Raw genomic sequence first — 44,729 nt, forward strand, 5'->3', positions numbered from 1 at the left:
TGCTACCAAGCACTGTAAACCTGTATCCATGGCGTAGTCCATTTCAAACAATGTTAAAAATGGCGCCAATCTTAATTTCCAAAAGTTATAATTTCAACTTTTTAACAACATCTGTCGCTTAAAGGTATACAAAACCCGTGTTGCCATACAGAATGCATGCACGATTCCTCAAGTATTACGACGCAACCATACGCACGAATCGATTGCCGGTGGATTAGCGATATCGGCTTGGATACATCTGCGTATGGTACGCATTCGCTGCGTCGCACCAACGCTTCATTGATTTACACGCGCACCAAAAGTTTACGAGCCATGCAAATTTTATTGGGACCCACCAAGCTAGAGAGCACTGTGCGCTATTTGGGTATCGATCTGGAAGATGCATTGGAAATTTCCGAGAAGACGGAAATTTGAGGTGAATATTTTGAAAAATTTTTGCGGTCTTTTGTATTTCGCGAAGGACCGCTTTTGAAGCAAATATATTCATCCGCGCTGACCTTCCAACTTCCGCTTTGGGCACATTGCTGACCTTCAATCCGTTGTGATTTGTAAACTCAGCCTGCGCGGCTCGCAGCAACTCACCTTGATTGTGCCATTGATCAAAAAAGAGCGCAAAGCTGCCCTCACCCCACCTTCCCCAACAAAACCTCCAACAACAAACAACTAGCCTTACCATCCACAACCATTTCATTATCAACCTGAAAATGATTGAGATTTTGCTGAAGTTGTACGCGTTGCGTTATCGGACGTGCGGATACTTTGGGGTTTTGGAGCTGAGCCGCCGTTGTGACAGTGATAACCGCCGTTTTTTCTATCGTTATGGCAGCCGTATTTATCTGTTCTGCCACCGTGGGCAGAAACGAGCGAGGGGATTAATAGCAGGCAAAGCAGTAGTGCTTTATTAATATCCATAATTCCATAGCAACCAAGTCAGGGCTTATCCAGATTTCCATACTGCAATCCCTGCCCTGCCAAAACTGCTGCGGTCACTCCTGTGACTGAAGCCACAAAGATTATGTGACTTATAGTGCCAAAAATATTACGCCACATTACACCGAGCCTAATGGGCGGATTGGTAACACCGATGGTGGCCGCACGCGGATAATGTAGGGCGTAGCAAGCGGCGCCCCTAGGGGGCAACCCACTGTTGCATTGCGGATTGCCATTTGGTGAAGCGCTGCAGTAATTCCGGGTTTTGTTGCGGGGTAAATACATCCTCTTGCAAAACCGGCTTCCAACTTTGCGGTAACCTGGCAGCCATGCAGGCGGCGCCTTGTACTGTTGCATCAGCGTTATCGCTGCGGTGGATATTGGCGTTGGCGAGGTCTGCAATTTTTTGGCAGACTGCATCGGCTTTGCTGAAGCCGCCGCTGATAATTATTTTTTTTGTGCTTCCAAGTTGATTCATTAATTGCACGTTGATAACAATCTGGAAAATAACAGATTCAATCCACGCGAGAACTTTTTCTTCTGCCGATAAGTTTTCACTAAAACGCGATTGCAAATCGGTTCGCCAATAAGGTGCACTTAGGCCGCCGACGGCATTCAGGAAATAGCAATCAGCTTCTGGATGCAGTGCAAGTGCGTTGTCAATCTCTTGCGGGGTAATTGCCAAGCCGGTTTGTTGTTGGATAAAACTGATCGCAGCTGCTGCGCCGTTTACGGTTGCCTCCCATGCGTAATATTTTTTATCTACAGGATTTTCCGGCAACCAGAGGGGACTCACCAATAACCCTTCAGGCGCATGTAACTTTTCACTCAGGCGCTGGATAAATGCGCCCGTGCCGATATTGATGTAACAACTATCCGGCTCCGGTAAACCGCGCGCAAAAAGTGATGCACCTTGATCGCGTGCGCTCGCGGTGAAAGGGATTGTGTGATTGCCCAACTGCAAATCGCCAAAGTGGCTATCGTGATATTGGCAATGCGGCAAAACAACGCGCGGGATTTTAAAAATATCCAGTAGCGATTGGTCCCACTCGTTACACTGCAAATTCCACAATAAGGTGCGCTGGGCGTGGCCGGGATCGACAAGGGATTGTTTGCCAAGCAAATGCCAAAAAATATAACTGACGATGGGGCCGATACTGAGGCAATTGTCTTGTTGCGCTTGTACGACGTTTTTATCGTGCTCAAGGCACCAACGCATTTTTGTTGCGCCGTAATGCGGCGATAAACGCAAGCCTGTGATTTGTTGGGTTTGTTGATGAGTGAGCGGAATATTCTGTAAATAAGGTTCGCCGCGAATATCTTGCCAACTTAACACTGGCGTCAGTGTTGCACCGGTTTGATTATTCCAACATAAAAGTGATGACCCCTGCCCTGCAAAACTTGCAGCTTTAATATTGTTTACATCATCACCAAGATGCCGTTGAATTTTTTGCAGGCAATCGCGAATACCGGCGAGAATTTCTTCGCCGTTTTGTTCGATGTACTCGTAGGCAGAGGATTCTGATTGGTGATGTGTTGTTGCACAAGCGGCGGAATAACAACAGATTTGTTCGCCAGTATGTGAATAGATTGCAACGCGGGTGCTTTGGCCGCCCTGGTCAATTGCTAAAAAGAGATCGGTAACGGAGGCGGATTCAATAGCGGGATGGGTTTGGGACATGGCACTTGCTCAATAAGGTTATTGAGCAAGTGTAGCGAGAAAATGAGAAGTTATTCGCCAAGGTTGGGATTTGGCATAAATCCGCTGTAGGGGAATTGGGCGATTTTGTCGCTGCCGCCGCCTTTGATCTCGCTGATTTTAGCGGGGCCTTCTTTTTCTACTTCATCGATGCGCACGATGGAATGCATCGGAATGTAGGAGCGTTTTACACCGGCAAACTCGGTTTTGAGTTTTTCTTCGGCGGGATCTATTAATAAACCACTGCGCTCACCAAATACAAACTCTTCAATTTCGATAAAGCCATACATTTCGCTTTGGTAAATCGCAGAGCAAAATACTTCATAAACCTGACCTTGGTTGAGGAATATCACTTTGTATACGGGTTTAACAGCCATAACACTCTCTTGGGAAATCATTTAATAAACAGCTCGGGCAAGGTACCTGATCAGACCTTGCAAAGGGCGCGCAGGATACCACATGTTTCCTCTATTCTCGCCCCATTTGACTGATTTTCATACAGAGCTATTAGTCGATTGGGTTATTAACCACCCTAAAGCCTAACCTTAAATTTTCTCACCGCAGGGGCAGAAACCCGTGGTTTAGGTAAGCTAGAACCACCTAATACAGGGCGTTAACCGGTATACTGCGCGGCCTTGAATACTAACCAGTCGATTTGTTTATGAACTTTGCCTCCCTCGGCCTCGCACCCGAATTACTCCATGCCATTAAAGTCATTGGCTTTAAAACCCTGACGCCCATCCAGCAGGAGGCGATTCCCGCTGCACGCCGCGGCATCGACCTGCTCGCTACCGCCCAGACTGGCACGGGTAAAACCGCCGCCTATAGCCTGCCGGTATTGCAGCAAATGCTGGAAAAAACCAAACACACCGAGGCCGGTTTTGTACGCACCCTGATCCTCGCGCCTACGCGCGAACTGGTGCAGCAAATCGCCGAGGCGATGCAACAATTTGCACAGTTCACTCCGTTTAAAATCACTACCGTTTATGGCGGAGTAAAACTCACCGGCCAGGCCAATAAGCTGCGCGCGGGTGTCGATATTCTGGTAGCAACACCGGGGCGGCTGATGGAGCATGTCGAGCTGGGCAATATCAATTTGGCCAAAGTGGAATTCGCGGTACTCGATGAAGCCGACCGCATGATGGATATGGGTTTTGTGACCGATATGCACGCGATCCTCACCAGCATCGTGCGCAAACACCAAACGATGTTTTTCTCGGCCACCAGCTCACCGCTGGTTACCAATCTCGCCAAGCAGGCAATGAACCGCCCCACCCTGATATCCATCTCCAAGCGCAATTCGGTCGCAGAAACTGTGGACCACGTGCTCTACCCGGTAGACAGCGACCGCAAATATGAACTGTTCATCCATTTATTGCGCGAACAGAATTGGTATCAAGTGATGGTGTTCAGCAGTACCCGCGAAGAAGCGGAGAATCTGCACAAGGCATTGAAACTCGATAAGGTTGACGCGGCGGTAATCCACAGCGAAAAAACCCAGGGTTCGCGCAAACGTGCGCTGCAGGAATTTAAAGAAGGCAAACTGCAAGTGTTGGTGGCGACCGAAGTCGCCGCGCGCGGCTTGGATATCCAGGGGCTGGATTATGTCGTCAACCTCGATCTACCCTTCTTTACTGAAGACTATGTACACCGCGTCGGCCGCACGGGTCGCGCCGGTAAAAAAGGTGTCGCAATTTCATTGGTGACACCCGCTGAAGAACACAAAATATCGCTGATCGAAGAAGTGATCGGCACCAAAATCAAACGCGAAAAAATCAAAGATTTTGAAGTGACCGAACAAGTCGTCAAAGTCGCAAGCAAACCCAAAAGTGGCTTGCTGAAATTGGCAAGTAAACCTTCGGGCAGATCCAAAGCAGGCGACCCTAAAAAATCAGGCTTTGCCAAAGCGGGTACATCTAAATCGGCCGCCCCCAAATCAGGAAGAGGCACTGCTACAACCAAAACCAGCAGTAAACCTGCCAGCAAACCCAAACGCGCCGGCTCAAAAGATGCGCGCCCGGCCAGCACACTGGGTAGATCAACACGCCCGAAAAAGAAATAAGCCAACAGAATTGATGGCAATAAAAAAGCCGCCTCTGGGGTTCCTGAGGCGGCTTTTTTACATCTGACCTGAGCGATTAATCATTCAGATCTTCGTCATCATCAATACTGTCATCACCAGCTTCGCGCGGTTTGCGGATGCCGTGCGCAGCTAAAATCTCAACGTAAAAACTATCGCCACCAGCAACCGCAACTTCATCCATCTTTTTGGTGAGTTCGCCCAAACGCACCACTTCTGCGACATCCGCCGTCACGCCAAATTTGCAATCGAATGCCCAGTAATCGACACCTTTTGGCAGGGTTTTGCGGCGTTCGCGTTTTACGTATTTGCGCACTTCGTGCTTGATGGCCTCCAATACGCGGTCACTATTTTTGCCTTCGACATGGAGTTTGAACGTCTTTTTCATGGTTTACCTATAAGAATTTGAATCGGGAACAGCCATAACCAGGCTGGATCGCGGGCGCGCATAGTAACACGGGCGCCCTCACCTGCGCTGGCTCTATCGGCGATGGCCAAACCGTCCAAGCGGCGCGCGATAAATCAACCAGAGCCCTGCACCAATCACAGCGGCAGTTGCGCCCATATCACGCCAAGTGTGGTAGCCAAGATAAAACATCAGCTCACCGTAGGCCAACAGGCTCGTGCCCAACAGAATCCACACCAAGCGAGTACGCAATCCGACACCGATAAAGATCGCCAAAGCCAGAGCCGCCGCAGTGTGGGTGGAATAATCCAGCCCCAAGGTAGACCACCAATGCCAACGGTTATCGGCCAACATCAACCCGTACACCAGCAGTGCTGACGCCAGCAAAAGCAGCCAAAACCAGCGCTGGCCACTCATCCATTTAACGGTTGCGACACCCAATGCAATGGCTAATAGCAGAGGTACATAGGCATCGGCGATTTGGTCGAGTATGGCATTCATGGATTATTGGCTCATAGAGGATAAAAACCGCCGCAGGCTAATTCATCGATCGTCGAATGCCAAGGCCTTTTCTATAGGCTTTACCCCATAAGATAGCTATAATGCGCGCCTTCTTTTTCTGCGCGTTTTTCGATCAACGGCTTAATCAAACCGTTAATCGACACGCGAACCAGTCAGCGTAATTCCAAGCAGGTAGTCGTTCGATGTCCACCACTGAAGTGCCCAGTAAAAAGCTCTATATCAAAACCCACGGCTGCCAGATGAATGAGTACGATTCATCGCGCATGAAGGATTTGTTGGGTGAATCGCACAACATGGTGCCCACCGAAGACCCGGAGGATGCTGATGTCATTCTTATCAACACCTGCTCCATCCGCGAAAAAGCACAGGAACGCCTGTTCCATGAACTAGGTCGCTGGAAAAAACTCAAGAAAAAGAACCCGGACCTGGTGATTGGTGTCGGTGGTTGTGTTGCCAGCCAGGAAGGTGCTGCTATCGCCAAGCGCGCGCCCTACGTGGATTTAATTTTCGGCCCACAAACCCTGCATCGTCTGCCGGAAATGATGGAAACCAAGAGAAGCAACGGCGTAGTCGTGGTGGATGTCAGCTTTCCTGAAATTGAAAAGTTTGACCGTTTGCCACAACCCGATGCCGATGGCGTCAGCGCCTTTGTATCGATCATGGAAGGCTGCTCCAAATACTGCACCTTCTGCGTAGTACCCTACACCCGCGGTGAAGAAGTCAGCCGCCCGGTGGCCGATGTGATGGCGGAAATCCTGCACCTGGCCAAACAAGGCGTGCGCGAAGTCAACTTGCTCGGCCAAAACGTGAATGCCTATCGCGGCGATACAGCAGACGGAACCCAGATTGATTTGGCGGAATTGATTACCTACGTTGCTGCCATCGATGGTATCGATCGCATCCGTTTCACGACATCGCACCCGGTGGAATTCAGCGATGCGCTGATTGAGGTTTACAACCAGGTTCCCGAATTGGTAAGCCACCTTCACTTGCCGGTGCAGAGCGGCTCTGACCGTATATTGATGGCAATGAAGCGCGGCCACACCGCGCTGGAATACAAATCCAAATTGCGCCGCATCAAAAAGAATCGCCCTAATATCAGTTTCTCTTCGGATTTTATTATCGGCTTCCCCGGTGAAACGGATGCCGATTTTGAAGCAACTATGAAGCTGATCCAGGATATGGATTTTGATACGTCATACAGTTTTATTTACAGCGCACGCCCCGGCACTCCAGCGGCTGACTTCCCCGATGACACACCGGAAGAAGTGAAGAAACATCGCCTTGCTATTTTGCAGGATCGTTTGATCCAACAAGCGCTGGCAATTAGTCGCCGCATGGTGGGCAATACCGAGCGCATTCTGGTGACCGGTTATTCCAAAAAAGATCCCGGTCAACTCTGCGGCCGCACCGAGAATAATCGCGTAGTGAATTTCCGCAGCGACAATGCCGATCTAATTGGTAAATTTGCCGATATTCTTATCGAAGAAGCGCTGACCAATTCATTGCGCGGCACATTGGTCAGCTCGGAACTGGATGCAGACTGGATAAAATAATTATTCCCCAAAAATAGGAATTGAAAAGCGCAATAAGAAAATCCCCGTGCTGGCAATACCAACACGGGGATTTTTTTGCCAAGACTGTAGGTAAAACTATCAATAGTTAAACACTAGCAGTTCTTGTCGGATGCCTCTTCGCAAGCATCCTCAACACCATCCTTGATTTCATCCGCGGTGTCATCCAATTTATCGCGGGTTTCATCAAGCGCTTTATCAACATTCTCGCCCAGCTTTTCAGCTGATCCATCGTTGGAGTCACATGCAGCTAAGGGCACAGCTAACAAAGCGATGATAAATACACGTTGTAATAAATTCATAAAAACTCCTTATGCAGTGGTTGTATCGACACAGAATATGTAGCGTATTGCGTGCCAATCCTGCAAAACACAGAATTGGCGGGCGCTTTACCGGCACAGGAGGTATAAATAAAATCAGGATGGCGTCTGAATTTTGTATGTTTTACAAAATTTGAATAGAACTAGCACAATTATTTAACAATCCACCAAAACAACAATCCACTCAAAGTACTTAGGCCAATATAGCCTCAAGCTGGGCGAGCGACACTGGCTTTAATAAGCTGGCCGTAACACCGACATCTGCAGCCCGTTGAGGATTAACAGCTTCTCCGCTAGCAATAATAATACGCAGTTGAGGGTTTAACTTATGAATTTGTGCAGCACAGTCATAACCATTCATATCAGGCAAATTCAAATCGATCAGCACTGTATCCGGTTTGTGTTGCTCAATTGCTGCCAAGGCGGCAGTGGCATACTGGGTACTAAATACTTGCCAGCCTATAAGGGTTAATAACCCCTCCATTGCTGCCAAAGCATCTGCATCATCTTCCACGACTAAAATGGATTTTTGCTGTGGTGGTATTACCGGTTCGTTCTTGGAGGGCCCACTCTTCGCAGGAGACAGAAATCGCGATAAACAATTATAAAGCCGGGTTTGATCAAGTGGTTTACTTAAATACGCTGTAAACCCCGATTCAAAACATCGATCCATATCACCTTTCATATGTGCTGCGGTTAGTGCCACCAGCGGCCGCGTAAAACCCTGATAGCGCAACTGCTGCGCAGCCTGATGCCCATCCATCACCGGCATATGGATATCCATCAATATCAAATCAAACGTTTTATCGGCAAGGTGATCGGAATTAACGATGCGGATAACATCCGCGCCATCGGTGGCGTAAACCACTTCCGCGCCGGTAAGTTGAACAAATTGCCCCACCAGAGTACGAATATCGCGCAAATCATCCGCTACTAATACGCGGCCAGTAAAATGTGGTATCTGTACATGAAGCTCTTCCGGCTTATCAAAATTTAATGCAAGAATTTCGGTTTCTACACATTCAAGATGATCCAGCTCCAAGGTAAAACTGAACTCGCTCCCTACACCAACTTCACTGCGGACCTCTATATTCCCCCCCAAGCGTTCCACTAACTGTTTACTAATCGTCAACCCTAGCCCGGTGCCCGCACGAGGATGAACTTGTGCATTTTTTGATTGCACGAAAGGTTCAAAAATAACTTTAAGAGTCTCTGCACAAATACCGATTCCGGAATCTTTGACACAAAAACAGATTTTATTATTTCCATTCTCCTCAAGCCAATCAATCTTTAATAGGACTTCCCCTTCACGGGTGAATTTAATCGCATTGCCCATCAAATTTAACAAAATTTGTCGCAAACGCATTTGATCGCTGTAGATAACAATGGGTAATGGGTGCGGCGCTTCAATGCGCAACTGCAAATTTTTGTCAGCTGCAGCACCTTGCATTAAAAAATAGATATCAGTGAGAAAAGCTGAAAGCGAAATCGGTTGCTTCTCCAACTCCAATTTACCCGCCTCAATTTTGGACAAATCCAAAATATCATTGAGCAATCCAAGTAAGTGTTTGCCATTGCGATGCACGATACGCAAATGCGCAGAGCTTTCTGAATCATTGCTTTTATTCAGTAATAATTCGGTAAATCCTAAAATGGCAGAGAGTGGTGTGCGCAATTCATGGCTGAGATGGGCAAGGAATTCACTTTTTGAACGATTCTCAGCTTCTGCCTTTAACCGCTCTACTCGCTCGCGCTCAACTTCACGGCGCGCCAATGCATAGCGAATTGCGCGCGCCAGTTGTTCGGCACTGAGTTTGGATTTTACTAAATAATCAACAGCACCTGCCTGTAACGCCTGACGATCCACCTCAACCTGATGCATGCCCGTAAGCAAGATAACCGGGCCAGAAAAACCTACTTCATTGGAAAACTTTAACAATTCAATGCCATCACGTGCACCGAGTTTATAATCCATCAAACACAGGTCGTGTCTATCTTCTGCTAATAATCGCTGGCCCGCCTCATAGGTCGAGGCCCAATCCAGGATGCAGGTATGACTAATATCTTCGAGTAAATCCTTAACGAGTATGAAGTCGTCTTCGTCATCATCGATAATTAGTAGCTTTACATGATGCATGTTAGCTTTTTGCCTCCTTGATAATTACGGCAGCTCCACAAACTCTACCCAATATTTTCCCAAAGTGCGCATCAATTCAACCAATGCATCAAATGTAACGGGTTTGGTGATATAGGATGCAGCACCAAGATCGTAACCTTTCACCATATCCTCCTCCGCTTTTGATGTTGTTAAAATCACAACCGGGATACGACGCAGTCTAGGATCAGCTTTAATTTCTGCCAGCGCTTCACGGCCATCCATTTTTGGCATATTTAAATCCAATAAGATCAAACCTGGCATTGGGTATAATGCGCGATCACTAAAATCATTATCACCACGCAAATAGCTTAACAATTGCACCCCATCCTCAACAAAATGCAATTCATTGAGAACACGGCTTTCATGCATAGCTTCTTGTGCTAACAAACGATCATCAGCATCATCATCTGCCATTAAAATGATCAAGGTTTTTTTGGGAACATTCATAGGTACATCCTTAGTTTGCTAAAATAGCGACATCTCACTGCTATGGAGCATCCGCAAGCAAATCGATTAAAGGCTCTATCACCATTTGTGTCATAGGTAGAAAGATTGTAAATATGGCACCTTCACCGGGTTCACTCTGCGCTGTAATTGTACCGCCGTGGCGTTCAATAATTTTTCGACATAAAGCCAAACCTATACCAGTACCGGAATACTCATCGCGTCCGTGTAAACGCTGGAATAGGCTAAATACCCGCTCAGCATATTGAGCCTCAAATCCGATACCTTGATCGGCGAAGCGTAAACAGCACCAGTGACGTTTATCATCCGCTATAGGTGATGCGAGGTTACTTTCGCAAGTGATGGCAATAATAGGGCGCGCATCAGGCGAATGAAATTTCAAGCTATTGGCGACCAGATTCATAAATACTTGTGCCATTTGCGAAGCATCGGCATCAATTGTTGGCATAGGATCTATATGTAATTGGGCATTGGTTTCTTCAATCGCATAATCAAGATCATCCATCACCCTATGCATGATTTCATTTAAATCGACCCTAACAAATGGCCGCTGTTTTGTGGTCACGCGCGAAAAACTCAATAGATCATCAATTAACGCTGACATACGTTCCGACGCCGCCTGCATGCGCACAACATAATTAGAACCCGTTTCACCTAACTGACCAGAAAATTTTTGTTGCAATCGATCACCAAAAGCACGGATTTTACGCAAGGGCTCTTGTAAGTCATGGGAGGCAACGAAGGCAAACTCTTCCAACTCCCGGTTACTGCGCTGCAATTCCTCGGAGTATTGCAATAACGCTTGGGTGCGCACACCGACCTTTTCTTCCAATTCGGCATTAGCGAGCGCGAGGGCTGAATTCAACTCCGCTACTTTATTGGAATTACGGTACAAGGTATAAAAAACGCCTAACGATAGAATCAAACCAATACCATTCGCCAGCAACAACGCCATGAGAATAAATTGCTTATTCTCTGCTGCGACCACTTTGTTTTTTTCCAGCAACGTAAACTCTTCATTTTCCATTTCACCCAGTAGCTGTGAAATAGCACGCATCAATTCAATACCCTCGTCGGTTTTAACCTGACGTATTGCCGCTCGAATTTCATCCCTATTGGTCAATGCCACAATCCGTTGCATTTCATCAATTTTTTTTCTCACATAATTGTGAAGAAGTTCAAAACGATTTTTTTGTTGCGGTAGTTGTGTTGTCGATTCGCCCAACCGATTTAATAAATCATCGACCACAACCAATGTTTGGTGATAAGGCTGAAGATAATCGGCATCTTCAGTTAGCAGGTAACCTCTTTGACTGGATTCTGCCGCCGCAAGTTCCGTGTTTAGATCTTTAATCAAATTAATTGTATGCAAGGTATTATTAATACTGATGTTATTTTCAGTAATCACATCAATAGAGCGATAGGCAAGTACAGCACTAACAGCAAAAAAAGTAATGGCAGCGGAAAGAGCCATCACCCACACAGAGCTAGGCAGCTTATTGATAATATATTTATTGAATGGATTGTTACCGATTAATGAGTCGCTACTCACGTCTCCCCGCCCTCGCTACTACTATCGAGCGCACGAGTGAACCGGGTATTGTGCAGTGTTTCGAGCACCTGGCTACACTGCTGGCACTCCGTCAAAATAGTCTCAAATATACTGATTGCTTTACGTATATCCCCTGTGCGCTCCAGGGTCAACTTACCCAGCTCTGCGTTAATTGAAATGGTATTGAGAGGATTGCGCAAGTCATGCACAAATCGATTTTTTTCGCCGTCCATATTCAACTCCTATAACTCAACATTGCCATAACTGTTCAATCGGTTATAGAGTGTCTTTAAACTGATACCAAGAATATCGGCAGCCTGCTTTTTATCGCCATCAAAATGCTCCAGAGTAGACTCTATAAGCTCACGCTCAACCTCTTCAACTGTTTTCCCAACACGAATACCCGCCTGAGACTGATGAGCAACTTTAGAAAAAGGTGATGTAAGATTTTCAGGCAACACCAATACCTTTTGTTGTTGATCAGCCATAATGTAAGCGCGATGAATAGCATGACGCAGTTCGCGTACATTGCCTGGCCAGTCATAATCAATCAATCGTTTCATTGATTCGTCATTAATACCTATGGCGCCATTATATTCCTGATTAAATCCAGCCAAAAAATGCTGGACTAATAATGGGATATCTTCTTTGCGTGCACGCAACGGTGGAATGTGAATGGGAAAAACCGCCAAACGAAAATATAAATCCTCTCGCAAGCACCCCTGCACGGCCATATCTTGTTCGGTACGATTAGTTGCGGAAACAACCCTTCCCTCAATATCAACACTCGTTGTGGCGCCCAAGCGGGTCACTTTCTGGGTTTCCAATACGCGCAATAAATTAGGTTGAAGATCAATTGGCATCTCCGTAATTTCATCTAGAAATAAAGTTCCCTTATTTGCCTGTTCAAATACGCCAATTTTTCGATGGGTTGCACCGGTAAAAGCTCCCTTCTCATGACCAAATAATTCGCTATTGATCAACTCACGTGAAAAAGCGCCGCAGTTGGCCGCAACATAATCCCCCTCTACCTGACTGGCATAATGAATCGCTGCAGCCACCATTTCCTTTCCTACACCGCTCTCACCCAACAACATAACATTGGCTTTGGTTGCCGCCACTCGTTCAATCATTTCATATAGATGGCGCATGGGTGCAGATTCACCAACCAAATAACCAAAATGTAATTTGATAGAGGACTCTGATTTGGCAAATGCCAGCTTTTTTTCTTCAAAAAGTGATTCCAATTGTTGCAAATCTATGGGCTTGATGAGGTAGCCTATATTTGACCCATATAAATTTTTTACAATCGATTTAACAGAGGGGTGACCAGTAATAAGTGTAATTTTTGTGGTATTCGGGGTTGGCAAGGCTTCCAGCAAATGCAAGCCGCTGCCATCGGGCAGGATTAAATCCAAAATCATATGGGTGTAGACATTTTTGCTGATCAACTCCCGAGCCTGTGCAACAGAATCTGCAGCAGTCACGCTATGCCCCAATAACCCCAGCAGTTGCACAGTTGCGTCCAGAAAACGTTTATCGTCGTCAACCAGTAAGACATCAGCCACAATCAAACTCCTCATGTTAGCTAGCTAGCATCGAGGCGTATTCTAGCACCAGTCAGAGAGAAGAAAGCAGCAGCTATAACGAACTTAGCGATACAATTCACTTTTTTGTGCCAATCGAGCGCGGCGACCAAAATCTCAAACCAGACGAAGCAACACGGTACAGCTGATGCGACATGAGGAATTTAGTTCCCAATACGAGCTGGGTCACGGCACCAGCAATAAAAGGAGCTATTGCAAACGTAATCAAAAATGAACTGAATTTAGACGTATTAATTCTTGCACACCAACATTGCTTCAGCACTGTATTTTGCAACAATAACTGATCATTCTTTCGTTTTATCTCTGCTATTAAATCCATCTTGCATACTCCGTACAAAATTATCAATTTGTAGGCGCGTACAGGGCAAGGTCATACGTGTACGATATTTTACAAACAACCAACGACAGACTAATAACAATAATACCTGCTGCAGAAAAAACGTCAGCATGCCCAAACCGACCTGCCCGCTTGCTGCAAATACCGACCACGCCATAAGTACAGAAAAAGCGCACCAGGTTAATAACATAACGGGCATCATTAACAGCCATAACATGATCAACTTAGGGAAAGTACGAATAGCAAGTAAAGCCTCTATCCTCGCTAAATCCACGACACCCCCGATAAAGCCTACCAATTGCTCTCCCAGCTGCAAGGTTTGCTCTACATCGGCTGCCCAACTGGCAGAAGAGTGTGGCGACGCATTATTTTCCGTCGTACTTTCCCCTAAAAGTTTATCACCTAGAAAACTCCCCCGAGGATTTTTAACATCAGGGGAATTTTTTTTATGATCATGACTATTCATGAACTGGCAACTCAGTGGCGACGTTGCAATAAATAAGATACTAACCAACCCGCCGCAAAAGCGACGCCCACTGTCACCAGGGGTTTAGCCCTAACAACTTCTTCAGCCTTTTCTTCCAACTCCAAGGCGCGTGCCTTACCTTCCTGAAGGTGAATTTTTGCGTTAGCAGCAGTCGCACTGCCAATAGAACCAACAGCATCATAAATACTGGATGTTGCTTCTTTAAATTGAGCAATAGCCTCTGACATAGAAATATCGTCCAATTTACCATTCTCATTACTTTTTACTGAAGCTTGAGTAGCCATGGTTATTACCTCTCAGTTTGTTTAATTAAACACATTAAGAACTGTGTAAGTTACTCACACTTGCGATAACAGCGTAGTGATATTGTCACTTAAAGACGGCGACGACCAAAAATCAGCGACAAAACAAAAAGCACTAAAAACACAAAAAATAAAATTTGTGCTATCCCTGATGCCGCACCGGCAATGCCACCAAAACCGAGAAGACCGGCAATAATGGCAACGATAAAAAATATCAACGAATAATAAAGCATGGGATTCTCCTTTTTAAGCATTCATATTGTTACCTTCAATGAACGTGCCAAGTTATTTCCTTTTTACAGAAAGTACATATTGTTCTTTGAAATAAGCAATTAAGATAAAAAAGAGATAAAACCAATGGATTCATGCACTTATAACATGATCGACAATACGGATGGTGGTGTGCAGATGGTAATTATGCTTAAAAACTATTAAACAAAAAAATATTGAAATATAAATATTGCAAAGGTTACAAAAGGTAGAAAACCTTACACAACAATCATCGTGTTACTACCTCTTTTCACAGCTATTATCGCCATCCAGCACATTGATCCAGCAGCCAATTAAATCAAGGTGCGAAGATAAAATTTTAAAACAAACCAATAAGGGAATTGCAATTAGCAGCCCGATTACGCCCCATACCCAACCCCAGACAAACATCCACAACACTACCAATAAGGGATTCATATTGAAACGTTGCCCCAATACTGTCGGCGTAACGAGTTGTGACTCAATAAAATTTAACAGCAAAAAGCTGCCGGGCACCATGAGTGCCAAGCCCCAAGTTTCATATTCAATGAAGCCCACGCCAGTCAAGATGATTGATAAAACCAAGGGGCCTATATAAGGTGCAAAATTCAAGATGGCCGCTAAAGCCCCCCAGAGAAATGGATCGTCTACACCCAACAGTGCCATTACACAGGCCGTCGCCAGACCTAAACCAATATTAATAATGGAAATCAACAGTGCATAACGTGAAATATCATCACGTACAGTTTGAAAAATAATAACCGCTTTCTTTTTCTCAGCAAAAGACGATTGGGCACGCACCAAATTTCGCATTAAATTATCGCCATATACAAGAAAAAAATAGGTGATTACAAACACCGCGACAATTTCTATTAAAAACATTGCCGTTGTTCCCGCAACCACAGAAAATGCAGAAAAGAAAATAGTTTCCAGTGCATTACCAACCGCGCCACTGTGCCCTTCTGCATCGGGCAATATTTGTGCCCTGAACAGATTAAACCTATCTGACAATCCATTCATTTGCGCTACAAGTTTGTCACCCAAGGCTGGCAAACTATCCAGCCATTGGCCCGCCGGCCCAACAAGAATCACAAAGGTAGCCCCCAATCCCACAATTAGAAGAAGCACGACTAATGCTGCTGCAAGGGCATGCGGCACTCTAAAACCAGCAACAAAACGAACTAGCGGGCTGGAAAACAATGCTATAAAACCTGCTACGAATATAGGAAGCATCAATGTGCGACAAAAATACAAGGTATAAAGCACCGCAATCACAACTAATATATTCAGCGCCAAAGAAATAACGCCGTCTTTTCTACTAGTTGGCTCACGGATGATGAAAGTGCTATTCATATGGCCTTCCTAAATTTGCTGCAGTGGCCAAAGGCTCTTGCTATTTTCATACCACCTGTAACAGACCTTTAAAATCACAACCGAAAGAGCATTTAAAATGCACATAAAATTTACAAATTTTGTAGATTTTTCAAATTTATTTAGAATTTTTATTTTAATTTTAAAATTAATATACATAATTTGTTTTTACTTCACACACAAGAAAGCCGGGGGCTTCAGGGTGTTTTTAGGAAATTGGCATAAAATCAGCATTATTTTTGTATGCGTTTTTAGTTAAACGCATCGACTACTTTTTAACTTTCTGCTTTACGATTGACCGAGTTACAAAACAGTTAGCAAAAGGAGAACATCATGAAATCGACTTTATTTTATTCGATTGCCATGCCACTGAGTGCATTTGCACTAACTGCTACCATGTCAGTAGCCGCCAACAAAGAGTCAGGTACACCCAACAGCACCTACACTGAAAAACAATCAGCTGCCGAATTTTGGGCCGAATTTAAACAAGACAGTGAACAAACCTGGCAAGACAGTAAGTCCGCATTCAAAGATGGCTGGATTGAAAGCAAGTTGGAGACTGCGTTGATCCTTAATAAACACCTCAACCCGTTCGAAATTGACATTCGAGTGGATGGCGATAGAGCAACGCTGGAAGGAAATGTATATTCCGATATTGACAGAGAGCTTGCAGAAAATATTGCACTGGGGATTGAGGGGATTGACTCAGTGACGAACAAAATAAAGGTTATTGAAAAACCCGCCAAGGTGGCGGAATCCAATCGTCTTAAGGGCCGTAGTTTTGCCCAGTACGTGACCGATGTTTCCACGACTGCGGCGATTAAAACTGAGCTTTTGGCATCCAAAAATATTAAGGGCATCGACATCGATGTGGATACACTCAACGACAAAGTGACTTTGTCAGGCAAAGTAAAATCACAGGAAGAGAAAGCGTTGGTACAGGCTATAGCGGCCAAACATAATGATGTAAAAGGGGTAGTGAATAACTTGCTGGTAAAATCCTGATTGCAAAAGCAAATATTCCGGGGGCGCCTGTCGCCCCGTATCGACAGTCATATAAAATTAAAAATAACAACAAATACAAAGAGTTACTAAAACAACCTAAAAAAACAATTAAATTAAGGAACCATTCAGCACAGATTCAGCAGTAATTTAGGCTTTATCACTTCCGCCGAATGGTTTAGTCTTAGTTTTCATTGAGTCACAAGAGCTTACCAACCACTTTGAATACCCAGGTTATAGCCCCCCCGGAAATAGTCACCCAGTCATTGACGCTGGAACCCAGTGATAGTCGTCGCCTTGCCAATCTCTGCGGCCTTCTTGGCCAACATCTGCGCCAGGTTGAAGAACGCCTGGAGATAGAAATCCGCCATCGCGGTAGCGAATTCGAATTGACCGGCCCTTCCGCCAGGATTCGCGCGGGCGCGGAGCTGCTGCGCAATCTCTATCTCACAACCGAACAAAACGAACTCACCCCCGATGAAGTGCATTTAGCACTGCAAACTTCTGGTATTGAACAACTTATGGAACAACTGGATAACGCAGAGGCTAAAGCGCTGAGCGGCGCGTCACCTACTACGAACTCGAATAACGATGAGGCCGGCATTACCCTTATCCGCACCAAAAAATGCACCATCAAACCTCGCGGTTTGAACCAGCAGCGCTATGTACGTGCCGTGCAAAAACACGATATCAACTTTGGCATAGGCCCAGCCGGTACTGGTAAAACCTATCTCGCCGTTGCCTGCGCTGTGGAAGCGCTGCTAAAAAATGAGATTGAACGTATTCTGCTGGTACGCCCGGCAGTAGAAGCTGGCGAAAAACTGGGTTTCCTGCCGGGCGACCTCGCCCAGAAAGTTGACCCCTATTTGCGCCCGCTCTATGACGCCTTGTTTGAAATGCTGGGTTTTGACACCGTTGGCAAACTAATGGAACGTGGGGTTATCGAGGTTGCGCCGCTGGCCTTTATGCGCGGCCGCACTCTGAACAACTCCTTTGTGATTCTCGATGAAAGCCAAAACACCACTCGCGAACAGATGAAAATGTTCCTGACCCGTATCGGCTTTGGCACTACGGCTGTCATTACTGGCGACCCAACCCAAATAGACTTGCCACGCGGCATGGCCTCTGGACTGCGCCACGCAATTGAAGTGCTGGATAATGTCAATGGCATTAGTTTCACTAACTTCACCTCCAAAGACGTGGTCCGCCATCCGATTGTTCAACGCATCGTCGAAGCCTACGAAGCCTTTGAGCAACAACAGCCGAAGCAAGACTAAGCACTATGGCCTATCAAATCGATATTGAAAGCAACAGCCAAAGCCAGCAAATCCCTGCAGTGGCTGATCTGGAACGCTGGATTAGTGTCGCCTTGCAAAGCCAAAAGCTTGAAGAGGCAGAGGTCAGTGTTTATATCGTCGATGAGGACGAAAGCCAGGAATTAAACGCGCAATATCGGGGGAGAGATTATCCAACGAACGTGCTCTCCTTCCCCGCTGACATTGCGGAGGAAGTTGGAGTGCCACTACTCGGTGATCTGGTAGTCTGCGCCCCGGTAGTGGAGCGCGAAGCGCAAGAGCAAGGCAAAACACTGCAGGCACATTGGGCGCACATGCTGATCCATGGAACCCTGCATTTAGTCGGTTTTGACCACATTGATGACGATGAGGCCGAAGCAATGGAAACCCTGGAAACCCTAATCTTGACCAGTTTAGGGTATCCTGCCCCCTATCAAGAAATCACTGAAGAATAAAAGACCTTGGGAACTTATATCATGTCGGACGACCATCCGAGTAGCACCACTACCGAAAAACACGAGCGCCACGAAAAGCATGAGAAATCGTGGCTGGATAAACTGCTCCATGCATTCAGTGCGGAACCAAAATCCCGCGATGAACTACTGGAAATTATTAAAGATGCCGCCGACAACCAATTGTTGGATCAGGAAGCCTTAAGCATTATCGAGGGCGCGTTGGATGTCTCATCACTGCAAGCGCGCGAAATCATGGTGCCGCGCTCACATATAGTAGCGATCCGCATTGAAGATTCACCACAAGAATATTTACCGCAACTAATTGAATCCGGCCACTCGCGTTTCCCCGTAATCGGCGAAAATATTGATGACGTAAAAGGCATTTTGTTGGCAAAAGATTTATTGCCGCTCGCGCTAAAAGGCACAGACAATTTTAATCTGGAAACCATTTTACGTCCCGCCACTATTATTCCGGAAAGCAAACGCGTCAATGTGTTACTGCGCGAATTCCGCGAAAACCGCTACCACATGGCATTGGTTATGGACGAGTATGGTGGCATTACTGGCTTGCTTACCATTGAAGATATCCTCGAAGAAATCGTCGGCGAAATTGAAGACGAAACAGACGAGCAGGAAGAAGCAACTGATTTTATCAAGCGCGTGAGCGAGAATGATTACATCATTAAGGCCCTAACGCCTATCGAAGACTTCAATGAGTTTTTTGGAAAGGAGTTCAGCGACGAAGATTTTGACACCATCGGTGGCATACTCATGCAAGAATTCGGTCACTTGCCCAAGCGCAATGAAGTTGTGCAAATGGACAACATGCAGTTCCGCGTGCTTTACGCCGATAACCGCCAAATTCATTTACTGCGCCTGACGATATTAAGTGATTAATTTGCAGCGAATATAATTGATAACAATCCCGCCACACGGCGGGATTTTTTTAACCGGACACATAAAAGACAACACCTATGCCCGATAAAATCCTGAATTTATCACAGCCTGTGGCGCTATTCATTGCCCTACTCAGCGGTGCATTAATCACCTTGAGTTTTGCGCCTTTTACGCTCTGGCCGATTGCGCTTATCAGCCTGGCTGCCTTTTCATTATTGTTAAAAGAACAATCGCTCAAAACTATTCTCTGGCGCTGCTTTGCATTCGGAGTGGGGTTTTACGGTGCAGGAATTCACTGGATTTATGTGAGCATTCATAACTTTGGTGGAGCTTCGCCACTATTCGCTGGTTTTCTTGTTTTTATCTTTGCCTGTTTTATGGCGACCATTTTTATCCTGCCCTTTTATATTTTCGGTCGCTGGTTTAATCATCACTCGCTTGGATTAATAATTGCCCTGCCCGCCTGCTGGCTGCTGGGTGAATGGATGCGCACCTGGTTGCTAACCGGTTTTCCATGGTTATTTTTAGGCTATGCCCATCTAAATACACCACTTGCCGGATGGGCACCAGTCACCGGCGTGATGGGTATGAGTTTTATTGTGGTACTGACTGCTACAGTATTTGCGGAATGGATATGGAAAATAAAAGCTGAGCCTGCAAAAAAAATCTCATTACTTATTGCTAGCACCTGTTGTGCTGCATTCTGGATCGCGGGAATGACTTTAAAAAACATTACCTGGGCAGAAGCTGATCCAACTCCCATAAAAATCGGTATGGTACAACCCAATGTCGACCAAAGCACCAAACTCAGCTTTAATCAGGACACCACTATCACCGCACTCAATCAGTTACGCGATCTTAGTACTGACTTGTGGACGAATGATTGGGTAATTTGGCCCGAAGCTGCGATTCCAACATCACTAACTTATCAGGACGCACTACCGTTTTTGGAAGAGATGAACACCACGGCCGCCGAACACGACACTGCACTTTTTACCGGCGTCATATATGAAGACCGCGATAAGCAAAAATATTACAACTCAATTGCAGGACTCGGCCAAGGGTATGGTTTTTATCACAAACGTCGTCTGGTTCCATTTGGTGAATATGTACCATTGGAAGAGCAACTACGTGGCCTGATTGAATTCTTTAATTTGCCGACCTCGTTTATCCATTTGGGACCACAAGACCAGCACGGTTTAATCGCAAAAGGTGTGCGCATTACACCGGCAATTTGCTACGAGATTGTCTACCCCGATTTAATCGCCCGAGCAGCCAAAGAGACGCAGGTACTATTGAGCGTCAACAATCTCGGCTGGTTTCTCGATTCAATCCAGTCAAAACAATTTATGCAAATGGCGCAAATGCGCGCTCTTGAAACTGGCCGCTATCTGGTTTACAGCACTAATAATGGCCCCAGTGCGATCATCGATAACCACGGTAAAATCCTCAGCCGCAGCAATTCATTCCAGGCACAAACCTTCACAGGTGTGATTTATGCCGTAAAAGACTGGACCCCCTTTATGATGTACGGCAGCGGTCCATTGGTAATATTCGCGACATTGCTATTGTTATGCATAAGCTTGCCACAGTTGCTTAAGCGCGACCCTTTGCCCGAAGAAGCACAATAAGTATTTCGAATGTAATAGCAATATTTGGGGTGTCTTGCAGCGGTTTTATCGCTAGAGTAAAGCTAACGTCATCACCTCAGTATTGCTATGAGCGCCACAACTACCAACACATTTGCTGATCCACGCTGGCCTCTATTAGGCGACGTCGGCGCTGATGGCCAATTTATGTATGCCGTTATTACCACTGGCGTTTACTGCCGCCCTGGCTGCCCTTCGCGTCGCCCCAATCCTGACAATGTGCGCTTCTTTGACAATCACACCCAGGCAGAAGCAGCCGGCTTTCGCGCATGCAAACGCTGCCATCCACAACACTTGGGCAGCGATGCATTGCAAACACAGCGCATCACTAATCTATGCCGGTTTATTGAATCTGCAGCACAAGAACCCAGCCTTGCTAACCTTGCAGAATATGCCGGCATTAGCAGTTATCACTTGCAGCGCTTATTTAAAGCTGCGACTGGCCTAACACCCAAGGCGTACGCCAAAGCCCATCGCCACCAACAAGAAACTCAACGCAACTTACTTATTCCCAGGAAGCAATCCGCAATGACTCTTTATTTTGCTCTGGAGACATGTTCACTCGGCGCTGTTCTAATCGCACAAAGCGAAAAAGGTATCTGTGCAATTCTATTAGGTGATGATCCACAACTTTTACATGCCGATTTACAGCGTCGCTTTCCCACTGCTGAACTTATCCCAGGGGATTCAACATTTCTAAAAACTGTTATTCAAGTCATTCGCGCGATAGAACAACCACAACTGAAAATTGATTTACCGCTGGATATTCGCGGTACTGTATTTCAACAAAAAGTTTGGCAATCACTACAAAAAATTCCTGCCGGTGAAACACGCAGCTATACAGAAATAGCCGAGGAGATAGGATCTCCCAACGCCGTGCGTGCCGTAGCAGGCGCTTGTGCAGCCAATGCTATAGCCATCATTATTCCCTGTCACCGAGTAGTGCGCAGCGACGGCAATCTGTCGGGGTATCGCTGGGGTGTCGAGCGAAAACAAAAATTATTGCAGCAGGAAGCAGAAGAGGGGAAATCATAAATCCATGCCGACCATCATCGAGACCTGCATTGCGTTACCACACAACTTTCGCCTTACAGACTTTTTAGCATTCCATCAGCGCGATGCGCAAATGCTTGCTGAAGTAGTCAATGAACAGCAATTAAAAAAAGGGATTGTGTGGCAAGCTATGCCCGCCTGCATCACATTCAGGTTTGTTAAAAAACACGTGGAGGTACAGCTCCATCTAGATTCTGGTCGAAAAAAAATGGATGCCGAAAAAACTCAAGCTCGTTTACACCAACATGCCCAACATATGCTCGGCCTGAACCAAACGATTAGCGATTTTGAAAATTATGCCGCAGACCATCCACAGGTCAAACATTTGATTGACCGACAATCCGGCTTGCGTGTTCCGCAAGCAGCGACGACTTTTGAGGCATTGACCTGGGCAATTATTGGGCAACAAATTAGCGTTAACGCTGCGGTATCTGTCCGCCGAAAATTCATCCAGCAAACAGGTGTGCGACATTCATCAGGCATTTGGTGCTACCCGAGCGCAACACAAATTGCTGCACTCTTAGAGGACGATTTGCGCTCGCTAGGATTTTCGCACAGCAAAGCACGAACAGTCATAGAATTAAGCAAGAATATCCATAACGGCGATTTGCCACTCGAGGATTGGCTTAACGATTGTTTGCAAGGAAAACCACTCGCTGCACAACTTATTTACGATGCCCTAATTAAGGTACCCGGTATAGGTCCCTGGACAGCCAATTACGCCTTGCTACGTGGTTTTGGGTGGTCGGACGGCTCGCTTCATGGCGATGTAGCCGTGAGACGCAATCTGCAGCTTTTGCTAAATACTGCAGAAAAGCCCGATGAAAAAACAACACAATCATGGCTAGCCACGTTTTCACCTTGGCGCGCCCTGATTGCAGCACATTTATGGAAGATGCAAAAAGTAGAAGGGTTTTGAAATACTATTAAATAATTAACTTAAGACGAATTAATAAAAAATGCATGCTACAAGGGGAACGCAAAAAATGTTATCCGTCAGAAAACTCTTTCTTTACTCAGGAACAAATCTATGTTCATGACAACTCAAATCCTGATATTGTTAATCGCGCTTCTGCACATTTATATATTAATATTGGAAATGTTCTTGTGGGAAAAGCCCGCAGGCCTGCGCGCATTCCGCAACACCCCGGAAAAAGCGGCAATTACCAAAGTATTGGCGGCTAACCAAGGTTTATATAACGGATTTTTAGCGGCAGGTTTGCTCTGGGGGCTATGGTTGGGTGAAGCAGGCACATCGATTAAGGTGTTCTTTTTAGTGTGCATCGCAATTGCTGGTATCTATGGTGCAGCGACTGCCGCGCGCAAGATTCTATATATTCAAACGATTCCGGCATTGATAGGTTTAGGATTGTTATTGTTTGCATGATGCAATAGGGATACCCTGCTTAAGCCTCTTAATAAAAATCAGGCATTATAACCTTGGGATAACCCGTATGATTTTGCTCTCGCCTATCAAAACACTAACGCTTTCCCTCCCATCGCATAAAGACCGTCACCCACACTTGAGTGCTGCGAGCGGTTTGGTGCAGGTTGGCAACTGGCTGTATGTAGTCGCCGATGATGAAAACCATTTGGGATTATTTGCGCGCGATGGCGATTGCCACGGAGAGCTAATTCCACTCTTCTCCGGCGATTTACCCCTGGAACTTGAAGAGCGCAAAACCGCCAAGCCTGACCTGGAAGTATTGACCCTGATTCCCGTCTCAAAAAAATACCCGAATGGCGCACTACTGGCGCTGGGTTCCGGCTCCAAAGAGGCGCGCCACAAAGGCGCTATTATTTCATTTAATGACCAAGGCGAATTAGGCGATGCAGAAATTATTGATCTCGCATTGCTTTATCACGAATTAAAGGAAGAGATAGGTAAAATTAATATCGAAGGTGCAGTCATTATCGATAAAGATATTATTTTGTTCCAGCGTGGCAACAAGAAAAATAAACTCAATGCAACCATTCGCTTTTCGCTTAAACAATTTTATCAATACACACTTACGAAGGATAAAAAGTCCAAACATAAACTCAATGCGATTATTAGGCCCTACGACCTAGGAGAGATAGCGGGGGTTCCACTTTGTTTTACCGATGCAACCACTTTGCCCGACGGCACCATTATTTTCACTGCTGCCGCAGAAAACACCTCTGATGCTTACCTGGATGGCCAATGCATGGGTTCTATCATTGGTGTTATCAACAGCCAAAGCGATTTGCACAGCATTATCGCCATCGATAAAATAATCAAGGCAGAAGGTGTGGAGGCACAGCTGGTCAATAATAAAATCCACCTGCTGTTAGTCACCGATGCCGATGATGCAACCCTACCGGCACAAGTCTACGCCGCCGAGCTCAGCGGGTACCCATTTTAAAAACCCAGTATTGAACAGGTAGACCAATTTCCATGATCTATATCGCCAAAAGTATCGCCGCACTATTTGCATTGACCTTGCTGGCCTTTGCCGCCCTGCAATTTAATGATCCCGATCCAATGATTTGGGTGAGTTTTTATTGCCTCTGCGCTGCCACCCCACTACTGGCGCTGGCAAATAAATTTATCAGCCCGCTTTTCTGGTTGACGCTAGCGTTATGTGTTTTAGAATTAGTCCTGACTGCACCCGGTGCCTACAATTATTATTTGCACATGGAGCAGGAACCGTTAATGCAAAGCATGAATCCGGACAAGCCTTACATAGAGGAAGCGCGCGAATTTTTAGGCGCACTGATTGCTGTGGTTCTGGTATGCCTTAGTGCCTTGCTTGCGCGCTACACGGTCAACAATAATAAATAATTTCAACATAGGCTATTCCAGCCTCTTTATGTCCAACCTCGATAAGGTGATCCAGCATATGCAATTACAAAAAAAACTAGGCTTGGGATTTATTTTCTTTGGTGTTGCCATCATTCTTGGGATGTATTTTGTAGCGGATGGAGGAGCGTTTTTGTTCTCGGCACTCATTGGTCTCATGGCCATTTTCTTCGGCGCATTCCAGTTGATGTTAACCGCTGATTTAGCCACCAAGCCGGCCGCTAAAAGCAAACCTAAAAAAGCTCGCAAGTAAACGCTGACTGCATGGATTGTCCATAAACCCAATGGCAACCCATGCGTTTTTAGCAAACTCACAAGCTTGCCAAGGCTACCTGATTGCGCCCTAAATGCTTTGCCTTATATAGCGCTTGATCAGCACGTTTAATCCAATCCCCTGCGGATTCGCCGCGCTGTAAATCCGCTACTCCCAGACTGATACTCAACGGCTCCTTCAAACCAAATTCAGCAGTAAAGATTGCCTGTCGCAATTTTTCTGCAACATTGGTGGCCGCTACCACATTAATTTGCGGTAATAGAATTAAAAACTCTTCGCCACCCCAGCGACCCAGCACATCTGACTGCCGCAAGTTTTCGCCCAAAATATCGCTCACCTGACGCAAGACCTTATCGCCCATTGGATGGCCGTAATTGTCATTAACTGCTTTGAAATGATCGATATCCAAAATAATTAATGCTGTCGATTGGTGATAGCGCTGCGCGCGCTCAACTTCATCGTGCACTAGCGTTTCCATATGGCGACGATTAAACGCCTGGGTCAGCGAATCGGTAATTACCAGGATATTGGCTGCGGCTAATGCATCCTGCAATGCTTGGGTGCGTTCATCTACGCGCGCCTCCAAATGGCTCTGATAATCGAGGTTGTCATCCAGCACTACCCCCATCAATAACATAGGCGCGCCCAGTGCGAGCACAATCAACGACCAGCGGCTAAAGGCTTCAATACCCGCGCCCATATGCAAAGGGTCCAAACCGAGTACCACGAGCAATGCCGCACTGCCACCGGCAACTGATACCGCCAGTGCAGCACCAATAAATCGCAGACGAATAATAATAAAAGCCACCAGCGGAAATAATAATGCCGCGAGCGATGGCTCAAACCTCGCCAATAGCAGCGGAATAGGAATCGCCAGTGCGCTAAAAAATAATGGGTAATTAATGATTGCAGAAGCTTTGTTGCGCAGGGCGAGCCACAGGGGCACCACCAAAAATAATCCCTGCATATCGGACAAAGCCATCATCGTAAACCGTGACAACAATTCATCAGTACTGATCAACCCAACTGCCAAATGCAGAATCGCAATGCCGGCAACGCTGATCATTACTGCAACAATAATTGCCAGCAAAAAGCGCTGCAAACCAATACGGCTGAAGCGCGGTTCATTGTCCAAACGCCACAAACGCCAGGCCAGAAAACCTTGCAGCGTATCAAACACAGGGCTGAATATAATGAGAGCAATCGTTGCCAGCACACCATTAGTCGGCATCGCCAGCAAGGCAAAAGAACCATTGATGATCAGCGACGCACACCACACCAACGGGATGGCACGGCGGCGGTAGAGACTAAACATAATCAAGCCAACCCCGGAGGTCAGCCAGACTTGCGCAAAAAAAGTACCCGGAAATGCAGCGTAACGAATACCTACATAGCCCAAGACTACATAGCCCAGCATAAATAAAAACGCCTGCAGCCAGGGGAATTCTGACCGGGTAGGCGCTGCAGAAAGACGGAACAAAAAACACCTCCACACCCGGCAACTCCCCTCAGTATAGTAATGATTGGCAGCATGGCAGTTGAAACATGAATGCCAGTGCAAAAAATGCTTGCATGCTGGGAGCTATTCTCAAGCGAAAAATATTTCTATAGCCTCATTTCCTGCAGCCTCACGACACCATCCTGCAACAATTACCCATTAGCCTGTACTTTCTGAGCCAAACACGCTCCTGTAACCGTCGCCGAATAATCACCACAGGCTTATCATGAACTCACCCTTACAACAGCTGACCACACTCGGACACCAATTAGACGGCACACTCCAGCGCTACAAATCTGTGCTCTACCCACAACGATACTGGGAATATCGCCGCTGGTTGAAACAACAGCGCCGGGATATTCCACAAGACGAGCCGCTGGTCGTGTTTGACTTTCGCGATACTCGTATAGACGGTCCCCAAGGGCGACGTTTTTATTGCTTGTTTATATATTTTATCCGCGCCGGGTTTTATCCAGTGTTGCGTGAAAATTATTTGGTGTTGGGCAATATCCAGGACAAACATAAAAAGCTCTGCTTACAACAACACTTTTCGGTGCTACTGGATGAGCGGGATTTACCGCAAGGCTATTTGCTGGTTACCGATAAATGGTATTCAGGTCTCGCGCACAAAGCGAAAAAAATAATTACCGTTAATTACCAACCGGATTACCAACCGGGTGACAGCTGCTTCCCCATGCCCTTTCCAATGTTTCCACCGATTTATGCAGCACAGCAGGATTTGCAGTTGGAAAATTACCGACAGCAAGCGCGCCAGTGGCAAATATTTTTCGGCGGCGATGCCGAGCCAGGGAAATACAATAAAAAATCTATCCGCAACATTTATACAAAACTCAGCCGTGCACAATTGCTGGAAAATCTCGCACACTCCCTCGCTCCAGGGAGCATCATCGAATTGCAGAATAATACGGCGCGGCAAAGTGCCGAAAAAAAACACCATGCCGGTTTAATCGTTATGAATTCCCGCCTGTGCAAGGTACAACCGGAGGACTGGCTAGGCACCCTCGCCCGCTCACGATTCTTTTTAGCATGCCCCGGTGTACGCTATCCTATGTCGCACAACATTATTGAAGCTATGGCGGTAGGTAGCATTCCCATCACTCAATATCCGGAAATGTTTTTTCCTGCGCTGGAGGATGGAAAAAATTGCCTGACATTTAGCAATGAAAAAGAATTACAAATAGCGATTATCAATGCTATGGCAATGAGTGAATCCTCAATTGCGACAATGGCGCAAGCAGCTACTGACTACTACGACAACTATTTGTCCCCCGTTGCTTGTATTCAACGTTTAATTAACCATAATCCAAATCGTATCAGCTTGCGGCTCTTGCCATTCTTAAAGTCGGGTGGCGGATTTGCTTAACGCTGGCTGCAATAAATAGACATAAACCTACAGTACTCTTGAATACTATTCAGTATTCCTAAGCTTAATTATTTAAATGACAAGCCATGGATTTATTGTGATATCCACCACACCACAGAAATTGAAAAAACTACAGAGTGCATGAAATGATTTCAAATAGAATAAAGTTACATAAACGAAAAAATAATAAGTCCGACAAAAATAAATCATAATTTTAATTGAAAAACATCTACCAAAACACAACTCTCCAAGCTTAACGGGTCAAATCACATTCAGTGGCATGCATGTTGCAACATCCCCTTTACTCAAAAAATTCATGGTTTGATCTGCATTAAACAGCAAGATTATTGTCTTTTTGATAAAAAGGGGAAACGTATGTCAACCTATATCAACTCACCAAAAAATCTTCTTATTGACGCACTTTGTCTGGAAACCCAACGTCGGCTATTTCCTCACCTTGAGGTTGTACATTTGGAAATGGGGGAAGTTATTGCAGAATCCGGAGACGTCATGAAAAACGTTTACTTCCCGATAGATTCAATTGTTTCATTGCTATATGACACGAGAGAAGGTAACTCGACTGAAATATCCCTGGTGGGCAATGAAGGTTTTGTTGGCATTGCGTTGTTTATGGGTGGCGACAGCACACCCAGCCGTGCTGTGGTACAAAGCGCTGGCAATGCTTATCGTCTCTCCAGTAGAAAGTTTAAAGAAGAACTGAACCAGCATGGTGATTTACAAAAGCTTATGTTGCGTTACATTCAATCATTATTTACACAAATGGCGCAGACAGCCGTGTGCAATCGACACCATTCAATTAATCAACAACTCTGTCGTTTTCTATTGTTGATGCTTGATCGTCTCTCAGACAATCATTTATTACTCACTCAAGAGCTCATCGCAAATATGCTGGGAGTACGCCGTGAAGGTGTTACGGATGCCGCAGGAAAATTGCAAAAATTAGGCATAATTGAATACACGCGTGGCCACATTACCGTGCTGGACAGAGCCGAATTGGAAAATTTAACCTGTGAATGCTATACCGTTGTGAAACAGGAGACGGATCGTTTATTACCGCAACACCACCTCCACCAGCACAATATTTATCGGCAGTCCGCCTAGGTTATCAATCCACAGTGTTCATTTCCCGTTGCTGAATTGAAGTGCTTCTGGCGGCCTTAACTCGATTCAAATGAAATTGAATATTCAGCCTAAATAGCAGATGCTACTGCTTCATTTATCGACACCAACAGGCATGGAGTAACAGGTTATGAATATACTGGCAATTTGCGGTAGCTTGCGGAAAAAATCCACCAACATGGGGCTGCTGCGTTATGCGCAAGCCAATGCCCCTGAGGGTAGCACTATTACTATTGCTGATTTATCGGCAATCCCTTTTTACAATGCCGACCTCAGCGAAAAACCGGCAGCAGTCATTACTCTGTTACAGCAAATTGGCGCTGCTGATGCGCTGATTTTTGGCTGCCCTGAATACAACTACTCTATGGCCCCCGCACTCAAGAATGCGTTGGATTGGGCGTCGCGCGAGCCGGAAAATGCATTGCTAAATGGTAAAGCCGTTGCCCTGATGGGAGCCGGTGGAGGTATGGGAACTTCGCGGGCGCAGTACCACTTGCGGCAGGTCTGTGTATATTTGAATTTGCATCCACTCAATAGACCAGAGGTATTTGCAAATGCCTTTACACCCGCATTTGACAGTGATGGCAATCTGGTAGATGAGAAAATCCAGGGTACGATCAAAACGCAATTGGCTGCCCTGATAAGCTGGGCTGCAAAATTGAAATAGCTGCCATGAACAGTCGCCATCTAGCAGATGGCGACTTCCGCTAACAAAAAAAGCTACGCGCCACCATTACACGACCTTACATCTGTACACACGTCCGAATCACTCCATTTTTTAATATCACCATTATTTTTTAGTGCTTTTTCACATTTTCTTAAGCCAATCTATGGCGCCTTCCTCTACCTGATCTATAGTCTTTCCAACCTGTCTTGAAAACCTTAAAAATATCGTACATAGAACGCTACAGCACGCTGGGGAATGAGGTATGCCCCGAAACTTACACCAGGCGACGAAAAAGTAGCATTAGGAAACGGCAATGATCGATAACGAACAGAAAAACTATTGTGCAAACCTTGTTAAGGTCAATAAGAAGCAAGACGTCATCACCAACCAGGCAATTTACAACCAGCAAGGCGTATTGCTCTTGTCTGAGGGATCACGTTTGGATGAAAAGCGCTCCCAGATTTTACTGCAACATAAACTGATGAAACCGCTTGAACAGTGTGTTGGCATCGCCACTAGCATGGACGCCCGTACCCTTTTTGACTACCTGAACAAATTTGCCAAAAACCTGCCTGGTCTTTATGCCGTTACTGACAATGAGGGTTACCAAAAAACCCTACGACTGGTCTGCCTGTTTTACGAAAAATTTCCGTTGCTACGCCAGAATTTAACTGTGCTGGCATTGCGCGCACGCCATATTTATTTTCACGGAATTTTCAGTGCTTTGGCGGGCGTTGCCATAGCACGCAAGCTCAATCTCAATTTGCCCGACATACAAGCAACCTTTATCGCTGGTTTATTTCACGACGTCGGATTTTTATATCTCGAACCCCATTTACTTGAAAAAAGCCATAGTTTTAGTGCGGATGAATGGAAAGCCTTGCAAGCACACCCACTGATTGCACAACGATTTTTAGGCATGGTGCCTGGGTTACCCAAAGAAATCGGTATTGCCATTATCGACCATCACGAGCGCATTGATGGCACCGGATATCCACGCCATGTCTTTGGCGATAAAATTTCGATGGTAAGCCAAATTATTGCTGCTACTGACCATATTATTTTTAATCACAGCCGCTATCAGGATTACGGTGTGCATGCGCATAGCATGTTGCTCGCTGCACTAAAGCTCAGCGACAATATTTATTTTGAATCAGTTTACAACGCTGCCACTATTTTGTTTAAAGAAGCACCGCCACCAACCGAAACACTCCTGCAACTTCCATCTATTGAATTATTACTCGCGCGGCAAAGAAAATTACGTATCCAGTTTGAATCTGCAAAAAGTCTGGCCCAACAACTCTTTATCAATTCCAAAAGTCCCGTTATCCGGTCGGTGACCGCAGTAATGGGCAGACTTGCGATTTCGGTCGTTCGCAGCGGAATACTGCAACCCGAGCAAGAAGATTGGCTAACCAAAGTCGGGGCCAGTCGCAGCAATTCCGAAAACTGGTCACTGGTCGAAATCAGTGTGATGCAAGATCAGATTTACGATCAGCTTGTCCACCTAAAAAATTTGATGGAGCGGGTCATCGAGAGTCTTGCAAGTGATCATGAACAACTCGAACACTTTAATAGCACCCTCGATAAAATTGACTTGCACGAAACGGCGCTCGTCTAGCAAGGTTAAAAACCTTTATACTGGCATTTTTCTCCTGAGATAGAGGTATATCCCTTGAATTATGATGCCCGCACCAACAGCTCCGACGCCGACCGCGCCGCCTTTATCCAGTGGTTGACTGACCAGACTGTTGCTGAGTTACAAGCTGCACGCGATAATGAAACAGCCATTCACGCGGCAGTGAAAACCTATGTAAAACACGCGTTGGATGCCTATCTGCCCTTTGAGGAAATTGAAGAAGTACTCGGCATCAACGAACCCTGCATTATGGATTTAGCCGAATTGTCCGAGGCGGATGAAGAAGCGGTCGTGGATGCTTTTGAAGACCTGTGTAATGCCTGATGTAACACCTCTGGCGAATCACCAGTGCCCGCTGTGTAGCCAACCCAACCACTGCGCACCGGCAGCAACTGGCAGTTTTGTCAGCAGCTGCTGGTGCAAAGCACAAACCTTCCCGCCCGAATTACTGGCGCAACTTGCGCCCGATCAGCGTAATAAAAGTTGCATCTGCCAGCAATGTGTTGATCGCTTTAACAACCAACACCCACAGCAATAAAAACACTGAGAAACAAACCAGCGAATCAATGCGCCAATCCACTTTTATTGCATAGAAGAGCATGGATTAAAGGTAAAACAGAAAAATTAAATTATGTTCACCTTAACAGCCAAACAGAATAAGAAAATAAAAGTGGAACTTTCGTAACAAAAAATACTGTGTCAATTATCTACATAAAAAAACGATTTATTTTATTTGGTAAGTTGATGCGACATATTGCCCAGCGACCTTTGACAGCTCCTACCTTCATCCCTTATCAATAACCTGCACCGGGAAATATCGAATTCGATAGTGCATTTACCTGTATGGATTATGTCATCGTTATTTTTACAAGGGGGTTTTTATGCGAGCCAGGAATTGCTTGTTTTCTACCAGTATGCTGTTGTTAATAGGCAGCATAGCCATAGCGCCAGTTGTATTAGCGCAAAATTCCAACAACAAACCAAGCGCACTGAATATCACGAAACTGGATGATAAAACCGCGACAATTAGCGCGCGTTTTTCTACGCTTTCAACACGTGAAAAAAAGGTGGGAATTTTTCTCGACAAAGAAGCTGTGACACTTTTGGATGATGGAACCGGCGGCGATCTGCGCGCAGGTGACGGCTTATTCAGTGCTAAAGTGGATTTTGATTTTGAAGCGTTTACCAAAGCGAATATGCAATTGGCGAAGTTCACCGACGGGGAAAAAAGTAATCTCTTTGCTCCCGGCGGCCGCCAACAAATAACGCGGCAGCGCATTGCGATCAGTGGCGATAAAACGGAAATTTTCGGTGTGAGTAACGGCAAGGAACAAATTTTCACACTGCCATTTGACCCGACATTAATTAAGGTCAACCAGCCGATTGCGTTGCCATTATTTAATTTTCCGATTGGACTACCGGTCGATTTTGACCCTGTACCCGCTGCCTCAGTCAGCATTCCGCAATCGCTCATGATTACCGATGTGAGTGTGGTCAATGATCCCGGCCGCACCTGGGCTTGCCCTACCAGCAGTACATCACCCGTAGGTAATGCAACCGGTGAATGGACCTTTTGGCGCTTGATGGAAAATATGGCGAATGGGACTTCTTCTACTTCCGATTACATTAAAGCACTCTTTAAACATTGGACGATTAACCAAACAATAAATGGTTTTAACGTTGCTGCACGGCTTGGTGTTTATCAGGAAGTGATTAAGGATTGGGAGATTCGCAGCGGCGGCCCGGGCGCAACGCTGTTGCCACAGGAAAGTCCTTTCCGTTTACTTGGCATTGTATTGCGTGCAGATTTGCGTGGCGGCACCGGCCCTTATGCGGGTGGTGACGCCGGTGAAGGCCGCTTTGTGTTTGCCCTGCACGATGGCAATTGCAACAACTTGAGTAAAACCCTGATCCTCGAATACAAAGTACCGATTGCGGGCTGCACCAATATCCGTACCTGGGCGCAAAAGTGGATCGACCTCGCCAGCTCAGCCAATTACAACAATGATTTGGCAAGCCTGACCAATGTATTCACCGCGGCTGGTGCAAATCCTTCCGCCCCCAACCAAAGTGCCATAGGCCAGGTGCGCACCAATGAGCTGTTACCCGGTTCGCCTTTCTGGGAGCTGCGTGAATTTGTATTGCCAGCCAGTGGAGGCAATTTGGTGGAGACCGATGTCAAACAAGAGCCGCATATGAGCTTCAACAACTCTTTGACTCTGGCCACCTATATCAACGCGAATTGGCCACTACTCGTCGGCCCGCCTTCAGGGCAGCACACAATTCCCTTGAGCTTTATGGGCAATCCTTTTGCTGCGGGCAGCGCGCCAGTCATGTCGATGTGGAATGCTCCTGCAGCCTCGTTGACGGTGCCATTGACACCAGCTCCCGGAACACCACCGCCCGCCACAGTGAGAGACGATGCCTTGTTTGAGCTGGCGCTCAACACCTGTAGCGGCTGTCACCTGATGGAAACCGGAACCCCCTTTGCGCACCTGGATTACAACTCGGTTCCCGGCATGCCTGCGCAGCTATCCGGATTCCTGACCGGCATTTCTATTCCCGATCCACGCAACCCGGCGGTGATGCGCAATTTCAACGATCTGGCACGGCGTGCGGCGGATTTAACCGTAGCAGCTAATATGAGCTGCGGTCGAATTGCCCCCATAGGCAACCTGCTGTTAAATGAATTGAGCTCACCTGCAAGACTTAGGGCTGTGCATTAACCCATTGCGTCGCGTTCCCTAACCCTCAACTACAGGCGCTAGAAGCGCCTGTAGTTTCTATTGCCAACCACACTTCAGCACTGTAATAGCCTAGAATCAGCTATAGTTGAGAGACCCCTTCCCCCTCGCATCACCGCTTATTCGCAGGAGCACGCCATGAATCCCTATCACCAAAGCCTGATTTTAATTGGCATGCCCGGCGCGGGCAAAAGTACGTTGGGATTATTGCTGGCCAAAAATTTAGCCAAAGATTTTGTCGATACGGATTTGCTGATCCAACTGGAGCACCGCAAAACCCTGCAGGATATTCTGCATGAAAAAGGTTACCAGGCTTTGCGTGAAGCAGAGGAACGCGTACTGCTAAATGCGCAATACCCCAGCCATATTATTGCCACTGGTGGCAGCGCCGTTTACAGCGCCGCAGGCATGCAACATTTAAAACAGTTCGGTCCGATTATTTTTTTGGATGTCAGCATCGAAATATTGGAGCAGCGGATTCACAACATAGATAACCGCGGCATAGCGCGCCCGGACAACCAAACCTTTGCCGAGGTTTACGCGGAGCGTCGCCCTTTGTATTTGCAATACGCGGATATAGTGATCGATTGCAATGGAAAAAATCAGGAGCAGTTAGTGGATGAAATCATCTACGAAGAGGCAGATGCGTTTATCCAATATGAAGCCTGATTTTTCACCCCTCTCCCATTAAAAAAGCTCTACCCGGCTATCACTTTCAATTGCAGTGGGTTGTACATCCTCCTTTGATTGCAACAGACTTGATACTGTATCCAGCTGTTGCAGCAAACTGCGAAAATGTTCTTCCACTGCAGAGGTCGCCTCTTGCAAACCTTCCAGCGAATTAAGCGCGCGCTCTGAAAGCCCTAATAATTCCGCCTCTTGCCCCATATTTAAATCTAAACCGGTAGCCATAACACGTAGGGAATCGGATAAACCCGTCATAATATCTTTGACCGAATTGCGGTTATCGCGCGATGCCATTTCCAACAACATCATCACCATCCGGGTATTGTCCTGCTGAATTTTCAAGAGCGTATTGACCTTGAGGGTTTTTGCGCGCGCTTCTGCAATCGACACCAAATGCGCTAACACATCACGCAGGCGCCCATAGCGCTCTGCATCCAGATAAGGTGCATCAGTGATTAACAATTGAATATGGTCGAAGCTGAACAATAAAAAGCGCCCCTGGGATACGATGCGCGCATCTGACTCGCGCGCACTGTGCAATAAGCGCTGGTAGGAAATAGAAACATCGGCAGGAAATAAGGTGATGTCCTCATCAAATATAAATTGGATCACGCCCTCCAAGCGTAAATCTTTCAAGCAGGTAAGCAGGAGTTGCGCGAGGCGATGCAAATCCATCACCACCTGCACTTTTTCAGCAAACACCGCGACGGTCCCCATTTCAGATGCGGATGACATGGCTGTAAATGCAATCGCGGAAAAATTTTTTAATTCTTCCTGCAAACTATTAATCGCTAATTTGTCTTCATGGATTTTGTTCAACACCACTGCAAAATCCGCCTGGTTCATAGCGCAGGAAACATAACCATCTACACCCGCCATAGTGAGCTGTACACGCGCTTCGGGGTGGCTGTTATCGGCTAAAAAACCAAGCTTGGGAAGTTGCGGGGGGATGGTTGAAAGCCAGAGCGGGTCCAGAGGAGCGGCGCCCGCCACGAGTATCACAATGTCCACTTGGGAGCAGAGGTTAGCGAACTCATCCGCAGTGGCCAGCGTCTGCTCAAAGGTGACCGCATTGCTGGATAACTGACCTTGCCTATCGATAATAATTTGCTGATCCGGAACCCGGAAACATCTACCCGGATTGCCCAATAACCACAGTGCGTCCATAAGGTCGTCCTCGACAAAATCACTCACTATCACTTAAAAGCTGCAAGACTAGCGCCTAAAATATAGGCAGCAATTGCTATATCCGTCAGACAATTTGTGAATAAGTGTCGCCCGAAAACGTAAAGAGTGAAATTTGCCGCCCATGGGCGTAGAGTGGCAGCCCCTCCGATGACCACCGAGACAGCGCAATGGAACCAATAGAAAACCCTATTCCCCAAGAGGAACCCGCCCTGCTCAATGCCATAGAAGCCCGCGTACTGGGTTCGCTAATGGAAAAACAACTCACCACTCCCGACCAATATCCGCTGACGTTGAACAGCCTACTGCTGGCCTGCAACCAGAAAACCAGCCGCGAGCCAATCAGCAATTATGAAAGTGGCGTTGTGCAGCGCGCAGTGAGTGAATTGCAAGACCGCAATTTTGTGGCAGTCGATTACGGCAACCGCGCAGCGCGTTACGACCAGCGCCTGACCCGCGTGCTCAGTGTCGATAAACCTACCCAGGCAATCCTTACCGTAATGCTATTGCGCGGCCCGCAAACCGTAGCGGAAATTTTAACCCGCACCCAGCGCATGGCCGAGTTTGCCAGCGCGCAAGCGCTGGAAGAAAAACTGCAACAACTCTGCGCTAAAACCAAACCGGTGGTGGTACACATCCCCCGCCAAATTGGCCAGCGCGAAGACCGCTATATGCATTTGCTGTGCGGCAAACCGGATTTAGCGGCGATCGCTGCAATGCAAAATTCCACTGCCAGCCCAAGTAGAGGCAGCAGTGGTAACGATGAGCATACAGCGCAACTGGAACAAAAAATTCAACAGCTCGAAAGCCGTGTCGAATTATTGGAAAAACAAGTCGCCACCCTGATGGATTTAAACGGTGTCAGCAACGCCGATTTGACGTGAATTCACGCAAAACAACAGTCATAGACGTTATCAATTTATTCAAGTGTGATTTAAAAGAAAGGTAAAACCCATGACCGCAGCAACAACCGCAAACGAAAAAAAAGCCCCACAGCGCAGCAAACGTTTGCGTAAAAAATTATTCCAAGACGAGTTCGCCACCTTTGGTTTTGAATTGGAATGCGAATTTAAAAACGACCTGACCGATGAAACCATCAGCCAATTTGTCGATAGCTTTTTTATCGATGCAATCAATGCTGAAAACCTGGTATTTGGCGGCGGCTTATCTAGTAAACGCCTGTCCGGCTTTATCGGCTCAAGCAAACGCTACGGCTCAGCCACTGAAGCCGACAAAACAAAATTGCTTGCCTGGCTCAAAGCGCAACCACAGGTAGCGACGGTAGAACTGGGTGAAATTATTGATGCGAATTACTATGTCTAATTAGGTTTCGCGCGATACTATTTCCATCCAATGCAAAAAGCCCGCACAAATTTTTGTGCGGGCTTTTTGTTGGTCTTATTTCAACAAACTCAGCTATTGGCCAGAACTGAAATTGGTGTACTTAACCAACACCGATGTGTAAGTCTGACCACCACTCTCATTGATGTGTTTTACGTCGGCTTTCACTTCTGGTGAATACCAATATACATCGTTCATAGCACTGCTCCCGCGCGCATTCTTAAATGTTCCGCGATGCACAATCTTGAACGCTGAATATGTACCACTCGGCACGGTAATTTTTTCAAATGCAACCACTTCTACATCTTGCCTTGTATAACCAGTAGTACCGTCGTCACTAGTCCAGCTTTCTTCGTACTCCCATTTGGCTCCTACTTTCAGGGGCCATTTGCGAAAAACCTTTTCATTGACCTTGGAGTCAGTTTGGTCTATTGCAGAAGTTTTTGAACCACCAGCGAATTTTTTAACGAATTTCTTTTCGCCAGCATCCAGAACAACCGTACGCGTTTCAAAGCTCTCCATCAAAGCTCTATTCGGCTCGGCATCAACTACAAGTTTCTCCTTCCACTCCCATGTTTCACCAACAGTAAAACTCTCAATACCGGGACGCTGCGCTTCCTGAGCTATGGTATTGACGCTTGCCAAGCCGATGATAATGATTGTAATGAAAACTGAAGAAAATTTCATTTGTAAATCCTTTAATGTGAATGAGACAGACTTTCAGATGTCAATTAAATTAGGAAGATCAGCATCCGCAACATCGCTTTGTTATGTTCGCTTTAATTTTTTTAGTATTTTTACTTTTGCGTCAACGGAACACAGCTACCTTATATTATCGACATACACCTAACAATCAAAAGTTAGGCGATGTGGTGCTGGCTAGGGCACTAATGATAAATAATGAAATAAAAAAGGCTGTGCCGGTTTAACACCGGGCACAGCCTTCTTAAAATCCGTATTACTAATCAAGCCCCTGTTTATAGAGGGGCTTGATTTAATGCAACTACGGTAACGCGATAATCGAAACAGAACCTACCGGATCATAGGAGTAATCGTCTTTCGCTTCGCCTTCATCCGCCGTCAGAATAAATTTTCCGTCCGGTGAGAAGGTCAGCATATCTGGCAAGGCACCTACTTTGGCGATACCTAACAATGCATAGGTTGATGTATCAAACACCACCACTGTGCCCTGCTGGGTTTTATCAACACCTTGTAACGCACCCGCCAATTTTCCATTCTTGACGGCAACACTGTTAATACCGCCAGCGTAGGGGCTGAGGTCAATGGTGGTCAGCAATGACAATTTAGTTGGGTCGGCAAGGTTCAATACTTCGATGCGCGAATTTTTCAGCAGGGTGCCGTTATTCAATACAAACAAATGTTTGGTAATTGGATCATAGGCGCTGATCTCCGCTGCTGCTGCGCCGCCTTCCAATACCAGGCGCGATGCAAAACTGAATACACCGTTCGCATCACTTTGGTAAACAGTGACGTTGCCGCTGTCTTCATTGGATACCACTAACAATGGATTGCCGTTAGGGCTATCTGCTGCGCTGACAAACAGAATGCCTTCAGGTGCATCATCACCGGTGGTTTTGAGGAATTGTTTGAAGCTGATGTTGCTGATGTCGGTAATATCGTAAACCGCAACTGCATCGGCGCGTTCAAGGCCAACAAACACAAAACGTTTGGAGCCGATCATACCAATCGTCAGATTTTCCGGTTCAACGCCTTTGGCATCGCTACGGTCATCCGGATAAGCATTAGCCGTATTCGCCTGCACCTCCAGATCTTTGCCGCTGTCATACACTTGCGCGCCGGTAGTGCCATTCCAGATACTAAATGAACGCGCACCAAAACTCAGCAAGTCGCTGTAGAGTGTTTCGGCAGTTGATGATTTAGCAAATTGCGTAACAACCAAGCGGCCTAATTGCGCATCTTTTTTCAATTCAACAGCATTGGGGAAATCAGATTCATCCAATGTCAGGCCAGAGACTTTTACACCTTCAACAAAATTGGTGTAGTAATCGCGCACATCGCCTTCGTTCGCGGTAATCACATAATCCATTCCGCCTTCATTAAAAGTCGCTATACCATCGGGCTGATACATACCAAATACTTTTGGATACTTGGCAAAAGCAATTTTGCTGTCTTTATCACTCGGGTCGATTTCATTGCCGATCGCGCCGTAATCTTTAAATCCCAATGGAAACACATTGGTAATTGCCGGTGTGCCATTGAGATTGATACGCGCAAGGCCGTTATTTTCTTGCAAGCTTACCCAAGCAGTTTTTGAATCGGCAGCGACGGCAATATATTCTGGTTCAACATCTTTGGCTAAATCAGCATTCAAACCAAATATGCGGAAACCGCCTGCTTCTAATGTTGTTTCCTGATTGTTGTAGGAAGAAAAATTCAACGTAGTCACGGTTAAATTCAACGCGGGAGTTGCAAAATTTTTCAGCGCAGGTGATGCGTACAATTGCGGCTTGCTGGCATCGGCAAGATCAATCCAGTTGCCTCCATCGGGCAGACGGCCGAAGGAATTGACATGGAAATCGCCGTAACTGATTTGGTCGCGCTGCTCACCTTTGTAAAACAGGGTAATAGTTTCTTTTTTGCCGATACCAAAAGTTTCCACACCACCATTGAGGATCGCGCCAGCTGGAGCATTTGCAGGCAAATCTGCACCCACGGCTAAATCGGTCAGCAAAATAATACGGCCTTTCGCCGGGATCTCTGTGCCCCCAGGAATTGGCATAGGTTTATTGCCGGTGTCCGTTAATGTCCATTCGCCTGCAGCAAAGGTATAGGGCTGCTCACCTTTGTTATAAATTTCAATGTAATCAAAATTAATATCCGCGCGGCCACTGGATACGATTTCGTTAATCACAATATCTGTAGGGCCAGCAGGTGCGACCACAGCAGGCAATTTATTGCTTGCACCGGGTGTTGCTTCCAGTGCTTCGGTTTGAACATGCCATTCAGCACCATCAGGTAGGCGGCCAAATGCATTAATGTGTGTGCCCTCACCCCATTTTTTCTGGTCGAGAATTTCGTTTTTGTAAACCAATAAGGCAGTATCGCCTTTACCCAAACCAAAATTCGCAGTACCACCGATCAAGGTAGATGCAGGTGCACCAAAAGGTATGGCGCTTTGGTCTACAGCAACCAATAAAAATCCTTTAGCAGAAATAACAGTGCCCGCTGGAATCACAATACCGGGAACCTTATCTTCAGCGAAACCTTTAATATCATTCACAGCCCACTCGTTAGCTGTAAAGGTGTAATCCGTATTTGCGGCGTTGTAGAGTTCGATGTAGTCATAACCACCGCCGTCAGAACGCATTTCGTTTAATACAATTTGCGGCGCAGGTGTTGGGGCGACGGATGCAGCAACACTCGACGCAGTGCTTGAGGCAACACTCGATGCCAGGCTAGAAGTAACACTGGAAACTGATGATGAAAGTTGGCTGGAAGATGAGGCACTGCTGGATGATTTATTATCGTCACCACCACAGGCAACAAGGGTAAGGGACACGGCAGCCAGTGCTGCCAGCTGTGGAATCTGTTGAATAAGCTTCATAGTTATTCCTGTTGCTGAAAAATAAATAAATCCGAAACCTGCACAAAATTGAGCAGAAGGATTGCGATTAAATGGATATTTTCGGCGACAAGACTAATCAGCGTTTATGACGGATTCGCAACAAATTTATGAAAGCTTGATGACATCCCCCCTCCCCACTTTCTCTCATGGGGCTGCAACGAGTAACCCCATCGAAAACCATCTCAGTACGATTAACGATATTAGGCCAGCGCAAAATCGATACCGCTGGAATAAGTAATAACGGCAATGTTGGTGGCTTATTTTTTCGGACAAAAAACAAACACAGAACCATATTGGTGCAAAGCAATTTCATTCGCACCAAAATAATCAGGCTCCTGCCCCAAAACAGAACCAAAACCAGCCTGTTTTTTCGCCACCACCGCCCTCTATATTCCATTTCATGAACTGGCGCACATTCTGCATGGCGTCAATTACAACTAAAAAAAATAGTCTTACCCCACTAAAACTATTACGACTCTTAAGAAACAGGTGAAGAAGACCTATGCAACAACACCATTATTTACACAGCGACCTTATGCATTTGTCGCCCGCGGAGCGAGGCTGGCTTAACTGGTATGGAAAAACAGGCAAGGTTTCCATGGGCTGGTCTTGCTGGTTAAACCGCAACCGCTATGCAGTGATGGAACAAGCATTTGAAAGCATCGCCAGTACTCGCATAAAACTATTGCAGCAGTGGGTAAAACGGCAGTGGACGCAATTGGAATCCTGTCGTAGCCAATTACAATTTCCCGACGACAGCTACGACAATATTCTGCGTAAAGCATGGCAAGTCATGGGTGACTGCACAGAATTATTTATTATCGACCAACAGGGTATGGTGACTGCCACAACCTACAATCGCCGGCTTGGTGTTCTCGATTTAAATCCGCGCGCGGTAAAAACAGGATTGGAAAATCCATTTCTGCATGGCCCTTATATCGACACGGAAACACTGCAGATTGGCAAGCGCAGTTCTGCTTTTCACGATCAAGTGACATTGATGTTTTACCTACCCGTCGAATTCAATAATGGCAACAAGGGCTGCTTGTGTGCACGCTTTCCCAACGATGTATTGGGCGATTTAATTCAACGGGAAGCAGGCCACATTTTTACTGAATCTGGCGATAATTATTTGTTTATGGTGAAGGCGGTTTTTGAACCCGCAATTAAAAGTGGTACCGCCCTCTCGCGTTCGCGTTTTGAAGATAATACATTTTCCCATGGCGAAAATTTAAAAACAGGTGTGCACACCGCCTGGGGTGTCGTAAAAATCCAGCAGCACACAGAATTTGAAATCCGCTTTACTGACCCGGCCACTAATGAATTACATCCGGGTGTACGCGAAACGATTCGCAAAGGTAGCAATTTATTTGTCACCTACCCCGGCTACTCCGATTATCGTCATATTCCAGTAGTAGGCAAAGGTGTCACCTTTTCATTACAAGGCTCCCCAGATACCTGGGGCATGATGTGCGAGGCGGATTTGGAAGAAGTTTATCGCCATCGCTCACTGAATTTTAAACTGATGAATATTTATACCGCTTGTGTGGGTAGCAGTTTTTTAGTGAATGCTGCACTACACGAGTACACCAATTGGTCTAATAACGCCATTAATCTATTTACCCTATTAACCCTGGTAATCGGTGGAATTATTTTTAAACAGCGCGGCCCACGCAAATTAGCGCGGCGCTTGGGGAAAATGACTGAGGTGATCCACACCATTGCTGAAGGTGGCGGTAATTTGCAGCAGCGTCTGGATACGCGCAAGTTAGCCAATGATGAAACTGGGGATTTAGGGCGCTGGACGAATAGTTTTATTGACAACCTCGATCATATTGTTGGCGAAGTTATACGCGCGGCAGATGAAGTGATGAAAAATAGCGATAATTTACTCAAGCGGAACACTGAGGCTAACCAATCATCCAACCATGTTTCCAGCTCTATGGAGAAAATGCTGGAATTGGTGCATACCCAGTTGCAAGAAATCAGCAATGCCTCCGGCACTGCCAGCGATATGAAAAAAGTCATGGAAAGCGTGGTACAACAAGCGCGTAGCCAATTTGAATCGGTGCGTACAGGAACCCAAAGTATTCGCGATGTGGTGGAAAATTCAGCGCGTACCATTCACACACTGAACAGCCGCACCAGCGAAATCGGCAATATGGTTTCCTTGATCAGCGACATCACTAGCCAAACCAATTTACTTGCGCTCAATGCAGCCATTGAAGCAGCACGTGCGGGTGAACATGGCCGCGGATTTTCAGTTGTCGCCGATGAAGTACGCAGCCTGGCAGCACGAACTGCAAGTGTGGCAAAAGAAATTGGTGAGAAAATTGAAGCCATTCGTACTGAATCGCAAACGGCAGCCGCCTATATGGAAACCAGCGTCGCCGATGTGGATCGCGGTTTACGTTTAGCCGAGGAAGCATCAACCGATAATTCACAACTACATCATATTGTGGAGCGCATGTTCGATATCATTCATCACATTGACAACAACAGCCAACAACATGGACATCATGTGCGTGAGGTCGCCAGCGCAAGCCACACCATGAATAAAGTGGTGCGCGCCTTGCAAACCAGTTCTGATCGGTTAAAAAATACTGCAACAAAATTGCATCAATTGGCTGGTGTTTTTCAGGTAACTTCACGTTAGCGATTTATTATTGGAGAAAAAAATGACAGCCATTTGGCTGCCATTTTTTTCTAACAATTTTCGTTTGAAAAATTATTGATAAACGCGAACATAATCCACATACATGCGCTGCGGGAATACGCTGCCTGCATCCGGGCTACCTGGCCAGGTTCCACCCACGGCTACGTTGAGCAACAGGAAGAAGGGATTATCAAATACCCAAGCACCGTAGTTTTGCACTTGCGCGCGCGTTACTGAATAGAATTGAATGTTATCGCGGAACCAGCGAATACCGTTGGTATCCCATTCAACGGCGTACACGTGATAATTCACATCCACATATTCACCCAAATTATGGGTTCCCATAAAGGGTGTATTGCCTGAATAGCCTGGGCCGTGAATTGCTCCGTGAGTGGTAGTCGGTTCAAAACCTACGTGTTCCATGATGTCGATTTCACCTGAAGCAGGCCAACCCACTGACCCCAAATTGTTACCCAACATCCAGAATGCAGGCCACACACCTTGGGTTTGCGGCAATTTCAAACGCGCTTCAATTCGGCCATATTTAAATGATTTCTTATCGCGCGAGATCATCCGTGTTGAAGTGTATTCACAGCGACCATACCAACAGCTGTAATTGGCTGGGTTATCGCGGCGCGCTTCAATGACCAATACGTTGAAATTGTAGAAAAACTCG

General features: G+C 46.2%; 44 protein-coding genes and 1 pseudogene. 25 read left to right on the forward strand and 20 right to left on the reverse strand.

Going from position 1 to position 44,729, the window contains the following annotated elements; all coding sequences use genetic code 11:
- Nucleotides 1–234 precede the first annotated feature (234 nt).
- Nucleotides 235–414, forward strand: a pseudogene (locus B4E62_RS18425) (integrase); the annotation flags it as partial.
- Nucleotides 415–693: 279 nt separating this feature from the next.
- On the opposite strand, the gene B4E62_RS21425 reads toward B4E62_RS18425, so the two are convergent.
- The 3 genes from B4E62_RS21425 to B4E62_RS18435 all read right to left on the reverse strand — a co-directional run bounded on the left by B4E62_RS21425 (nucleotide 694) and on the right by B4E62_RS18435 (nucleotide 3,006).
- The gene (locus B4E62_RS21425) at nucleotides 694–912 is read right to left on the reverse strand and encodes a YHYH domain-containing protein (protein WP_414633273.1); all 219 of its coding nucleotides are present in this window, start codon (nucleotides 910–912) and stop codon (nucleotides 694–696) included.
- A gap of 217 nt (nucleotides 913–1,129) precedes the next feature.
- Nucleotides 1,130–2,611 (reverse strand): FGGY family carbohydrate kinase, encoded by a 1,482-nt coding sequence (locus B4E62_RS18430; RefSeq protein WP_331353094.1) that lies wholly within the window; start codon nucleotides 2,609–2,611, stop codon nucleotides 1,130–1,132.
- A gap of 50 nt (nucleotides 2,612–2,661) precedes the next feature.
- Nucleotides 2,662–3,006, reverse strand: a complete 345-nt coding sequence (locus B4E62_RS18435; RefSeq protein ID WP_331353095.1) for a DUF1820 family protein — start codon at nucleotides 3,004–3,006, stop codon at nucleotides 2,662–2,664.
- Nucleotides 3,007–3,290: 284 nt separating this feature from the next.
- On the opposite strand from B4E62_RS18435, the gene B4E62_RS18440 reads away from it, so the two are divergent.
- A complete protein-coding gene (locus B4E62_RS18440) occupies nucleotides 3,291–4,691 on the forward strand; it encodes a DEAD/DEAH box helicase (RefSeq protein WP_331353096.1) in 1,401 nt (466 codons plus the stop codon).
- Nucleotides 4,692–4,767: 76 nt separating this feature from the next.
- Here the strand turns inward: B4E62_RS18440 and B4E62_RS18445 are convergent, their stop codons facing one another.
- Nucleotides 4,768–5,097: a DUF6172 family protein gene (locus B4E62_RS18445; protein ID WP_310072479.1), complete on the reverse strand. Its 330-nt coding sequence runs from the start codon at nucleotides 5,095–5,097 to the stop codon at nucleotides 4,768–4,770.
- A gap of 93 nt (nucleotides 5,098–5,190) precedes the next feature.
- Nucleotides 5,191–5,616 (reverse strand): hypothetical protein, encoded by a 426-nt coding sequence (locus B4E62_RS18450; RefSeq protein WP_331353097.1) that lies wholly within the window; start codon nucleotides 5,614–5,616, stop codon nucleotides 5,191–5,193.
- A 203-nt stretch (nucleotides 5,617–5,819) separates the two neighbouring features.
- Between B4E62_RS18450 and miaB the strand changes: the two genes are divergently transcribed.
- A complete protein-coding gene (gene miaB, locus B4E62_RS18455; protein WP_331353098.1) occupies nucleotides 5,820–7,193 on the forward strand; it encodes a tRNA (N6-isopentenyl adenosine(37)-C2)-methylthiotransferase MiaB in 1,374 nt (457 codons plus the stop codon).
- Nucleotides 7,194–7,306: 113 nt separating this feature from the next.
- Here miaB and B4E62_RS18460 read toward each other — a convergent pair whose 3' ends face one another.
- The 10 genes from B4E62_RS18460 to B4E62_RS18505 form a co-directional block, all read right to left on the reverse strand.
- Nucleotides 7,307–7,513 carry a hypothetical protein gene (locus B4E62_RS18460; RefSeq protein WP_310072475.1) on the reverse strand — a complete coding sequence of 69 codons (207 nt, stop codon included), beginning with the start codon at nucleotides 7,511–7,513 and terminating at the stop codon, nucleotides 7,307–7,309.
- 211 nt (nucleotides 7,514–7,724) lie between these two features.
- On the reverse strand, nucleotides 7,725–9,668 hold the full coding sequence (locus B4E62_RS18465) for a response regulator (RefSeq protein ID WP_331353099.1): 1,944 nt from the start codon (nucleotides 9,666–9,668) through the stop codon (nucleotides 7,725–7,727).
- Between the two features lie 24 nt (nucleotides 9,669–9,692).
- Nucleotides 9,693–10,136 (reverse strand): response regulator, encoded by a 444-nt coding sequence (locus tag B4E62_RS18470; RefSeq protein WP_310072471.1) that lies wholly within the window; start codon nucleotides 10,134–10,136, stop codon nucleotides 9,693–9,695.
- 40 nt (nucleotides 10,137–10,176) lie between these two features.
- Entirely contained in the window at nucleotides 10,177–11,706 is a 1,530-nt protein-coding gene (locus tag B4E62_RS18475) for a sensor histidine kinase (protein WP_331353100.1), read from the reverse strand.
- Nucleotides 11,703–11,939: a histidine kinase dimerization/phospho-acceptor domain-containing protein gene (locus B4E62_RS18480; protein WP_310072468.1), complete on the reverse strand. Its 237-nt coding sequence runs from the start codon at nucleotides 11,937–11,939 to the stop codon at nucleotides 11,703–11,705. The genes B4E62_RS18475 and B4E62_RS18480 overlap by 4 nt, the downstream gene beginning before the upstream one ends.
- Nucleotides 11,940–11,948: 9 nt before the next feature.
- Complete coding sequence (locus B4E62_RS18485; RefSeq protein WP_331353101.1) at nucleotides 11,949–13,274, reverse strand: sigma-54 dependent transcriptional regulator; 1,326 nt, start codon at nucleotides 13,272–13,274, stop codon at nucleotides 11,949–11,951.
- 323 nt (nucleotides 13,275–13,597) lie between these two features.
- Complete coding sequence (locus B4E62_RS18490; protein WP_331353102.1) at nucleotides 13,598–14,116, reverse strand: hypothetical protein; 519 nt, start codon at nucleotides 14,114–14,116, stop codon at nucleotides 13,598–13,600.
- Between the two features lie 11 nt (nucleotides 14,117–14,127).
- Nucleotides 14,128–14,421, reverse strand: a complete 294-nt coding sequence (locus B4E62_RS18495; RefSeq protein ID WP_331353103.1) for a hypothetical protein — start codon at nucleotides 14,419–14,421, stop codon at nucleotides 14,128–14,130.
- Nucleotides 14,422–14,510: 89 nt separating this feature from the next.
- Nucleotides 14,511–14,672 carry a DUF1328 domain-containing protein gene (locus B4E62_RS18500; protein ID WP_310072540.1) on the reverse strand — a complete coding sequence of 54 codons (162 nt, stop codon included), beginning with the start codon at nucleotides 14,670–14,672 and terminating at the stop codon, nucleotides 14,511–14,513.
- Nucleotides 14,673–14,949: 277 nt separating this feature from the next.
- The gene (locus B4E62_RS18505; RefSeq protein ID WP_331353104.1) at nucleotides 14,950–16,041 is read right to left on the reverse strand and encodes an AI-2E family transporter; all 1,092 of its coding nucleotides are present in this window, start codon (nucleotides 16,039–16,041) and stop codon (nucleotides 14,950–14,952) included.
- 351 nt (nucleotides 16,042–16,392) lie between these two features.
- Between B4E62_RS18505 and B4E62_RS18510 the strand changes: the two genes are divergently transcribed.
- The 11 genes from B4E62_RS18510 (at nucleotide 16,393) to B4E62_RS18560 (ending at nucleotide 25,484) form a co-directional block, all read left to right on the forward strand.
- A complete protein-coding gene (locus tag B4E62_RS18510) occupies nucleotides 16,393–17,064 on the forward strand; it encodes a BON domain-containing protein (protein ID WP_331353105.1) in 672 nt (223 codons plus the stop codon).
- A gap of 218 nt (nucleotides 17,065–17,282) precedes the next feature.
- Nucleotides 17,283–18,338, forward strand: a complete 1,056-nt coding sequence (locus tag B4E62_RS18515) for a PhoH family protein (protein WP_331353106.1) — start codon at nucleotides 17,283–17,285, stop codon at nucleotides 18,336–18,338.
- Nucleotides 18,339–18,343: 5 nt separating this feature from the next.
- Entirely contained in the window at nucleotides 18,344–18,811 is a 468-nt protein-coding gene (ybeY, locus tag B4E62_RS18520; protein WP_331353107.1) for an rRNA maturation RNase YbeY, read from the forward strand.
- Nucleotides 18,812–18,832: 21 nt separating this feature from the next.
- Nucleotides 18,833–19,708 carry an HlyC/CorC family transporter gene (locus tag B4E62_RS18525; protein ID WP_310072452.1) on the forward strand — a complete coding sequence of 292 codons (876 nt, stop codon included), beginning with the start codon at nucleotides 18,833–18,835 and terminating at the stop codon, nucleotides 19,706–19,708.
- Nucleotides 19,709–19,785: 77 nt separating this feature from the next.
- Nucleotides 19,786–21,339: an apolipoprotein N-acyltransferase gene (gene lnt, locus B4E62_RS18530; RefSeq protein ID WP_331353108.1), complete on the forward strand. Its 1,554-nt coding sequence runs from the start codon at nucleotides 19,786–19,788 to the stop codon at nucleotides 21,337–21,339.
- 87 nt (nucleotides 21,340–21,426) lie between these two features.
- The gene (locus tag B4E62_RS18535) at nucleotides 21,427–22,392 is read left to right on the forward strand and encodes a methylated-DNA--[protein]-cysteine S-methyltransferase (protein ID WP_331353109.1); all 966 of its coding nucleotides are present in this window, start codon (nucleotides 21,427–21,429) and stop codon (nucleotides 22,390–22,392) included.
- Nucleotides 22,393–22,396: 4 nt separating this feature from the next.
- On the forward strand, nucleotides 22,397–23,329 hold the full coding sequence (locus B4E62_RS18540) for a hypothetical protein (protein WP_331353110.1): 933 nt from the start codon (nucleotides 22,397–22,399) through the stop codon (nucleotides 23,327–23,329).
- Nucleotides 23,330–23,440: 111 nt separating this feature from the next.
- The gene (locus B4E62_RS18545; protein ID WP_310072444.1) at nucleotides 23,441–23,797 is read left to right on the forward strand and encodes a DUF1304 domain-containing protein; all 357 of its coding nucleotides are present in this window, start codon (nucleotides 23,441–23,443) and stop codon (nucleotides 23,795–23,797) included.
- A 67-nt stretch (nucleotides 23,798–23,864) separates the two neighbouring features.
- Nucleotides 23,865–24,794, forward strand: a complete 930-nt coding sequence (locus B4E62_RS18550) for a DUF6929 family protein (protein WP_331353111.1) — start codon at nucleotides 23,865–23,867, stop codon at nucleotides 24,792–24,794.
- Between the two features lie 32 nt (nucleotides 24,795–24,826).
- Nucleotides 24,827–25,213: a transmembrane 220 family protein gene (locus B4E62_RS18555; RefSeq protein ID WP_331353112.1), complete on the forward strand. Its 387-nt coding sequence runs from the start codon at nucleotides 24,827–24,829 to the stop codon at nucleotides 25,211–25,213.
- Nucleotides 25,214–25,271: 58 nt separating this feature from the next.
- Nucleotides 25,272–25,484: a hypothetical protein gene (locus B4E62_RS18560; protein WP_331353113.1), complete on the forward strand. Its 213-nt coding sequence runs from the start codon at nucleotides 25,272–25,274 to the stop codon at nucleotides 25,482–25,484.
- 58 nt (nucleotides 25,485–25,542) lie between these two features.
- Here B4E62_RS18560 and B4E62_RS18565 read toward each other — a convergent pair whose 3' ends face one another.
- Complete coding sequence (locus B4E62_RS18565) at nucleotides 25,543–26,985, reverse strand: diguanylate cyclase (protein WP_331353114.1); 1,443 nt, start codon at nucleotides 26,983–26,985, stop codon at nucleotides 25,543–25,545.
- A gap of 244 nt (nucleotides 26,986–27,229) precedes the next feature.
- Between B4E62_RS18565 and B4E62_RS18570 the strand changes: the two genes are divergently transcribed.
- The 8 genes from B4E62_RS18570 (at nucleotide 27,230) to B4E62_RS18605 (ending at nucleotide 35,246) form a co-directional block, all read left to right on the forward strand.
- Nucleotides 27,230–28,387 carry a glycosyltransferase gene (locus B4E62_RS18570; RefSeq protein ID WP_331353115.1) on the forward strand — a complete coding sequence of 386 codons (1,158 nt, stop codon included), beginning with the start codon at nucleotides 27,230–27,232 and terminating at the stop codon, nucleotides 28,385–28,387.
- Nucleotides 28,388–28,762: 375 nt separating this feature from the next.
- Complete coding sequence (locus tag B4E62_RS18575) at nucleotides 28,763–29,509, forward strand: Crp/Fnr family transcriptional regulator (protein ID WP_310072433.1); 747 nt, start codon at nucleotides 28,763–28,765, stop codon at nucleotides 29,507–29,509.
- 148 nt (nucleotides 29,510–29,657) lie between these two features.
- Nucleotides 29,658–30,194, forward strand: coding sequence for an NAD(P)H-dependent oxidoreductase (locus tag B4E62_RS18580; protein WP_331353116.1), 537 nt, complete (start codon nucleotides 29,658–29,660; stop codon nucleotides 30,192–30,194).
- A gap of 313 nt (nucleotides 30,195–30,507) precedes the next feature.
- A complete protein-coding gene (locus B4E62_RS18585; protein ID WP_331353117.1) occupies nucleotides 30,508–31,815 on the forward strand; it encodes an HD-GYP domain-containing protein in 1,308 nt (435 codons plus the stop codon).
- A 54-nt stretch (nucleotides 31,816–31,869) separates the two neighbouring features.
- Nucleotides 31,870–32,157, forward strand: coding sequence for a hypothetical protein (locus tag B4E62_RS18590; protein ID WP_310072428.1), 288 nt, complete (start codon nucleotides 31,870–31,872; stop codon nucleotides 32,155–32,157).
- The gene (locus tag B4E62_RS18595; protein ID WP_310072426.1) at nucleotides 32,150–32,371 is read left to right on the forward strand and encodes a cysteine-rich CWC family protein; all 222 of its coding nucleotides are present in this window, start codon (nucleotides 32,150–32,152) and stop codon (nucleotides 32,369–32,371) included. Before B4E62_RS18590 ends, B4E62_RS18595 begins: the two co-directional genes overlap by 8 nt.
- A 343-nt stretch (nucleotides 32,372–32,714) precedes the next feature.
- Nucleotides 32,715–34,559 carry a choice-of-anchor X domain-containing protein gene (locus tag B4E62_RS18600; protein ID WP_331353118.1) on the forward strand — a complete coding sequence of 615 codons (1,845 nt, stop codon included), beginning with the start codon at nucleotides 32,715–32,717 and terminating at the stop codon, nucleotides 34,557–34,559.
- 156 nt (nucleotides 34,560–34,715) lie between these two features.
- On the forward strand, nucleotides 34,716–35,246 hold the full coding sequence (locus tag B4E62_RS18605; protein WP_331353119.1) for a shikimate kinase: 531 nt from the start codon (nucleotides 34,716–34,718) through the stop codon (nucleotides 35,244–35,246).
- An 18-nt stretch (nucleotides 35,247–35,264) separates the two neighbouring features.
- On the opposite strand, the gene B4E62_RS18610 is transcribed toward B4E62_RS18605, so the two are convergent.
- Complete coding sequence (locus B4E62_RS18610; RefSeq protein WP_310072420.1) at nucleotides 35,265–36,431, reverse strand: hypothetical protein; 1,167 nt, start codon at nucleotides 36,429–36,431, stop codon at nucleotides 35,265–35,267.
- Between the two features lie 188 nt (nucleotides 36,432–36,619).
- On the opposite strand from B4E62_RS18610, the gene B4E62_RS18615 reads away from it, so the two are divergent.
- A complete protein-coding gene (locus B4E62_RS18615) occupies nucleotides 36,620–37,333 on the forward strand; it encodes a YceH family protein (RefSeq protein ID WP_310072418.1) in 714 nt (237 codons plus the stop codon).
- A 70-nt stretch (nucleotides 37,334–37,403) separates the two neighbouring features.
- Nucleotides 37,404–37,772 carry a YggL family protein gene (locus B4E62_RS18620; RefSeq protein ID WP_331353120.1) on the forward strand — a complete coding sequence of 123 codons (369 nt, stop codon included), beginning with the start codon at nucleotides 37,404–37,406 and terminating at the stop codon, nucleotides 37,770–37,772.
- A gap of 93 nt (nucleotides 37,773–37,865) precedes the next feature.
- Here the strand turns inward: B4E62_RS18620 and B4E62_RS18625 are convergent, their stop codons facing one another.
- Both B4E62_RS18625 and B4E62_RS18630 read right to left on the reverse strand, forming a co-directional pair.
- Entirely contained in the window at nucleotides 37,866–38,477 is a 612-nt protein-coding gene (locus tag B4E62_RS18625) for a hypothetical protein (protein ID WP_331353121.1), read from the reverse strand.
- 316 nt (nucleotides 38,478–38,793) lie between these two features.
- Nucleotides 38,794–41,376: a choice-of-anchor I family protein gene (locus B4E62_RS18630; RefSeq protein WP_331353122.1), complete on the reverse strand. Its 2,583-nt coding sequence runs from the start codon at nucleotides 41,374–41,376 to the stop codon at nucleotides 38,794–38,796.
- Nucleotides 41,377–41,899: 523 nt separating this feature from the next.
- On the opposite strand from B4E62_RS18630, the gene B4E62_RS18635 reads away from it, so the two are divergent.
- On the forward strand, nucleotides 41,900–44,053 hold the full coding sequence (locus tag B4E62_RS18635) for a methyl-accepting chemotaxis protein (protein WP_331353123.1): 2,154 nt from the start codon (nucleotides 41,900–41,902) through the stop codon (nucleotides 44,051–44,053).
- 72 nt (nucleotides 44,054–44,125) lie between these two features.
- Here the strand turns inward: B4E62_RS18635 and B4E62_RS18640 are convergent.
- On the reverse strand, nucleotides 44,126–44,729 hold a 604-nt coding region (locus B4E62_RS18640), incomplete at its 5' end, for a glycoside hydrolase family 16 protein (RefSeq protein WP_331353124.1).

The sequence above is a fragment of the Cellvibrio sp. UBA7671 genome, from assembly GCA_002483145.1.
Classification (GTDB): domain Bacteria; phylum Pseudomonadota; class Gammaproteobacteria; order Pseudomonadales; family Cellvibrionaceae; genus Cellvibrio; species Cellvibrio fibrivorans.

Excerpts from the sequence above, each read along its gene's own strand:
- B4E62_RS18625 (WP_331353121.1), bottom strand. The coding sequence starts at position 38,477 with ATGAAATTTTCTTCAGTTTTCATTACAATCATTATCATCGGCTTGGCA.
- B4E62_RS18610 (WP_310072420.1), bottom strand. The coding sequence starts at position 36,431 with ATGGACGCACTGTGGTTATTGGGCAATCCGGGTAGATGTTTCCGGGTT.
- B4E62_RS18430 (WP_331353094.1), bottom strand. The coding sequence starts at position 2,611 with ATGTCCCAAACCCATCCCGCTATTGAATCCGCCTCCGTTACCGATCTC.
- B4E62_RS18555 (WP_331353112.1), top strand. The coding sequence starts at position 24,827 with ATGATCTATATCGCCAAAAGTATCGCCGCACTATTTGCATTGACCTTG.
- B4E62_RS18490 (WP_331353102.1), bottom strand. The coding sequence starts at position 14,116 with ATGAATAGTCATGATCATAAAAAAAATTCCCCTGATGTTAAAAATCCT.
- B4E62_RS18440 (WP_331353096.1), top strand. The coding sequence starts at position 3,291 with ATGAACTTTGCCTCCCTCGGCCTCGCACCCGAATTACTCCATGCCATT.
- ybeY (WP_331353107.1), top strand. The coding sequence starts at position 18,344 with ATGGCCTATCAAATCGATATTGAAAGCAACAGCCAAAGCCAGCAAATC.
- B4E62_RS18460 (WP_310072475.1), bottom strand. The coding sequence starts at position 7,513 with ATGAATTTATTACAACGTGTATTTATCATCGCTTTGTTAGCTGTGCCC.
- B4E62_RS18620 (WP_331353120.1), top strand. The coding sequence starts at position 37,404 with ATGACCGCAGCAACAACCGCAAACGAAAAAAAAGCCCCACAGCGCAGC.
- B4E62_RS18585 (WP_331353117.1), top strand. The coding sequence starts at position 30,508 with ATGATCGATAACGAACAGAAAAACTATTGTGCAAACCTTGTTAAGGTC.
- B4E62_RS18595 (WP_310072426.1), top strand. The coding sequence starts at position 32,150 with ATGCCTGATGTAACACCTCTGGCGAATCACCAGTGCCCGCTGTGTAGC.
- B4E62_RS18545 (WP_310072444.1), top strand. The coding sequence starts at position 23,441 with ATGTTCATGACAACTCAAATCCTGATATTGTTAATCGCGCTTCTGCAC.
- B4E62_RS18635 (WP_331353123.1), top strand. The coding sequence starts at position 41,900 with ATGCAACAACACCATTATTTACACAGCGACCTTATGCATTTGTCGCCC.
- miaB (WP_331353098.1), top strand. The coding sequence starts at position 5,820 with ATGTCCACCACTGAAGTGCCCAGTAAAAAGCTCTATATCAAAACCCAC.
- B4E62_RS18435 (WP_331353095.1), bottom strand. The coding sequence starts at position 3,006 with ATGGCTGTTAAACCCGTATACAAAGTGATATTCCTCAACCAAGGTCAG.
- B4E62_RS18450 (WP_331353097.1), bottom strand. The coding sequence starts at position 5,616 with ATGAATGCCATACTCGACCAAATCGCCGATGCCTATGTACCTCTGCTA.
- B4E62_RS18560 (WP_331353113.1), top strand. The coding sequence starts at position 25,272 with ATGCAATTACAAAAAAAACTAGGCTTGGGATTTATTTTCTTTGGTGTT.
- B4E62_RS18600 (WP_331353118.1), top strand. The coding sequence starts at position 32,715 with ATGCGAGCCAGGAATTGCTTGTTTTCTACCAGTATGCTGTTGTTAATA.
- B4E62_RS18550 (WP_331353111.1), top strand. The coding sequence starts at position 23,865 with ATGATTTTGCTCTCGCCTATCAAAACACTAACGCTTTCCCTCCCATCG.
- B4E62_RS18605 (WP_331353119.1), top strand. The coding sequence starts at position 34,716 with ATGAATCCCTATCACCAAAGCCTGATTTTAATTGGCATGCCCGGCGCG.
- B4E62_RS18540 (WP_331353110.1), top strand. The coding sequence starts at position 22,397 with ATGCCGACCATCATCGAGACCTGCATTGCGTTACCACACAACTTTCGC.
- B4E62_RS18535 (WP_331353109.1), top strand. The coding sequence starts at position 21,427 with ATGAGCGCCACAACTACCAACACATTTGCTGATCCACGCTGGCCTCTA.
- B4E62_RS18525 (WP_310072452.1), top strand. The coding sequence starts at position 18,833 with ATGTCGGACGACCATCCGAGTAGCACCACTACCGAAAAACACGAGCGC.
- B4E62_RS18570 (WP_331353115.1), top strand. The coding sequence starts at position 27,230 with ATGAACTCACCCTTACAACAGCTGACCACACTCGGACACCAATTAGAC.
- B4E62_RS18480 (WP_310072468.1), bottom strand. The coding sequence starts at position 11,939 with ATGGACGGCGAAAAAAATCGATTTGTGCATGACTTGCGCAATCCTCTC.
- B4E62_RS21425 (WP_414633273.1), bottom strand. The coding sequence starts at position 912 with ATGGATATTAATAAAGCACTACTGCTTTGCCTGCTATTAATCCCCTCG.
- B4E62_RS18505 (WP_331353104.1), bottom strand. The coding sequence starts at position 16,041 with ATGAATAGCACTTTCATCATCCGTGAGCCAACTAGTAGAAAAGACGGC.
- B4E62_RS18510 (WP_331353105.1), top strand. The coding sequence starts at position 16,393 with ATGAAATCGACTTTATTTTATTCGATTGCCATGCCACTGAGTGCATTT.
- B4E62_RS18495 (WP_331353103.1), bottom strand. The coding sequence starts at position 14,421 with ATGGCTACTCAAGCTTCAGTAAAAAGTAATGAGAATGGTAAATTGGAC.
- B4E62_RS18580 (WP_331353116.1), top strand. The coding sequence starts at position 29,658 with ATGAATATACTGGCAATTTGCGGTAGCTTGCGGAAAAAATCCACCAAC.
- B4E62_RS18445 (WP_310072479.1), bottom strand. The coding sequence starts at position 5,097 with ATGAAAAAGACGTTCAAACTCCATGTCGAAGGCAAAAATAGTGACCGC.
- B4E62_RS18465 (WP_331353099.1), bottom strand. The coding sequence starts at position 9,668 with ATGCATCATGTAAAGCTACTAATTATCGATGATGACGAAGACGACTTC.
- lnt (WP_331353108.1), top strand. The coding sequence starts at position 19,786 with ATGCCCGATAAAATCCTGAATTTATCACAGCCTGTGGCGCTATTCATT.
- B4E62_RS18470 (WP_310072471.1), bottom strand. The coding sequence starts at position 10,136 with ATGAATGTTCCCAAAAAAACCTTGATCATTTTAATGGCAGATGATGAT.
- B4E62_RS18500 (WP_310072540.1), bottom strand. The coding sequence starts at position 14,672 with ATGCTTTATTATTCGTTGATATTTTTTATCGTTGCCATTATTGCCGGT.
- B4E62_RS18615 (WP_310072418.1), top strand. The coding sequence starts at position 36,620 with ATGGAACCAATAGAAAACCCTATTCCCCAAGAGGAACCCGCCCTGCTC.
- B4E62_RS18630 (WP_331353122.1), bottom strand. The coding sequence starts at position 41,376 with ATGAAGCTTATTCAACAGATTCCACAGCTGGCAGCACTGGCTGCCGTG.
- B4E62_RS18575 (WP_310072433.1), top strand. The coding sequence starts at position 28,763 with ATGTCAACCTATATCAACTCACCAAAAAATCTTCTTATTGACGCACTT.